This window comes from Candidatus Neomarinimicrobiota bacterium, from assembly GCA_016784545.1.
Taxonomy (GTDB): Bacteria; Fidelibacterota; UBA8477; order UBA8477; family JABMPR01; genus JABMPR01.
Map to the genome: position 1 here is coordinate 1 of JADHUM010000026.1, position 49,144 is coordinate 49,144.

At 45.0% G+C, this 49,144-nt stretch carries 43 protein-coding genes, 1 other RNA gene and 1 pseudogene; 7 read left to right on the forward strand and 38 right to left on the reverse strand.

Annotated features, from left to right (window positions below):
• Positions 1-221: a transfer-messenger RNA gene (gene ssrA, locus ISR87_07395) on the forward strand; the annotation flags it as partial.
• A 249-nt stretch (positions 222-470) separates the two neighbouring features.
• On the opposite strand, the gene ISR87_07400 is transcribed toward ssrA, so the two are convergent.
• The 3 genes from ISR87_07400 to ISR87_07410 are packed head-to-tail and all read right to left on the reverse strand — an operon-like array spanning position 471 to position 3,217.
• Positions 471-1,292 (reverse strand): metal ABC transporter permease, encoded by an 822-nt coding sequence (locus ISR87_07400; GenBank protein MBL7025269.1) that lies wholly within the window; start codon positions 1,290-1,292, stop codon positions 471-473.
• Complete coding sequence (locus ISR87_07405; GenBank protein ID MBL7025270.1) at positions 1,292-2,173, reverse strand: zinc ABC transporter substrate-binding protein; 882 nt, start codon at positions 2,171-2,173, stop codon at positions 1,292-1,294. Before ISR87_07405 ends, ISR87_07400 begins: the two co-directional genes overlap by 1 nt.
• A 9-nt stretch (positions 2,174-2,182) precedes the next feature.
• Positions 2,183-3,217 (reverse strand): hypothetical protein, encoded by a 1,035-nt coding sequence (locus ISR87_07410; GenBank protein ID MBL7025271.1) that lies wholly within the window; start codon positions 3,215-3,217, stop codon positions 2,183-2,185.
• A 1,157-nt stretch (positions 3,218-4,374) separates the two neighbouring features.
• Here ISR87_07410 and ISR87_07415 point away from each other — a divergent pair.
• Together ISR87_07415 and pepF are read left to right on the forward strand one after the other, a co-directional pair.
• Positions 4,375-4,628, forward strand: a pseudogene (locus ISR87_07415) (GIY-YIG nuclease family protein).
• Between the two features lie 213 nt (positions 4,629-4,841).
• Positions 4,842-6,734: an oligoendopeptidase F gene (gene pepF, locus ISR87_07420; GenBank protein MBL7025272.1), complete on the forward strand. Its 1,893-nt coding sequence runs from the start codon at positions 4,842-4,844 to the stop codon at positions 6,732-6,734.
• 49 nt (positions 6,735-6,783) lie between these two features.
• On the opposite strand, the gene ISR87_07425 is transcribed toward pepF, so the two are convergent.
• Positions 6,784-7,428 carry a hypothetical protein gene (locus ISR87_07425; GenBank protein ID MBL7025273.1) on the reverse strand — a complete coding sequence of 215 codons (645 nt, stop codon included), beginning with the start codon at positions 7,426-7,428 and terminating at the stop codon, positions 6,784-6,786.
• Positions 7,429-7,635: 207 nt separating this feature from the next.
• On the opposite strand from ISR87_07425, the gene ISR87_07430 reads away from it, so the two are divergent.
• Positions 7,636-8,058, forward strand: a complete 423-nt coding sequence (locus ISR87_07430; GenBank protein MBL7025274.1) for a prepilin-type N-terminal cleavage/methylation domain-containing protein — start codon at positions 7,636-7,638, stop codon at positions 8,056-8,058.
• Positions 8,059-8,067: 9 nt separating this feature from the next.
• Here the strand turns inward: ISR87_07430 and ISR87_07435 are convergent, their stop codons facing one another.
• The 31 genes from ISR87_07435 to ISR87_07585 form a co-directional block, all read right to left on the reverse strand.
• Positions 8,068-8,475, reverse strand: a complete 408-nt coding sequence (locus ISR87_07435; protein ID MBL7025275.1) for a hypothetical protein — start codon at positions 8,473-8,475, stop codon at positions 8,068-8,070.
• 120 nt (positions 8,476-8,595) lie between these two features.
• The gene (locus ISR87_07440; GenBank protein ID MBL7025276.1) at positions 8,596-10,092 is read right to left on the reverse strand and encodes an NADH-quinone oxidoreductase subunit N; all 1,497 of its coding nucleotides are present in this window, start codon (positions 10,090-10,092) and stop codon (positions 8,596-8,598) included.
• A 17-nt stretch (positions 10,093-10,109) separates the two neighbouring features.
• The gene (locus ISR87_07445) at positions 10,110-11,618 is read right to left on the reverse strand and encodes an NADH-quinone oxidoreductase subunit M (protein ID MBL7025277.1); all 1,509 of its coding nucleotides are present in this window, start codon (positions 11,616-11,618) and stop codon (positions 10,110-10,112) included.
• Between the two features lie 23 nt (positions 11,619-11,641).
• Positions 11,642-13,744, reverse strand: coding sequence for an NADH-quinone oxidoreductase subunit L (gene nuoL, locus ISR87_07450; protein ID MBL7025278.1), 2,103 nt, complete (start codon positions 13,742-13,744; stop codon positions 11,642-11,644).
• Between the two features lie 11 nt (positions 13,745-13,755).
• Positions 13,756-14,061 (reverse strand): NADH-quinone oxidoreductase subunit NuoK, encoded by a 306-nt coding sequence (gene nuoK / locus ISR87_07455; GenBank protein ID MBL7025279.1) that lies wholly within the window; start codon positions 14,059-14,061, stop codon positions 13,756-13,758.
• A 1-nt stretch (position 14,062) separates the two neighbouring features.
• On the reverse strand, positions 14,063-14,554 hold the full coding sequence (locus ISR87_07460; GenBank protein ID MBL7025280.1) for an NADH-quinone oxidoreductase subunit J: 492 nt from the start codon (positions 14,552-14,554) through the stop codon (positions 14,063-14,065).
• Positions 14,547-15,539: a 4Fe-4S binding protein gene (locus ISR87_07465; GenBank protein ID MBL7025281.1), complete on the reverse strand. Its 993-nt coding sequence runs from the start codon at positions 15,537-15,539 to the stop codon at positions 14,547-14,549. The genes ISR87_07460 and ISR87_07465 overlap by 8 nt, the downstream gene beginning before the upstream one ends.
• 9 nt (positions 15,540-15,548) lie before the next feature.
• On the reverse strand, positions 15,549-16,796 hold the full coding sequence (locus ISR87_07470) for an NADH-quinone oxidoreductase subunit H (protein ID MBL7025282.1): 1,248 nt from the start codon (positions 16,794-16,796) through the stop codon (positions 15,549-15,551).
• The gene (locus ISR87_07475) at positions 16,797-17,918 is read right to left on the reverse strand and encodes an NADH-quinone oxidoreductase subunit D (GenBank protein MBL7025283.1); all 1,122 of its coding nucleotides are present in this window, start codon (positions 17,916-17,918) and stop codon (positions 16,797-16,799) included.
• On the reverse strand, positions 17,918-18,433 hold the full coding sequence (locus ISR87_07480) for an NADH-quinone oxidoreductase subunit C (protein MBL7025284.1): 516 nt from the start codon (positions 18,431-18,433) through the stop codon (positions 17,918-17,920). Before ISR87_07480 ends, ISR87_07475 begins: the two co-directional genes overlap by 1 nt.
• Positions 18,408-18,899, reverse strand: coding sequence for an NADH-quinone oxidoreductase subunit B (locus tag ISR87_07485; protein MBL7025285.1), 492 nt, complete (start codon positions 18,897-18,899; stop codon positions 18,408-18,410). Before ISR87_07485 ends, ISR87_07480 begins: the two co-directional genes overlap by 26 nt.
• Entirely contained in the window at positions 18,900-19,322 is a 423-nt protein-coding gene (locus tag ISR87_07490) for an NADH-quinone oxidoreductase subunit A (GenBank protein ID MBL7025286.1), read from the reverse strand.
• Positions 19,323-19,509: 187 nt separating this feature from the next.
• Positions 19,510-21,786, reverse strand: a complete 2,277-nt coding sequence (locus tag ISR87_07495; protein ID MBL7025287.1) for an NADP-dependent malic enzyme — start codon at positions 21,784-21,786, stop codon at positions 19,510-19,512.
• Positions 21,787-21,872: 86 nt separating this feature from the next.
• Entirely contained in the window at positions 21,873-23,066 is a 1,194-nt protein-coding gene (locus tag ISR87_07500) for an aminotransferase class I/II-fold pyridoxal phosphate-dependent enzyme (GenBank protein ID MBL7025288.1), read from the reverse strand.
• A 29-nt stretch (positions 23,067-23,095) separates the two neighbouring features.
• Positions 23,096-25,420, reverse strand: a complete 2,325-nt coding sequence (locus ISR87_07505) for a transketolase (GenBank protein MBL7025289.1) — start codon at positions 25,418-25,420, stop codon at positions 23,096-23,098.
• 41 nt (positions 25,421-25,461) lie between these two features.
• Positions 25,462-25,863 carry an Rrf2 family transcriptional regulator gene (locus tag ISR87_07510; protein MBL7025290.1) on the reverse strand — a complete coding sequence of 134 codons (402 nt, stop codon included), beginning with the start codon at positions 25,861-25,863 and terminating at the stop codon, positions 25,462-25,464.
• Positions 25,864-26,025: 162 nt separating this feature from the next.
• On the reverse strand, positions 26,026-26,217 hold the full coding sequence (locus ISR87_07515; GenBank protein ID MBL7025291.1) for a hypothetical protein: 192 nt from the start codon (positions 26,215-26,217) through the stop codon (positions 26,026-26,028).
• Positions 26,218-26,345: 128 nt separating this feature from the next.
• Positions 26,346-28,325 carry a T9SS type A sorting domain-containing protein gene (locus ISR87_07520; GenBank protein MBL7025292.1) on the reverse strand — a complete coding sequence of 660 codons (1,980 nt, stop codon included), beginning with the start codon at positions 28,323-28,325 and terminating at the stop codon, positions 26,346-26,348.
• 183 nt (positions 28,326-28,508) lie between these two features.
• Positions 28,509-29,030 (reverse strand): ferritin family protein, encoded by a 522-nt coding sequence (locus tag ISR87_07525; GenBank protein MBL7025293.1) that lies wholly within the window; start codon positions 29,028-29,030, stop codon positions 28,509-28,511.
• A 29-nt stretch (positions 29,031-29,059) separates the two neighbouring features.
• On the reverse strand, positions 29,060-29,287 hold the full coding sequence (locus tag ISR87_07530) for a hypothetical protein (GenBank protein ID MBL7025294.1): 228 nt from the start codon (positions 29,285-29,287) through the stop codon (positions 29,060-29,062).
• 149 nt (positions 29,288-29,436) lie between these two features.
• A complete protein-coding gene (locus ISR87_07535; protein MBL7025295.1) occupies positions 29,437-30,441 on the reverse strand; it encodes a dihydroorotate dehydrogenase-like protein in 1,005 nt (334 codons plus the stop codon).
• Between the two features lie 26 nt (positions 30,442-30,467).
• Complete coding sequence (gene nifJ / locus ISR87_07540) at positions 30,468-34,031, reverse strand: pyruvate:ferredoxin (flavodoxin) oxidoreductase (protein MBL7025296.1); 3,564 nt, start codon at positions 34,029-34,031, stop codon at positions 30,468-30,470.
• A gap of 173 nt (positions 34,032-34,204) precedes the next feature.
• Complete coding sequence (locus ISR87_07545; protein MBL7025297.1) at positions 34,205-35,632, reverse strand: hypothetical protein; 1,428 nt, start codon at positions 35,630-35,632, stop codon at positions 34,205-34,207.
• On the reverse strand, positions 35,632-36,918 hold the full coding sequence (locus ISR87_07550; GenBank protein ID MBL7025298.1) for a hypothetical protein: 1,287 nt from the start codon (positions 36,916-36,918) through the stop codon (positions 35,632-35,634). Before ISR87_07550 ends, ISR87_07545 begins: the two co-directional genes overlap by 1 nt.
• A 6-nt stretch (positions 36,919-36,924) precedes the next feature.
• Complete coding sequence (locus tag ISR87_07555) at positions 36,925-37,635, reverse strand: hypothetical protein (protein MBL7025299.1); 711 nt, start codon at positions 37,633-37,635, stop codon at positions 36,925-36,927.
• Between the two features lie 134 nt (positions 37,636-37,769).
• Positions 37,770-38,438, reverse strand: a complete 669-nt coding sequence (locus ISR87_07560; protein ID MBL7025300.1) for a hypothetical protein — start codon at positions 38,436-38,438, stop codon at positions 37,770-37,772.
• A gap of 80 nt (positions 38,439-38,518) precedes the next feature.
• On the reverse strand, positions 38,519-40,084 hold the full coding sequence (locus tag ISR87_07565; GenBank protein MBL7025301.1) for a S8 family serine peptidase: 1,566 nt from the start codon (positions 40,082-40,084) through the stop codon (positions 38,519-38,521).
• A 116-nt stretch (positions 40,085-40,200) separates the two neighbouring features.
• Positions 40,201-41,982, reverse strand: coding sequence for a thioredoxin family protein (locus tag ISR87_07570; GenBank protein ID MBL7025302.1), 1,782 nt, complete (start codon positions 41,980-41,982; stop codon positions 40,201-40,203).
• 36 nt (positions 41,983-42,018) lie between these two features.
• On the reverse strand, positions 42,019-42,930 hold the full coding sequence (locus ISR87_07575; GenBank protein ID MBL7025303.1) for a patatin-like phospholipase family protein: 912 nt from the start codon (positions 42,928-42,930) through the stop codon (positions 42,019-42,021).
• Positions 42,931-42,932: 2 nt separating this feature from the next.
• Entirely contained in the window at positions 42,933-43,502 is a 570-nt protein-coding gene (locus ISR87_07580) for a peptidylprolyl isomerase (protein ID MBL7025304.1), read from the reverse strand.
• A gap of 20 nt (positions 43,503-43,522) precedes the next feature.
• Positions 43,523-44,299: an MBL fold metallo-hydrolase gene (locus ISR87_07585; GenBank protein ID MBL7025305.1), complete on the reverse strand. Its 777-nt coding sequence runs from the start codon at positions 44,297-44,299 to the stop codon at positions 43,523-43,525.
• A 197-nt stretch (positions 44,300-44,496) separates the two neighbouring features.
• Here ISR87_07585 and ISR87_07590 point away from each other — a divergent pair, with 197 nt between their 5' ends.
• Genes ISR87_07590 through ISR87_07600 form a run of 3 tightly spaced genes read left to right on the forward strand, consistent with a single transcriptional unit; the run spans position 44,497 to position 46,408 of the window.
• Positions 44,497-45,075, forward strand: coding sequence for a GNAT family N-acetyltransferase (locus tag ISR87_07590; protein MBL7025306.1), 579 nt, complete (start codon positions 44,497-44,499; stop codon positions 45,073-45,075).
• A 41-nt stretch (positions 45,076-45,116) separates the two neighbouring features.
• Entirely contained in the window at positions 45,117-46,013 is an 897-nt protein-coding gene (locus tag ISR87_07595; protein ID MBL7025307.1) for a proline dehydrogenase family protein, read from the forward strand.
• Positions 46,013-46,408 (forward strand): CoA-binding protein, encoded by a 396-nt coding sequence (locus ISR87_07600; protein MBL7025308.1) that lies wholly within the window; start codon positions 46,013-46,015, stop codon positions 46,406-46,408. The genes ISR87_07595 and ISR87_07600 overlap by 1 nt, the downstream gene beginning before the upstream one ends.
• A 180-nt stretch (positions 46,409-46,588) precedes the next feature.
• On the opposite strand, the gene ISR87_07605 is transcribed toward ISR87_07600, so the two are convergent.
• The 3 genes from ISR87_07605 to xseA are packed head-to-tail and all read right to left on the reverse strand — an operon-like array spanning position 46,589 to position 48,954.
• Positions 46,589-47,455: an NAD(+)/NADH kinase gene (locus ISR87_07605; protein ID MBL7025309.1), complete on the reverse strand. Its 867-nt coding sequence runs from the start codon at positions 47,453-47,455 to the stop codon at positions 46,589-46,591.
• Positions 47,456-47,474: 19 nt separating this feature from the next.
• Positions 47,475-47,699 (reverse strand): exodeoxyribonuclease VII small subunit, encoded by a 225-nt coding sequence (gene xseB / locus ISR87_07610; GenBank protein ID MBL7025310.1) that lies wholly within the window; start codon positions 47,697-47,699, stop codon positions 47,475-47,477.
• A 31-nt stretch (positions 47,700-47,730) separates the two neighbouring features.
• Positions 47,731-48,954: an exodeoxyribonuclease VII large subunit gene (gene xseA, locus ISR87_07615; protein ID MBL7025311.1), complete on the reverse strand. Its 1,224-nt coding sequence runs from the start codon at positions 48,952-48,954 to the stop codon at positions 47,731-47,733.
• Between the last annotated feature and the right edge of the window lie 190 nt (positions 48,955-49,144).

Sequence of the window (49,144 nt, forward strand, 5' to 3'; positions counted from 1 at the left end):
CGTTCCTTCTCTGCTCTTGCCCATTGGCAGGGTCTGGGGCGTCGCTAAAATGGGATCGGAGACTCACTCGTCAGCGGTGGGAATCTTAAACTTAGCTGAATAGTCGTTATAAGATCCAGTCCGAAGGAGCTGTAACGGTAAATTTAAAGTTCGGAATACACATGTAGACGCTGATCGGCTTTGCGTTTCGGACGGGAGTTCGATTCTCCCCGCCTCCACGACCACTTATAAGTATAATATTATCAATTACTTATATGTATTATATCCGCAAAATTGCCACATTCGTGCCACCTACTGCACATATCATGATGGTAGCCTGATGAACGACATTAGAAAAGACTTGTCGTTGATCAGTTTGCATCACCAAATGCACATGCTGATTTTAGAGTGTCTGTAATTAACTGTGGGATAGTGAGTTATGGGATAACGCCGAGGGATACACAATCCCTTGGAGGTCATTGAATGTCCCACTAATCCAGTTGTTGGCGAAGTTTGTTAAACAATACCACAAAAATAAGGAGGGTGCCAAACGCTGCCACGATACTCGCTCCGGTGGGCAAATCTAATAATACTGAGATGAATAATCCAAGTAGACTCCCCACAACTCCAAAAGCCCAACCAAATATTAGCCTACGTTTGATGCCATGGGCATAAATCAAAGCAGCGACTGCTGGAATGATAAGATATGAGAACACTAGTAGGATTCCAGCTATCTGAACAGCACTCGTTACTACGAGTCCAAAACTGACATAAAATATAAAATCCCACAATCGAGTATTTAGATCTTTCGTTGATTCAAAACCTGGAAATTTTGATACAGTGAGAAATGCCTCCCGATATCTGTAATGAAATAGACCAATCAATGCATAGAGACCAGCTGTTTTCAAAACAACCTCGGGAGATACAAACAAGATAGAACCTACGAGCAGGTGATTCAGGTGCTCGCCTCCCTCTGGTAACTTTGATAATAGAAGAATCATCAAAGCAGCTGAGACTACATAGACTATCCCAATGATAGCTTCTTGAGTGAATCGCCGTTGGATCTCTCTCGTTAGGGTAAATAAGCCTGCTCCTAAGATTGTAAAAAGTAAGGCAATGAAATAGATAGCAACAGATTCGTGCCCCAAGCCGAGAATAACACCTATGGCCATTCCGAGTGCAGCAACCTGCGCCAAAGCCAAATCAACGAAGATCACACCGCGCGTGACTATATGGAGCCCAAGGTACACCTGAATACCAGTCAGCACAAATGCAGCCATAAATGGTAGCAATAATATTTCAATATATTCCATTATTCATTCCCTAGCGGTTGGAACAAGGCATCAAGGTTATACTCGATCATCTTCAGGTAGGTATCTGTCCCTTTTTGAGAACCAACGGAAGGTGCCAACTTCACAATCTGTATGCCGGTCTTTTCTGCAAGGTACCTTGCTGCTGTATCACTGAAATATGGTTCCATTGCCAGAACTTTCAATTGTTCAGTTCTGATTAATTTTACCAGCTGATCAACATGATTAGGTGTTGGCATTATTCCGGGTTTTGGCTCCACAAATTCCGAGACCTCTAGTCCGAAGCGATAATTAAAATAGGGCCAAGTATTGTGATAATATAGTAGCTTCCGATCTCTGAGTTGAGCGTATTTGGATGTCCACCGCTCAAGCGAATTAGTGACAGACTGATTGAAAGCTCTCAAATTATTTTCATAAAACTGTATGTTTTCTGGATCTCTTTTCTTCAGGGCTTTAGCAATGGATTCGGCTATGAGGGGTCCATTCTGAGGATCAAGCCAATAATGTGGATTCCCGTAGCGATGAATATCTCCCATGCTGGCATCCACCTTACCTGTTGGTACTTCCTGGGCTTTGATGTTCTCTGAACAGTCTACTACAAGTAGATCCTTATTTCGTGAACCTCCAATGATTTGATCAGACCAGAGATCCAATTCCATCCCCACTTTTAGGTATATATCTGCTCGCCTGACCTTCAGCATGTAGGAAGGTAGAACCTCAATATAGTGAGGATTCTGATCCCCCCTGGCGATGCTTTCTACGCTTACCTTATCCCCACCGATCTCCTGGGCAATGGCCGCAAGGTCTGACGTAGATGTTACTACTCTTATTTTACCGTAAATTGAAGTAAGAAGCACAAGGAATACGGTCAGTGTTTTTTTCATAATACTATCCTAAAATGAGTGTGGTTTATGGGGTCCCAAGGACCATATCAGTTGGATTAGAGTGAGTAGATCGCTCTTATCATCATGAGTGTTGTTTTGCAGTACTACCCTCAATACTGTGCTTTCTTCAACAGGACTAAAACCAAAAAACACCCCTGGGGACCAAGCTATTTCTTCACCTTCATGCTTGAGGCCATCTAGCATTAAACCAATATTCCATTTTCGATTGAACTTGTAGTTCGCAAATGCATAAGTGCTATACTCCAACGCCTCGGAGTGGCCCTCTTCAATCAGTACATTTGCCGAATCTGCGTCAGCTAAATTGAAGAAAACCTCTCCCTGAATCGTTAAACCTCGGTAGGAGTCCGGGCGCCAGCGTAGTTTGGAATCCAGGTTCAATATTTTACGATTTTCATCTGGATCCAGATAGAAGCTGCTTCCAATCCCCAAATGAGTGACTTGGCCCAATTCAAAGAAGTTACCCAAACGTCCCACGCATACTGGAGGCTCTCCAGAACCAGATTCTGAATGATCTTCAGCAGATTCCTCATGTCCGTGTTCTTCTGCAGAAAGTCCACCTGAAAACGCTCCGAGCGATACATCTACAGCCCACGGTAAAGGTAAAAGCCAACTGAACTCCGCCCCTGTACCACTCCACATCTCCTCACCTGCAATTTCAACTGCAGATTTCGGAGCCACAATAAATGGCCAGAGGTGTTCATGTTCACGATTAATTAGGCCCAATGATGGCCGCAAGTGCCCAATTCGTGCGGCAGTTCCAAATGGTAATCCTCGCTCAATCGTCAAGACCGCCTCCTCCACTTCGAGAGCTGCTGAAACATTGTGCTTATGCAGGTACACTTCAGCTCGTGCGTATGGATTCAGGTAGCCTGTAATCGCTAATTCGAGGTCAGCTCCATTCAATGCCACACTGCTGTCACTCCGCTGAATTGATAGCTGTCCAATAACACTGAAATCCGGGTTTGAAGTCGTCTGAGCCCATATTGATGTAATGCAAATGAAAAGACACATTGTCTTTCTCATAAAATATCCCTCCATTGATTGAGATTAAAGAATCAAGTCTTGGTCACGGTGGAGATATAGGGCGGTGCACGACCTTGAGGACAAGAGTACCAGTTATCAGAGGAAATTCTGCCTGAATCAAACGTCTTAATAGTGCTCGAAAAGTCATAGCTTAGTATTATGGAATCAAAGGTACCTGGCAGATATCTGCTCGTCTGGAAACCCTTGTCACAATTAAGCGTATTGTGCTGATGAGACACATCTTCGCAATCAACAGAGCATAGCCCAGCATCCATTTTCTGAAATACGTGCTTATGTGAATGATGTGCATCGGTAAATAGTGGGCCCAGAAGGACCAGAAGACTAACAAGTATTGGAACTTCTCTTCTCATCATATCCATTATAAGGTAATTAAAACTAGTGACAACAATTAATCTGAACTGGAATTACACGGGTATTTTATCCGCCTTCGCGAGCTTACAGTGTAAGGTCGCGAACAGAACACCCCGTGTTCACGCGGGGATGAATGAAGAATAACTCGCTTCGGCGCGATGTCACCATCAGTGCCGGGGCGGATAACCACGCCGTAGCTCTTTGAGTGTAGGCGGGTTATGGATGGGATCCCAGGTTTACCCGGGGGGATCCATTTACCCACTTGGTATTGCGGAAAATAGAACGAGACAAATGACCAAGGAACTTTACGCCCTCGGCCTCAGCAAGGGGGAACAGTCAATAATAGTCTATCTCAAGTTCAGATTGCACACCGAGTGCACGCGCTGAAATAACTACTCCCCATGTATAGACTGCGTGCCACATACGTGCCACTTAATCCGTGAAGCTCAGTGATCTGGGATGAAAATTCTGAGTTTCAGTGCTGCTTTGTAGTATCTCTAAGTCGCTGATAGTCAATTAGATACGTTGACAGGTCTCGTCTCGTAGGATTCAGGTCTTTTGAATCTCCCCGCCTCCACACGGCTTCGCTTTCGCGATGCTCAAGCTACGCCGGTGCAGGCTCTCCTCGCTAATGCGAAAGAGAAGTCGGGTGTCCCGGCGTAGTGTGAAAACACGGAGCCGGATCCAATCATACAGCCAACCACACATTTCGAACGACCAATCCAAATACCTGATCTTAATCAGGGAGATAGTTCTTGTTAAATGTTTCAATGCAAGGAGTCCCCATGAATGAGCCGCTTAAATATCATGTTTATCTAATTAAAAGTGATGCAAACCAAGACAGATATTATAAGGGTTATACGACGAATATTGTCAAGCGATTGACAGAGCACAATCAGGGGAAAGTCAAATCGACAGCTGCTAAGGCACCGTGGCATCTGCAGACAGCTATATCTTTCGACTCTGAAGAGAAGGCTCACCATTTCGACCATATTTAAAATCCCACTCAGGCAGAGCATTCTCCTCAAAACACTTCTAATCCGTTTCAACGAAGTGAAAATGAAGCCTGCCAATCAACAGGCTCAACCTCATACATTCTGTATCCCCTCCACCATATGAAATCGTAATAAAGCAATGCGTGGAATCTGACCGGTTTTTTTATACTTTAGTCGCTGATTATCCCCAAGGGTTGGGGACGTGACAAGCCGCCTGTCACGATCAATACAACTATTGTTTATAAATGGAGTATACCATGAAGATGTTTTCTAAAAGTTGCACGCTTATTCTGTTTTTTGTGCTTTCTATACAGGTCCTGTTGGCGGCCCCAAAAGAAAGGGCTGATATTGATGACAAATACAAATGGAATATGAGCGATATTTATAGTGATTGGAATGCCTGGGAGCAGGATCTCCAGCGTCTGGAAGGATTAATGGATGGTTATAGCGAACTCAAGGGTACCCTTTCAGCCGGTCCTGAAAGTTTGCTGCGAGCCTTCACCATGCGCGAGGAATTAAGCTTAATTGCGGATCGTGTCCAGACCTATGCTGGACTGATCAGAGCCATTGATAATCGTGACAATGAAGTGTATGCCAAATTACAACAGGTTCAAATTCTCTTTTCAAAATTTGGGACGGCTACATCCTGGTTTGCTCCAGAAATGCTGGCAATTCCCTGGGAAACCATGGAGACTCTATTCGCTGACAACCCGGAACTGGCACCGTATCGATTTGGTGTTGAGGATCTTTACCGCCAACAGGCTCATGTCCTGGATGAAAAGAGTGAACGACTCCTTTCCTATTTCAGCCGCTTCAGTGGAAATCCTGGAAATGTCTATGATCAATTGTCAACTGCAGACATCCAATTTGGTACGATCACCCTGTCAACCGGTGAAGAAGTCCAGATTTCAGAGGGTGAGGCAGGTCGCATCTTTGCAACATCCCGCAACCATGAAGACCGCAAAGCCGCCTTTCTGGAACGTAATGGGACCTACAATAAAAACATCAACACCTATGCAGCATCCTATGATGGAATCTGTCAGAGGGATTGGGCCTTTGCTCAGGCACGAAACTATGAATCCACTCTGGAAGCCACCCTGGAGCGGAATAATATCCCAGTGGATGTCTACCTCAATTTGCTGGAGCAGGGACGTGCAGGGACGGCACCGCTTCAACGCTATCATAAATTGCGTAAAGAAGCACTAAAGCTTGATGAATATGATGGTTATGACTCAGCCATACCTGTCATTGATTTTGAGAAAGATTACGATTTTGATGGTGTGGCCAGGATGGTCCAGGAATCCATTAAACCTCTGGGCAGGAGCTACAGTCAAAAACAAGTTCAGGCTTTCTCGCCAGGCTGGGTTGATGTCTATGAAACCCCTGGAAAAACAACGGGTGCCTTCTCGGCAGGACTCTATGGCGTTCACCCCTATATGCTGCTGAACTATACCAACACACTCAATGATGTATTTACTTTGGCTCATGAGATGGGCCATACGGTTCACACTATGCTTGCCAATGAAGCACAGACTTTCTCAAATTCAGGCTATACCCTGTTCGTGGCTGAGGTTGCTTCCACCATGGCGGAGGCCCATTTGTTAGAATATATGCTGGAGGAGAGTGAAGATCCCCAGGAACGTCTCGTGCTATTAAGCCACGCCATTGATAATATTGCCGGGACCTTTTACACACAGGTTCTGTTTGCTGATTATGAATATCAGGTCCATAAACTCGTTGAGGAAGGCATGCCTATTACGGCCGATGTCCTCAATAGTGTTTATCATGATGTCCTGGTCACATTCTATGGTGATTCCATGGATAATCATGAACTTTATGATATTACCTGGGCGCGAATCCCCCATTTTTCTGCAGTTCCCTATTATGTCTACCAATATGCCACCAGCTATGCTGCTTCTGCTTCCCTCTTCAAACAAATGAACGAAGGGACACGAAAATCAAAGAAGCAGGCTCGAGCAAATTACATCAACCTGCTTAAGTCTGGTGGGAGTGATTATCCTGTAGAACAATTAAAACAAGCAGGCGTCGATATGACTCAACCAGAAGCGGTTCAAGCGGTTATTGACAACATGGATGATCTGGTAAACCGCTACGAAAAAGAGTTGAAAAAACTTGGTCTGGTGAACTGATCTAGAGTTGAGAGTTCGGAGTTAGAAGTTAGGAGTTAGAAGTTAGGAGTTAGAGAGGCTGTTTATTTTTCGGATTAAATAGTCTTCTTAGCTCGCTCATTATCACAATTCCCAGGTTCTTATCCTTGGGCAAATATTGATACTTTCGCAATATAGATTGCATTTTTTTTGTGTTTAGAACCTTTTTCTTGGCGAAGACACCCAATGTATCAACCTGAATTTCAACATCCAGGAAGTTGAGCAGGATATGATATCTGGGTCTATTCCAGAAATCGTGAATCATAATTTTAGTATCTTGCGGTGTGTTGAGAATGGTACTGAGGGTTGATGCCACTCTGAATCTACCATCAATTAATACCAAATCAGGGTTTTGAGGTTGTGAGAATACAGCCAGAGCGAAATTTGGCCATAAATGCTTTTTCTTTCTGGATTTGAGGTGACCCCATTTCCCCATTTCCCCGAAATCAAAGGTGTGAAAGGTTAAGCGGCCCTGATTCACAGCCAGCTGAATTTCTGGTGTTTGCATAAAATGATTTTGGAGAAATTCAGAGGAAGATTCAACAGAATTAATCGTGTTCAATGATGGTACGGAAACAGCATACCTGGTACTTTCCCCTGATCCAAACTCCAGATAAGATTTTGATCGTCCGATGTATTCGTGCAGGACACCCAACTCTGCTTGACTCATTGTCATCCCAGTTTCTCCATATTGAATGAGTTGTGCACAAGTTAACTTTGGCATGCACCAAGCAACAAGCATATTTATTAAACTTAGATGGGAGAACCAGGATACTGCTATGGTGTCCCGTTGAGATACTATTGATATACCCATTCCTGGACATAAAACTTATATTGTACCCTATCATAGAAATTGCAGGGGATACGTAAAGAGCAGCATGTCGTGAAAAACGAAACAGCCATACGAGGATTCTCATTAGTCGAACTCATGATCGTCATCGTGATCATTGGTGTACTCGCTGGCGCTGCAGTACCCATTTACCAGCATAACCTGGAAGTCGCCAAGCGCGCCGAAGCTGTTGCAGGGATTGGCACTGTTCGAACCCAACTCCGTATGTATTATGGCATATATGGTAGCTACCCAATCAGAGATAGTTTTACAAAGGTGGTGGGTGATGATTGGAACGATATCAATAAAGGTGAACTTACTATCAAGTATTTTAAAGATAAAAACTTCAAATACAGAAGTTATGATGGTATTGAATACCGCATTAAGTGTCAGAAAAATGGAGTATTAACCCATCAGGTCTGGATAGATGAAACTGGCCGCTGGTGGTTTGATATGGATGTATTGGATGACGATTAAGCAGAACAGCTAGTAATAGGCTGACAAAGATATTTCAAGATTTCCCCCAGATTCCCCATAGTTGTACTTATATCCAAGCACAGTATCATAACCATCATCGTATATCCCATTGTCACCAATATCAATAAAGATAAAGGCTGTGAAGTTGTCTGATTTACTTGTGTTAACGGAGAACCTGCAGCTTTCATTCATTCCCGGCTGAACTTCTGATATATCCAGAACGGTGTTATCAAAGCCTGTGTTTGAATCCCACTTCCCTTTCAAAATTCCCAGATAGACAGTTCCTGTATCACTGAAGAAAGGATCATCTTGCCAGAGAATCCCCACTTCAATATCCAGCAAAGATTCACATGAGCACAGACACATCACTGTGCAGGTAAAGGCTATTCGGATTTTTCTATTAATTGGGAACTTCATAAAATTTTACCTGGGCATGGTTCCCCTTGAAACCAGATTTTCATACTGGTTCCAGCCATATCTTAAAATAAAAAACCCCACCAATTTTGGCAGGGTTTTTATTCAAACTGAAGTGTTTATTTATTTAATGAAGAACTGGACTGCATTCTGGGCATAAATGGAGAGGGGGTCACCCAGCATCCAGGCAAATAACAAGGGCAGAGCCAACACGCACAAAAGGATCGTGACATTGATGGGAGCTTGGTGGATCGTTTCAGGTAATTCAATCTTCCCAAAATACATGGCCTTTACAACTCGCATATAGTAGTAAAGCGATATAACACCATTAATCAGACCAATGATAGCCAGCCAGAAATACATATCTCCATATTCAATCAAAGCACGGAAAAGATAGAATTTGGCCACAAAACCACCTGTAGGTGGCAGACCCGTGAGGGAGAACATAAAGATCGCCATGATCACACCGAGGACGGGTGCTTTATATCCCAAAGCTTTATAGTCTTCAATCTCTTCTGTATCAAAAGCATTTTTTATGTGAATAGCCACAAAGAAAGCGCCCAGATTCATGAGCATATAAACTGCAGCGTAATACAATACGGCGGCAATACCTGTTTGATCAGCTACCACGACACCAAGCAGCATATAGCCCGCATGGGCAATACTTGAATAGGCCAGCATACGCTTGATATTTGATTGTTGGAGGGCAATGACATTTCCTACCGTCATTGAGAGAATCGCCAGGATACCAATGACAGCCTGCCAATTCATGTTGCTCAGTGCAGCCCAGGCTTCCATGTTGGGATTGCCTGCACTGGATAAGGCCACATTGAAGAAACGAATGATAATGGCAAATCCAGCGGCTTTAGGAGCTACGGATAAGAAAGCTGTGATGGGAGCGGGTGCTCCTTCATACACATCAGGGGTCCAGAAATGGAAGGGTACTGCAGCAATCTTATAGCCAAAGCCTACCAGGATCGTAATCAGAATAATCATCATAAGAGCAGGTGAGGCAGTTCCAGCTGAAAGTGCTGCTTGAATTTCAAAAATGTCAGCACTGCCTGTGAGACCATACAACAATGAGAATCCGTAGAGCAGGATCCCAGAGCTGAAAGCACCAAACACAACGTATTTGATAGAAGCCTCATTGGAGCGCATCTGTTCCTTCAGATATCCTGAAAGGAGATAACTCATAATGCTGACCATCTCGAGAGAGATGTATATACTTAGCAGATGGGTCGCTGATACCAGAAAATACATGCCCAGGACCAGGACCAGGAGCAGCGTATAATATTCCCCTACCCTCCTGTTCTTCAACTCGTTGGAGTTGAATGACATCCACATTACTAATATGGTACCCAGAGTTACCAGTATCTTTAGATAGTTACCAAAAGGGTCCACGGCCAGCATATTTGAAAATATGCCAACAGAAGTTGAAACATCCTGGCCGATGAGGGCAATGGTCACCAGTACCAGCCCTGCTAATGCAACATATCCAGATCGGATAGAAGTATCGGCCTTCTGGAAGAGGTCGAACAAAATGACGAGGAGCAATATCCCGGTAAGCATCATCTCAGGTATGAAATAGGAGAGATCCGTCATGATTTGATTAAGGTTCATAAGAATGTCCTATTTGATTACAGACCAGCTACCATTCCGGCGGTTTTGACAGCTTCCACCAGATGATTCAGGGTGGCGCTCATCAAATTCAGCATGGGTGTGGGATACACACCAAGGAAGAAAGTGATTATTGCCAGGGGTATCAGAGCAAATAATTCGCGATTATTGATCTCCTCCAATTTCTCGTATTTACTATTGAGTTCACCCATAAATATTCTCTGATAAGCCCAGAGGAAATAGCCTGCATTGAGGACGATACCAATGGTGGCAAATATGGTAATCCAGGTAAATACCGGGAAGGCACCAATCATACAGAGTGCTTCTGAAATAAAACCTGAGAAACCAGGTAGTCCGAGACCGGCAAAAAATGCCATGGCTGTGACACCTGCATAAATTGGGACCACCTTGGCAATTCCACCAAAACCTTCAATATCACGATGGTGTGCTCGGTCATAGAGGACACCGACCAACATAAAGAGCATGGCTGAGATGGTACCATGGTTGAACATCTGGAAAACAGCGCCGTTCATACCAGCTGGTGTGAGGGCTGCCATACCCAAAAGGACAAATCCCATATGAGAAACTGAAGAGTAAGCAACCATCTTCTTCAGGTCCCTTTGCGCCAATGCCGCCATAGCGCCGTAAATGATGTTTATAAGGCCGAGTATAGCCAGCGGCAGGGCGAACCATAGGGTGGCATCTTTAAGTACAGGAAAGCTGATTCTGAGGAAGCCATAGGTTCCCATTTTCAGCAAGACACCGGCAAGAATAACAGAGATGGCAGTTGGTGCTTCAACGTGTGCCAGGGGTAACCAGGTATGGAAGGGGAAAATGGGCACTTTGATAGCAAAACCAACAAAGAGCAGAATAAATATCACCTTCCCGGCATTCATCCCCAACAGCAATGCATTGCCAAATTGTGAGGAGTGTTCAGCCAGAAGCAGCATGTTAAAGGTATGGGGCTCAGAAATGAAATAGAGCGCTAACATTCCCAACAGAAGCAGCACAGATCCAAAAAGGGTATATAAGAAAAATTTAATGGCAGCATATTCACGTTGTGGACCACCCCAGATACCAATCAAGAAGTACATTGGCAGGAGCATGACTTCCCAGAAGATATAGAACAGGAAGAAGTCCAGGGATGAAAAGACACCCATCATACCTGCATCGAGAAGCAGGAAGAGAGCAAAATACCCCTTTTGAGCTTTCTCAATATTCCATGATGTAAATACAGCCAGGAAACTTAAAAGGGCTGTAAGCAGAATCATGGGGGCACTCAGGCCATCAATTCCCATAAAATATTCAATGTTAAAGGCTGGAATCCAGGCGAAATGCTCCTGAAGCTGAACCTCTGAACTTGAGAAATCGAAGATGTATAAAATCCAGATAGCCAGAATTAATTGGAGACCAGTGATGGCAGCTGCACCCCAGCGGATAATGTCCAACTTTTCCTTGGGGATCAGGGCAATAATCACCGCTCCAAATACTGGCAGGAAGGTTACAATGCTTAGTAAATGATTTTCCATGGCGTTAATCGACTCCTTCAGTCCTAGAATACATTGACGACATACAGCAGCGCTGCGCCGATCAATACAAAAATGAGATAATTTTGAATTTTACCGGTTTGGATGAACTTTAAGGTCCACCCCAACCATTGAAAGATGATACCGGCGAAATTGACGGCGCCATCCACGATAAGATCATCTGCCAGACCCACTCCCTTGGAAGTACGTTTGGTGTTGCGACCCCATCCGTTGATGAGATAATGATCATAAAAGTCCAGATCAAAACGACCAAGTGCGTTACAGCCCTTGAGAAAGGGTCGTATTATTCCGTTGATATAGAATTCATCCATATACCACTTGTTATATGATCCCCGATAGAGTGCTCCCAGTTTGGCAGCCAGCTTATCAGCAGAAATTTTATTTAACAGGTATACCAGAACAGAGAGCAGAATACCCAGACCAGCAACCAAGAGTGAAGTTACCATGGCTGGGATATGAGCTTCATGCATACCATGTTCAAAATGCTCCAGGTCAAATGCAGGACCAGTGGTTACTGCACTCTCTGGAGATTGAACTACCGTAGTAAACCAACCATGATCTGAGATGGGATTTACTGATGGCAGTGTGAAGACGAAAAATAATGACAGGATAGCCAGAATGATTAATGGAATCGTCATGACTTTGGGCGACTCCTTGATATGTCTGAAAATCTGAGGTTGCCTGGCTTCACCGTAAAAGGTCATAAAGATCAGGCGAAACATATAGAAAGCCGTAATAGCTGCGGCTCCAAATCCAAATACAGGGAGAATCCAGGCCAGATGGAGATGGGCCAGCCAGCCATCATGAACGTTGGCAGCATAGTTCCAGGTTCCAGCAAGAATGGCATCCTTGCTTAGAAAACCTGAAAATAGAGGTATACCAGAAATTGCAGCTGTGGTCACCATGAAGACACCAAAGGTGATGGGCATCTTGGTTCTTAAACCACCCATGTTGCGCATATCCTGTGGATCAGTCTCATGATCATTCAAATGATGGAGACTATGATGCATGGCGTGAATCACAGATCCAGAGGCCAGAAATAAAGCTCCTTTAAACATGGCGTGGGTCACGAGGTGGAAGAAACCGGCCACATAAGCGCCTGTTCCAAGTGCCATAATCATATAGCCCAACTGGCTTACAGTAGAATAGGCCAGTACCTTCTTAATATCGTTCTGCGTGATGGCGATGGTGGCTGCATAAATGGCCGTCACCCCTCCAATAAAAGCAATGGTTGCCATGGCATCAGCAGTAAGAAAAGGAAAGATGCGAACCACAAGATAAACACCGGCAGCGACCATGGTAGCGGCGTGGATCAGTGCTGATACGGGTGTTGGACCTTCCATGGCATCAGGTAACCAAACATGTAGTGGAAATTGTGCAGATTTTCCCACGGCACCCATAAACACCAGGACACCTGCAAAAGTGAGAAGTTTGTGGGGTTCAATACCACCAAACAACATCCCGGCGTTGGCCGCCCACAACCCATCATGGATTCTCTCGCCAATCAGCTGGAAATTGAATGTCCCCAGGACCGTGGCGATAATTAGCATGCCTGTAAACATACCGATATCACCGATACGATTGGCAATAAAGGCTTTCTTACTGGCATTCGCTGCTGAATCTTTTTCCCACCAGTGTCCAATGAGCAGATAGGATGAGAGTCCTACCAGTTCCCAGAAGATATAGATCATGAAAAGACTGTTGGCCAGGACGATACCATTCATGGAAAAGGTAAAGATTCCCAGAAAACCAAAATATCTGGAGTAACGGACATCCCCGGCCATGTATGCTGTGGAATAAAGGTGAACCAAAGATGAGATAATGGCCACTACCACCAGCATAATCACGGTGATGTTGTCTATATAGACACCAAGATCAATTTTGAATAAGCCCAGATCCAACCAACTCTGATGTAGTTCCAGACTAAAATTGGGATCGCTCTTTGAAAGCATCATGCCCAGCATGACCAGGGACAGTATTAAAGTTATAAATTGAATACCTACTGAGACCCACTCCCCCTTCTTCTCTTCAAAACGTCTGAAAGAGAAAATCTGAAAGACAAATGAGAACAGCGGGAGAAACAGAATGAAGAGTGCTAATTTAATCATATCAGCTGCACCTACTGTTTAAGTGCGTTGGCTTCATCAACATTGATGTGCCCGCGGTCGTTATAGAGATTCAAGACAATTGCCAGGGCGACTGCAGCTTCGGCAGCGGCCAACATGATGATAAAGACTGACATGAGATGTCCGTCCAGATTGTGGGTCACAAACTTTGAGAACGCTACGAAGTTGATATTCGCTGCATTCAGGATGAGTTCCACACCCATGAGGATGGCCACAGCATTACGGCGTGTTATCACAGTATATAATCCAAGACTGAACAGGATGGCACTGAGGACGAGGTAAGAAGACAGATGATCCATCTTATTGCTCCTTTCTCGCCAGAGTAGCTGCACCGATGAGGGCACCCAGCAGGAGTACTGAGGCAATCTCAAACAATATCAGATAGTCGGTAAATAATAAGTTTCCAATGCCTGTCACCGTATCTGTAAACGCCATGGGCAGGGTTGAACCAACCCAGTCGTGAGGTAGCACTGCCGTAAGAATGATGCCTGCAACTCCAAGCACTACCACGAGGCCCACACCCTTTTGCACTGAGCTTTGAGAGATCCGAGCAGTGGATATTTGATTGGTGAGCATGATTCCAAAAACCAAGAGAACCAGGATGCCACCGACATACACCACGATCTGGGTAACGGCCAGGAAGTCTGCGTTTAGGAAAATGTAAATACCGGCGACCCCTAAAAAGGTACCCATAAGGGCAAACACCGAGTGAATCAGGTTATTTCCGAATGCTACCAGTGCTGCTGATGCGACGATCAGCGCCCAGATAACCCAGAAAATGAAATCAGCCATTCTCAGTCTCCCCTTTTGAAGAATCTTCTGGTTCAATTGATGTTTCAGGTTCTGATGTATTCTCAGGTGATACGGGCTTGACCTCTGGAACATCTGGTGTGGTAATGGTTTCCATGGGGACCTCAATCCTGTCCATGGGTTCAGGCTCACGAGCACTCTCAAGAGCTGGTACATCTACGGGAGCGGGCTCGGCATGAACAACAGGGGTCTCTGATCTAAATGGTGGCGCAGGAGCTACTGATTCAGCAGGAGCAGCAGGTGTTTCTGCTATAACTGGTGCTGCATGAGCGACTGATTCAGTCGATGATGCAGGTTCGGCCTGAGCTTTTGCTGCTTCACGAGCCGCTTCTTCCGCCTTGGCCGCCGCTGCTTTTTCAGCGGCAACTTTCTTGGCTTCCATGACAGCAGCCTTAGCCGCAGCCGCTTTATCAGCTTCAGCCTGGCGTTGTGCACGCTCGATGGGAGAAACCTTGGAGAACTCATAAATCAGGTGATCACGATCCCTCCAGCGTTCTTCAGGCGTCACAGCAAGCTTGACGTTATCATTACTTATGAACTGATAGTCTGGAGTCATGTGAATACAGTCTTCTGGACATGGGTGGGTACAGAGATCACAAAACATACACTCGCTCATATCAATGATAAAACTGGTAACCCTTAATTTGATTTTGGTGTCATTTTTGGTGGTGCCAATATCTTCTTCAGGACCAGCCTTGAAGGTTTCAATATGGATACAATTCACAGGGCAGGCACGTTCGCAGGCTTTGCAACCGATACAATCCTCAAAATCGACAACCAGCTTTGAACGAATGGTGTTATAACTCTCAAGGTCACCCACACCAATATTCCTGGTGGGAATTGGCCAGACTTCATCGGGATACTGCAAAGTAACGTGTTCGCGGGGTCGTACAAAATACCCCATAGTCACTCTCATCCCGTCAACCAGGGTGGTGATGGCATTGCTAATATTACTGAAATAGCTCATGGTTCTATCCTAGAATTGGATTTCACCGGTGAGCCACATCCAGATGGCTACACCCATGAGATTTATTAGTGACAAGGGAAGGAGCACGTTCCAACTGACATACATGAGTTGATCCACACGTAATCGAGGGAATGTCCAGCGAAACCACATCAATAAGAAGATGATGGTTCCAACTTTCATCAACATCCAGAAAATACCTGGAGAAGCCATCCAGATTGCAAAACCCGGAAATAACCAGGCTGATATGGTAATGACCAGACTCAAACCCACGGGATAAACCGAAAGCCGTCCGGATTTAGCTCGAACAAAGAGTGTCCACAGGATGGCTACAATGGTGATGATGGTAAAACCAATCTGAGTGTCCTGATAATCAGCAAAAGGACTTTGCCATCCACCAAGGAAAACGATGGAAACCAGAAAAGCGACCAGAGTGGCATTGGCATATTCAGATAAGAAGAATAGTGCCCAGCGCAGTCCTGAAAACTCAGTCATAAAGCCAGCCACCAGTTCTGATTCTGATTCTGGAATATCAAAGGGGGTTCGGTTTATCTCAGCAGTGGCTCCGATGAGATACACGAAGGCCGCCATAAAGAGAAAGGGACTATGAAAGATGAACCAGTTTGGCAACGGGATGGGAATCCAGTGAAATAGGGTTCCAGTACCGGCCTGTGCCTGTATAATAGTTTGGAGATTGAGACTGCCAACCACTGCTACGACAGCAATTAAAGTAATGCCAACAGGGATTTCATATGAGATAATCTGAGCCGCTGAGCGCATGGCACCATAGAGTGACCATTTATTGTTTGAAGCCCAGCCTGCCATAACAATACCCAACACCACAATGGATGAGATGGATACAACATAGAATAGACCAATATTCATATTGGCTGCCAGCAGGGTATCAGAGAATGGAATAGCCGCAAAGGTAACCACAGAGGCAACCAGAATAACCCAGGGTCCTACCACAAAGAGGATCTTATCAGCCATCTTGGGAATAATATCTTCTTTTTGGAGAAGTTTCAGGGCATCGGCTACCGTTTGCAGGGTACCAAATTTTCCCACACGCATGGGTCCCAGACGAACCTGCATAAAGGCCGAAACTTTCCGTTCGATATAGACCAACACAATAGCATTGAGCGCCACAAAGACAAAAATCAGTGCAGCAACGATAAACAGAGACAATCCCCAGGCTACAGAATTACCCATACCTGATAGGATGTCAAACGAGAGAATCCAGTTAGCAAGTAATTGTATCATTTAGCGATCAATCTCCCCTAGTACAATGTCCAGACTTCCGAGAATCGCAATGACATCGGAGATCATCCAGCCCTGGCCAATTTCGTTAATAACACTGAGGTTTGAGAATGCCGGGGAACGCATCTTAAGACGCAGTGGCACATTCTTCCCATCGCTTACTATATAGTAGCCCAGTTCTCCACGAGGATTTTCGCTCCGAAAATAAATTTCACCCTTCGGAGGACGAATACGGCGTGGAATGGCAGCTTTGACATCACCTTCTACAGGTAGCTGATCCAGTGCCTGACGGATAATTTTTGCACTCTCACCCATTTCCAGGACACGAACATAATATCTATCCCAACTGTCACCGATGGTACCCTGAAGACCCTGACCCAGTGGAATATCAAAGTCAAAGCGATCGTAGATTGAATATGGTTCGGTGCGACGGATATCAATATTGACACCTGAAGCCCTCAGGCTGGGACCCGTCACCCCATAATTGATGGCGACTTCAGGGGGCATGACCCCAATATCAGCGGCTCTTTCAACAAATATTTTATTACCAGTCAGGATTTGATTGTATTCAGCGACGTGTTCATCAAATGCATCCAGGAATTCGTAGGTTTTTTCAACAAATCCAGGCGGTACATCGTGAGCCAGACCACCAATCCAGATATAGTTATATAGCAGACGTGCACCGGAAGCCATTTCAAACAGATCAAGAATAAGTTCACGTTCCCTGAAGCAATAAATAAAGGGAGTGATCGCTCCAACATCCAGACCAAAGGTTCCCACAGCCACGAGATGACTGGCAATTCTTTGCAGTTCAGCAAAAATAACGCGGAGATACTCAACCCTTTCAGGAAGTTCAATTCCCAACATCTTCTCAACTGCCATGGCATACCCATGTTCACTCCCCATGGCGGCGAGGTAATCGCAACGACCCGTGAAAGGGGTGACCATCTGATATTCAAGATTTTCAGCATGTTTTTCGAAGGACCGGTGGAGATATCCAATAACAGGCTCGATATGAGAAACAATCTCGCCATCAGTTCTCAATTTCAGCCTTAACACTCCATGGGTACTGGGGTGCTGAGGTCCCATATTGAGAATCATTTCTTCAGCGTGGAGGCGGCCCATTATTTCACCTTCTCTATGCGCATGCCACGGTAAAACTCAGCAGGCACATAATCTTTTCTCAGAGGATAACCTTCCCAATCGTCTTCCATAAGAATACGTTTCAGATCGGGATGACCCTCAAAAATGATTCCATATAAATCAAAAGCTTCCCGCTCGTGCCAGTCAGCAGTTCTGTGAATTTCAGCAATGCTGGCAACTTTGGGATCTTCTCGGGATGTGAATACTTTTAAAGTGATATAATGTTTAAGCTCGGTTGAGACCAGATGGTAGATAACACTAAATTCAGTTTCCACACCAGCATCATGACCAGCCAGATTCATGAGTGAATCAAACTGAAGCCTCTCATCATTCTTGAGATGCGTGACAACTTTAGCAATTGCAGATGCATCTACAACTACGGTAGGATTGTGTGTACCTTCTTCCATAAACTCGATGATCATGTCACCGAATTTCTTGGCAAGGCCTTCGAAAATTTCTTGCTCAGTCACGTCAGTCTTCTTTCTTTTCCAGAACATGTTCTTCACGCATTTTCTTTTGAAGATGCATGAGACCTTCCAGAAGTGCCTCAGGGCGAGGCGGACATCCTGGAATGTAAATATCAACGGGAATAATTTGATCCACCCCTTTTAGAACATGATAACCGTGTTGCCAGTATGGACCACCTGAATTGGCACAGGAGCCCATGGAGATAACATATTTTGGCTCTGCCATCTGCTCATATAGACGCTTGACCCGCGTGGCCATCTTTAGTGTGACGGTTCCTGCAACTATCATCACATCAGCCTGACGAGGCGATGATCTAGGCATGGCGCCAAAACGTTCCAGATCATGACGAGCAGCAGCAGCTGACATCATTTCGATGGCGCAGCAAGCCAACCCGAACTGGAAATACCATTCTGAACCGGAACGCGACCAGTTCAGAAGTTTATCTAGAGAGGTAATGAGAATATTCTCATTGAATTTATGGTTTAACGCACCCATTTATTTGGTCTCCGCTTCGTGAAGCCTGGACGCAGAGTAGCGACCGGTGCCATATTTCAGTTTCATTTTAACCCAATCCAGATCACCCTTGACCCAGACATAGGCTAGACCTACCATAAGAATCAACATAAAGACAAAGACTTCTACAAAAGTAAGAAAGCCCATGTCCTTGAAGACGACTGCCCATGGAAAAAGAAAGACAACTTCCACATCAAAAATGATAAAAATAAGTGCAACGACATAGAAGCGGATGTTGAATTGAAGCCAACCTTCCCCTTCTGGCACTTCACCACACTCATAGGTGTTCATTTTATCTTCGGTTGAATTTTTCGGGGAAATAAGCTTTTGTATGATGAAGCCGCAATACATGAGGCCGAAGGCAACAACACCAAAGGCTAAGGCGATTCCGTAATGTTCCTGCATGATCTCTAAAGTGCCCTTTCTTTCAACATTGGTGCGCCAATATAGACGGTACCCCAAGTCTCTTCAAGAACCGAATCCTGTATATTGACAGGTCGTGGTTCCCGTGATTTTCCTAGAGCCAGCTGTGGCAATCTCCATGCCACAATATTTGACTAAAGCATTAAATGTAATACTTAATTATGCTGTCTTATTCTACCTGCTTTGTGAGTTTTTCCTGTTCTTGGGCATCAACGACTGCAATGGCAGTCATATTGGCAACATCCTGAACGCTGGTTGAACCTACCTGGAGAATGTGAACTGGTTTCTCCATACCAACCAGGATAGGACCGATGGCCTCTGCACCACTCAAACGGTGGACAAGTTTATAGCTGATATTACTGGATTGAAGATCGGGAAAAATAAGAACATTTGCTGACCCCTTCAGCTTGCTAAAAGGATAATGTTCTTTTTGAATGTCCGGCATAATAGCCAGATCAGCATTCATTTCTCCATCAATCATCAAATCCGGATCTTTTTCCCGAACCAGTCGCACCGCTTCACTCATCTTTTTCGCATAGGGATGGCTGGACGACCCAAAGTTTGAGAAGCTTAGCATGGCTACTCGAGGCGTCATCCGCAAACGACGTGCTTCCTCGGCTGCCATGAGGGCAATTTCAGAGAGTACTTCGGCTGAGGGATCAATATTAACTGAAACATCTGCAAAGATTTTCATCCCCTCTTTGAAGATGAGCAGGAATAAACCTGCCACCTGCTTCATCCCTTTTCTCGGTTTTATGATTTGCAATACTGGTCTGAGTGCATCAGGATACTGCTGGGTAATACCGGATATCATGGCATCTGCTTCACCCATGTGCAGCATCATCGCTGCAAAAGAATGGCGGCTCTCCATAAATCGCTTGGCGCCACTCAGGGTAACCCCTTTGCGTTGTCTCATTTTGTAGAATTCGCCGATGAATTCCGCACGACGCTCACACTTGTCAGGATCGACTATTTCAACCCCTTTCAATGAGATATTCAACTTCTTTGCGATAGCTCGAATCTTCTTCTTGGGACCCACCAGGACAGGTTTTGCTATGCCCTCCTGGAGAATAAGGTTACTCGCCCGGATGATACGAGGATTTTCGCCTTCAGGATAGATCACTCGTTTGGGAGCAGCCTTGGCTCGATTATAGAGCGTGCGCATGAACTCACGGCCTTTTCCAAGTCGGGCTTCCAACTCCTCTCTATACTGATCAAGATCAATGGTGCGCTGGGCGACCCCGGTCTTCATGGCGGCTTCGGCCACAGCCACAGATTCCCAAAGGAGCACCCGAGGATCGAAAGGTTTTGGAATCAGATAGTCACGACCAAATTCAATGTGATCCAACCCATAAATTTGTATCACTTCATCTGGTGTATCTTCTTTTGCCAGAGCAGCAAGTGCCAGGGTAGCAGCTACCTTCATTTCTTCATTAATTGTAGTTGCCTGAACATCCAGAGCTCCCCGGAAGATAAAAGGGAAACCCAGGACATTATTCACCTGGTTGGGATAGTCTGAACGTCCTGTTCCCATGATGGCATCAGGGCGAGCGGCCATGGCATCGGGATAGGTAATTTCCGGATCAGGATTGGCCATGGCAAAAATAATTGGATTGGGAGCCATGGTTTTTAAATCATCACCGACAATGATATCTTTCTTGGAGAGACCAATAAATACATCCGCCCCGTCCAGGGCTTGCTGGAGCGTTCTGTGTTTGGTGTCATTGGCAAAGGGCAGCTTGTACTCATTCATACCTTCCGTACGGCCCTTATAAATGACCCCTTTGGAGTCACACATGATCAAATTCTCACGTCGAGCACCCATGCGGATGTAGTGTTCGCTACACGAGAGTGCCGATGCTCCGGCACCAGAGACCACAATCCGGATATCCCCCATTTTTTTGCCAGCGACCTCTACAGCGTTGAGGAGTGCCGCAGCTGAAATAATCGCAGTTCCATGCTGATCATCATGAAAGACAGGAATATTCATCACTTCCCGAAGTTTTTGCTCGATATAAAAACATTCTGGCGATTTGATATCCTCCAGATTGATGCCCCCAAATGTGGGCTCCAGCAATTTGACCGCATTGATAAATTCGTCTGGATCTTCAGTATCAACTTCCAGATCAAAGACATCGATATCTGCAAATCTTTTAAACAGAACGCCTTTGCCTTCCATGACGGGCTTTCCAGCCAGAGCTCCAATATTACCCAAACCAAGAACGGCGGTACCATTGGATATGACAGCAACCAGATTGCCTTTGGCAGTGTATTCGTTTGCAAGCGCAGGATTTTCAGCAATCGCCAAACAAGGGTATGCAACACCTGGAGAATATGCCAGACTCAGATCCCTTTGTGTTGCAAAAGGCTTGGTGGAGATGACTTCAATTTTTCCCTTACGGATTCCCATGCTGTGATAAGCGAGAGCGTCTTTCTTTGTGATCATATAAACCTATCCAAAATCAAGATGACATCTCCAAAGAAGATGTCATCTGGTTAAAAAACTAATATTAAAAGCAGGATGTATCGAGGCTACTCCCAGAAGCTTTTTAGGGCTGCCAGTCCTTCCTGAATCTGATCCACATTAATACCACTATATGCAAATCGAATGAAGACTTTCTCCTCACCAGGCAAGGGTCTGCCAAAGTGCTCACGGGAACAGAAGGATACGCCTGTCTCATAGAGGGCGTCCAGACGGAATTTGGAAGATTCTGTATAGCCCTTCCGCTTGAATATGTCTGTCACATCTGGAAACAGATAGAATGTCGTTTCTGGTTTGGAAACCTTTACGCCATCGATAGCCAGAAGGGCATCCACCAGGGCATCGCGTCTAAGCTTCAATTGATCAAGAATATCATTCTGAGGTCCTGCAGGTCCACTCAAACAAGCCAGACCAGCCATCTGAACAAAATGATTGGAGCAAGACTCCTGGTTGGTATTGAATTTTGAGATGGCTTCAATCACATCCTCTGGTCCAGCAGCACAACCGAGACGCCAACCTGTCATGGCAAATTTCTTTGAAAAAGTATACAGGATAACGGTCCGTTCTGCCATATCAGGCAGTGAGGCAATACTTTTACTGCGACCGGAATAACGAACTTCAAAATAAGCTTCATCTGAGAGCACCCACAGGTCATGTTTGATGGCCAGGTCTGCTATCCACTTCATTTCCGCTTCAGTTGACTCCGCACCGATGGGATTCTGATAATTATTATAAATAATCACTGTCGTCTTATCAGTAATCTGATTCTCAATTTCTTCTTTGTTAATGGCAAAACCAGTTTCAGTAGTCACATAGCCATATGGCAGGGCTTTGCCCCCGAGGTATTCAATCTGAGATTCATAAATTGGATAACCGGGATTGGGATATAAGGCTTCTGCACCTTCTTCCAGGAGTACACCCAGAAATTTACCAATAACTGGTTTACCACCGGGTTGAACTGAAATATTCTCTGCCGTGTAATTAAGCCCGCGCGCCATACCAATATCTTCAGCCAGGGCTTCGCGTAGTGGCATAATGCCAGGACCGGGAGCATAGCCTGTTTTTCCATCACGGGCAGCTTTGGTGGCTGCATCTCTGATATACTCTGGTGTAGTAATGTTCATGTCACCCAGATGAAATGGGTAAACCTTGTTTCCCTTGGCAGACCAGGCTGCTGCATCAGCGCCCACTGCAAAGGCGGTCTCTGTTCCCAGACGGCCATAACGATTTGCAAATTTTCTCATTTTAAACCTCTATAATAATCGTCGGGAAGTTAGACCATTCCCAGGCGTTTCATGCGTGCTTCACGATCGTTGGCAAAACGTTCAATACCTTCCAGCAACCAACGCTCAGAGAGATGGGCTTCTTCCATCACTTCTTCCAGAGATCCACCAGACCTCCAATTATCATCCCAATCCGCAGTCATGGCATACTCGATTGACAGGCGGTTGCCTGTCCAATCCTGCATGGCGATGGCGGAGCCATTTGTGATGAAGGTAGAATTCAGCCAGTCTGCGTCACTTACTGTCTCCTGACGATAGGCTTCGGACTGCAAGGCAAATAGCTGTGGACTTCCGGCAGCCACAAGTTTCACGTTCAGACCACGCTTATCGAGTTCGGGCAACAATTTGAGCAAATTAGCGGTGGTGGCTGTACCCTGCACAAAGATGGTACCCATTTTGGGACGATCAGATTTGTAATCGCGGATAATATAAGCGCCTTTGGCAGCGTCCATATAGGAGGCCATACCCAGTTTCTTGCGATCTGGTATTTCAACACCAGGTCGAGTAAGATGGAGGGCAATAATAGGTACATCGGTTGCCAGAGCGGCTGTCAGCATGGGAGCAACTTCATTGTGTTCCCATGGATACAGATTGATGACTTTTCCCTTGGGGAAGAGCTGCGTAACTGCAGGAGAATAAATACCAAAATGAGTTCGTGAGTCCTCGGCAGTTTCCGGTCCAGAGTGACCGGCAACCCAGATGACCTTTCCTAATTTTACATCGGCGTCTTGCACCATCTGACTGAAGATTCTAAAAGAACCATATTTTAGATAGGAAAAAGATCCATAGGTAGAGCACGCTGCAAAGAACCCATTAAAATCTGCTTCTGGCGTTTTTGAAAAATTGGTTGCTGCAATTCCAGTACAGATACCAGCATTGGCAAATTCGGTTATCGCTTGTGGCAGCATGGTTCCTTTGGTATTGTCCTTTCGGTCATAGAACCCATACCCGGGAGTATCCCCGAAATCTTTTCCAAAACCAGAAATATTGGTGGAGTCTGCCAGGTCTGCAGACATGGCCAGCACCAACGGACGGCCATAATTTTTACTGACATAGGCGTTCAAATAGGATGCATACTTTGAGAAACCGCCACGGTTGGGAGCCACTTCACCTGGCTTCACAAAAAGTTCTGGTGGTAATGATTTGAGATCTGTTAAGACGGGATCATTCAGGGGGTTTCTTGAGGTATCAATCCATACGCTTTGATTGTCTTCAGGAACAGCCTCTCCCAGCTCCACCAGGCGATCTGCCAGATAGTTGAGTAATTCAGGATCCTGATTAAATACTTCAAATACTTTTTCCATATTGATGCGGGCTTGTTCTGTCCGCTCAGCCTTGGTGTCTGGTCCTGCTTCCCCCATCCCATCAAACTGGATTCCGTATTTATCAGTAAATTCTTGTTTTGTCTGCCAGTAAGTAGGATTATTGAATTTGTGAGCTGCACCATGTGATTTGTTATCATAAACGCCATACCCGCGACCTTTACGGGTTTTAAACCAGGCCATTGCCGGAGCACCTTCTGAGTTTTCATCAAAAGCCATTTCCTGAAGCGCAGTATTAACACTTTCCCATTCGGATCCGTTTTCGGTGCCAAATACACGCCAGCCATGGGGAGCGAACCAGTCTTTTGGTGTCCCATAGACAACTGATGAAAAGGGGCGATCATCTATTCCAAAATCATTCCAGTCAACGAGAAAATGGAGATTCCCCAGACCCAAACCATAAGCGGAATTGAGGGATTCATGGGTCACCCCTGGAGTCAAACCCCCTTCACCTTCCACAGCAAAAACACGGACATCCTCAGCACCGACATACTTCAGGGCCATGGCTTCACCAACGGCAACAGGCATACCATGTCCGGATGGTCCGGTATTGGCCTTAAAAATATTGGTTTTTCCAGCCATCTCAGCATGTCCAGGTAGACCGCCTTTATTTCTCAGGGTAAGCAGATCCTCCCAGGTTAAGACACGATCTGCAGACCCCAGGTAATAGCGTTCATCATTGGTTTCAGCATATTTACGACGCAAAGATTCATTCAGGACAGCCAGGAGAGCATATATACCTGGAACAACATGACCGGCAGAAAGGATAAATTTATCACCAAATCGTTTTTGTGGATTCCTGATATCCCAGCGCATTGGACCACCTAAAAATAGTGAAACCAACATATGTACTTTGGAACGCGAGCCTCCAGGATGACCGCTTTGTCTTAGATTCAGCATAATATCAATGAGCTGATCTGTCATATCCTTGATTTTTTCCCACTTGGGATAAATTTCCGGTGCCTTTTGCAATTTCGATGCTTCAGTTGTCATGTTTCCCTCATTTGAATCTTATTTACAAAACCTTGTAGCGTCTAGCGGGTCAGATCAGTCAAATTCTTTGATCTCAGGACCTTTGCCATTGCGGCTTGAGCCTCATCCCATACATCATGCATTCCACATTCGGTCATGAATTCACAAGAAGCATCTTCTAAAAGACACTCATTCAGTGCCAGAGGTCCCTCAAGAGCTTCTACGACTTCAAGCACAGTAATTTCTTTTGGATCGCGAGATAAGCGTACACCACCTGATACACCGCGTGTGCTAAAAATAATCCCTTGTTGAACAAGGGGCTTGAACAATTTTCTAAGAAATGGTTCAGGGATTTTCTTATTCTCGGAAATATCACCAATACTGATGCGGCTCTTATCTCCATTTTCGACCAGATACCTCACGGCCCTCAGTCCATATTCCCCAGCTTTAGTCAAACGAATCACAATATTACTCCTTGTCTCATTAACCAGTGGATTTTCCCATCATTGGGCATTACAGCATCAAACTACTATTTGTGAGAATATTACTCTTAATAGCGAGAAATCCCAGATGAAGTTTAGATTTTTCACAGATTGTTTCCAATTGAATCCGTTAGAAAAGGAGGACTACTCCTCTACTGTTGAGCTACCCTTTTGAATTATCAGTGCAATACCTGCCAGACTGGCAACAAGTCCCAACCCCAGAAAGAAGATATCAAAAGCATCTGCTGCTCCGCCCAATATATTCAGCCAGGCCTCTCCCAGGGAGATTGCGCCAACCACCAGGGCTGAGTATCCGACTTTTTTTTCTTCTTTCATAACTTCCTGTCATCTAGGTGAAAATTTCTAGTTTCGATGACATAACGGCAAATATGTTGCCAAACCCAGAGACAAAGCAATTTTTGCCTCTGTAATAGTGTATAGTTTAGTGCAATTGCAGCAGGGAATTATTTCAGAATAGATATTTTTTGAGAGAAAGACCCATGTTCAGTTGAGGTAATTTGCGCAATGTATACCCCTGAGCCAAGATTCATCCCGTTGATGTCTCTGCCATCCCAATGGACTTCATATACCCCTGACGTGGTGTTCCTCAGGGACGTGGAGTAGACTTCACTGCCGCGGAGATCATAGATACTGAGTGTTCCATGGAAGTATGCATCTGTGGTGTACGGAATATTCACTTCACCATTGAATGGATTCGGATAAGCCGCAAGAAGTGTAAACCTCCTGGGATTGAAACCTCCATCTACATCGGCTACCTGGTTGGCACTTTTTAGAATCCACTCGTTTTCATCAAAAGAAAGTTCAGTTGGGACAAAATTTAGCGTGATATTGAAATCCTGAGCTCTCAGGGAATCCCAGATCACCATATGTGCCTCATTGGTCCCATCACCAAAGCTTAGATCAATTGGCATTTTAAATGTTGGCAGGGAGCTGCCCTGAATCTGATCAACATGGACAGTCACCTGGGAATTTCCAAATTCATCCGCCGTGCTGGCACTCCACCACCATCGATATGAGGGTCTCCCAATGCCATAAATCCATTGGTCGAAAAACCATTCCAGATCCTGTCCCCAGACTTCTTCAACAACACCCTGAAAATCCTCTGTGGATGCGGTTCTAAACTGGAAGGCTTCACGATAAGCGGCAAGACTGGCAAAAAAGGTCTCATCCCCTACGACATGTCTCAACATATGTAGAACCCAGGCACCTTTTTGATAGACCATGGAGTAGCTGAAAATTGCACCCACACTGCTGGTATCAGGTCGATATACCGAGCTGTTCACGTCATTCACTTTTGATGCCATATGGGCATGATAGGCTTCTTCCCCATTTACAGCGCCCCAATACAAGGCTTCAGAATAGGTTGCGAACCCTTCATTGATCCAGATGTGATGGAAATTGCTGCATGTGACCAGATCTCCCCACCACTGGTGAGCCAACTCATGGGCAATCGTATTTTCACCGAATGAACCCATACTGGAACAGGTCTGGTGCTCCATGGCACCTCCCCATCCAAATTGAGCCATCCCATACTTCTCTTCAGAGAAAGGGTATTTACCATAATATTCACCAAATATATCTATCATATCTGCGGTTCTATTCCAGACTTCCATGATGGGCTCTGTTGCTGAGGGTGGATACATCCAGTATTCCAGAGGCATGGAATCACCATCTGCGAAATGATGCATTTCAGTCCAGTAGGTATAGTCAGTAATGGCCAGTGAGACCAGGTAGGTCGTAATGGGATACTTATGTTCCCACACAGTCGTTTTTGTGCTATCCAGATTTAGGGTCTCTGAAACAAGCATTCCATTGGAAACGGCATCCAAATCAGCATCCGTAGTCAGGGATACTCTCACAGAATCAGCCTTATCCGTGGGGACATCCTTGCAAGGCCACCAGGATCGAGCCCCATAGGGTTCACTCAGGGTCGAGATCATGGGAGGTCGTGTGACATTGCCGTATTGATGGCCAAATGCAAAGGCTTGAAAACCACCCTGCAGAGGATGGCCGTGATACTGGATGCCCACGACTACCGATTCTCCCACATTGTAGCTACCATCAAGGTCAATGCTCAGCAAATCGGAGAAGTGATTAAAGGTGGCTCCATTCAGAGTAACTGCATCGACTGTCATGCCACTGGCAAAATCCAATTGAATGTTTTCCAGATTGTCCACTTCTGGCAATAAGTGAACCTCGACGTTGCCATAAATAATTTCAGTTTCAATGTTAATATCTATTTCAAGATTGTAGTAATGCACGTTGTAATCAAAAATATCAGCTCGCTGGGAAGCCTTGGCCAGAGCAGAATAGTGGGAAGCCATTTCTGAGATGGGCTTACAGGGGACATTAGTATTTTCATAGACTTGAGCGAAAACCGAACTCATAAAAAGGATGCTAAATATGTAGGTGAAATGTTTCATAAAATTCCTCAAAATATATTAACGGAAAATAGGTCAACAATTACTCCCATGCAATATCTCTCACTTCAAATACATTAAAGAATTAGTGACATTCTAAGGAATAAAGCTGCTCATATTTCAAAAACGCAAAGCGCGGATTAGAATCCGCGCCTTGAAAAAAAATGATACCTCGAGCAGGGAAATTTACATCGGCCAGAAATTGGAGTCGTTCCAGACTTCCTGTCTGAAATCTTCCTCCAGAGCCATGAGTTTTTGGTGATGATCAATTTCCCAGTCTGTAAGCCAGGTAAAAAGTTGCTTGATATCAGGATCAGTAGCAGCCAGTTCTTCTTTCTGATAGAATTTGAAAGCACGTTCTTCCAGTGTGAGTGCGATACTTATTGCTGAAGAGTCAAAATCGCTGTTTCTCAATTCCATAAGAAAAGACTTATCGATAATGGGGTCTTTAAAACCGAATTCGAGCTCTGCTTCCGTCGGCAAGACAACCTTGCCTTCATCCAGGTGCCGCTTGAAAGTCAACTGCAGGATTTTTAAGTGATGTTCTTCCTCTTTCACCATATGCTCAAAAAGTTCTTTGGCCACCTTGGAAGTGGCTGTCTTGGCAGCCATGGCGAAAAACTCTTTACCATTCATTTCTAAAAGAATGGCTCGTTTAAGCACATCCTGTACAGATTTAAATTCAGACGATTTTTCAGCTGCATTCACAAATATTACTCCTCATCCTTAGATGAATTTTAATTGTATTCCTCATCCTCGTCTGAATCTTTTTCGAGCTCTGCTTTCTGCTCCATACGGTAAATGGCACAATGCTCAATTTCAGAATCGCGAAAACTTGTCAATGGGTTGTAGTCGCTTTTGAAGCGATTTTCACAATCATTAGCAGCTTCAGGACCAGATGGACATTCAATATCATACACCGGGCAGAAACCTTTACGTTGCTCTGATTCATTTGATGTCATCATTATTCTTCCTTTAACCATAAGCCAAAGTGAGACAGCAGTTCATCGCGCTGCGATCTCATAATATAATCATGACCTGCAAAAAATCGGTATTGCTTGTTAAAAAAATGCGGGACTCGAAAATTCGAGTCCCGCAAGTTAAAGGATATCAGTTAGAATTTATTTTGGGCCTGAAAATCCAATAAAGTTCGCATATAGTTATCACGAACCAATGTTTGTGGCTTGGGTGAATGAATGAGGCTCATGCTACCCTTCATCTGGGCAATGCTTTGGTATTCATTCTCATCCATCCAGGTGATCAGGTCTTTCTCGATGGTTTTAATCAGTTCGGGACCATGGGCCATGAGTGCTGAGGTCAGCATAGTGACATCAGCGCCGGACATGACAAGCTTGAGAACATCACTGGCACTATGAACACCGCCGCTGGCAGCAAAGTTCATGTTCACATTTCCACGCAGAATGGATATCCAGCGCATGGGAAGTCTAATATCCCTGCTATGGCTCAAATGAATCTGGCGCCTGGTTTCCAACTTTTCCAGATCGATATCAGGATGGTAGAAACGATTAAACATGACCAGCGCATCTGCGCCAACTCCTTCCAAAGCCTTGGCTACTGCAGGTAGAGAACTAAACCGGGATCCAATTTTAACGGCAACTGGAATATCCACATTAGATTTCACCCAGCTCACAATATCTGTGTAACGCTTTTCAACGTCAGCACTGCTCTCATTGAAATCCACAGGTAAATAGTGAATATTCAATTCCAGACCATCAGCTCCGGCTTCCTGGATTTTCTTGGCATATTTCATCCATCCACCAGGAGTGGCTCCATTCAAGCTGGCGATAACAGGAATATCCACACCCTCTTTAATTTTGCGCAAATTTTCCAGATAGTCCTGGGGTCCAGACAGATATTCATGAGCCTGTGGGAAAAAACTCAGAGATTCAGCATATGAATCGGTCCCATAGTCCATAAAATGCTCTATAGTGCTGTCTTCCTGCTCAATCTGTTCTTCAAAGAGAGAAAACAACACCACTGCAGAGGCGCCATTGTCTTCAAGTATCTTAATTTTATCCAGTTTTTCTGTCAGCGGTGAAGCTGAGGGAACTAAAGGATTCTTTAATTCCAAGCCCATATAATTTGTACTTAGACGCATATCAATTATTCCTTTATGATCTTCACTTAAGCTTCATCGTATGTTATGGCAGCCAGCTTGGCATAATATTCATACTTTTCTTTGGCTGCTACATCAGAGGCTTCTATATATTTAGCTGACAACTCAGGGTCAATACGACTCAGAATAGAAAATCTCGTTTCATTCATGGCATATTCACGGACATGTTTCTTAGGAGGTTTGGAATCCAGTGTGAGTGGGTTTTTGCCTTCTATTGCCAACATTGGGTTGTAGCGATAAAGTGTCCAATAAGCACTTTCAACTGCCAACTTCTGCTGATCCATTCCCTTGGCCATATCTATTCCATGTGCGATACACTGACTATAGGCAATGATAAGCGATGGACCATCATATGCCTCGGCTTCCATAAAGGCGCGGACTGTCTGAGCATCACTTGAGCCCATTGCCACGGAGGCGACATAGACGTTTTTATAGCTCATGGCCATCATCCCGAGATCTTTTTTACCTGATGGTTTTCCGGCAGCAGCAAATTTCGCAACTGCACCAAGAGGGGTAGCTTTGGATTTCTGACCACCTGTGTTTGAATAAACTTCGGTGTCCAAAACCAGGATATTCACATTCTTACCTGAAGCAAGAACATGATCAAGACCACCATAACCGATATCGTAGGCCCAGCCATCTCCACCCATGATCCAGACACTCTTCTTGACAAGATTATCGGCAACCGATAACAATTGTCTACTCAGAGGTGTATCCAGTTTTTCAACAATGTCAGTCATTTGCTTCACACGCATACGCTGTTCGAATATCTCAGGCTCATTTGCTTGAGACGCGTTGGCTATTGAAGCAACCAGATCAGCACCAATATCATCCTTGAGAAGGGTCATAAGTTCAACAGCATGTATCTGATGCTTATCAATGGATAAACGGTATCCCAGACCAAATTCAGCATTGTCTTCAAAGAGCGAATTGTTCCATGTTGGTCCTCGTCCAGCCTTGTTGGTAGACCAGGGAGTTGTGGGGAGATTACCACCATAAATGGATGAACAACCTGTTGCATTGGCAATCACCATACGATCCCCAAATAATTGAGACGTGAGCTTAACATAGGGTGTTTCTCCACAACCCACGCAAGCTCCAGAGAACTCGAAAAGAGGCTGTAAAAGCTGTGAGCCCTTGACAGTGGAATGTTTGATATTGGAGCGATCCACTTCAGGAAGATCCATGAAGAAATCCCAATTGGTTCTTTCAGCTTCACGCAATGGACGCTGATCGGCCATGTTGATGGCTTTGCGACTGAGATTGCTCTTATCACGGGCGGGACAGATTTCAACACAGAGATTACAACCCGTGCAATCCTCAACAGCAACTTGTAGAATATACTGAGATCCTGCTTCCCACTCTTTACCCTTGGCACTCACATGCTTCATGGTTGCCGGGCTACCTTCGAATGCACTCTCATCTGCAATTTTGGGACGAATCGCAGCATGGGGACAAACCATGGCACACTTGTTACACTGTATACAAATATCTGGTTCCCAAACTGGAACTTCCAGTGCGATATTTCTTTTCTCCCACTGTGTGGTCCCTGTAGGCCAGGTACCATCATTGGGCATGGCACTCACGGGAAGATCATCTCCACGACCTGCAATAATCTCAGCAGTGACTTTCTGAACGAATTCAGGAGCAGCCTCAGGTACGATTAAACGAAGTGCATCGCTGCCATTCAGGGTCGTTGGCACGTCAACCTGGAAAAGGTTGGAGACAGATTGATCCACAGCATGGAAGTTTTTCTCCACAATGGATCCACCCTTTTTACTGTAGGTCTTTTTAATAGCTTCCTTGATCTTAGCAATGGATTCATCTTTGGGAAGAATGCCTGAGATGGCAAAGAAGCAGGTTTGCATAATGGTATTTATACGCATACCCATGCCCGTTTCCTGGGCAACTTTAACTGCGTTGATCACATAGAATTTAAGTTTCTTATCAATGATCTGTTTTTGATAAGCTCTTGATAGTGCACCCCAAATCTCATCTTTGTTCAGGTGACTATTCAATAGGAAAGTCGCACCTTCTTCTGCCTTGGAAAGCACATCAAACTGCTCCAGGAGTTCGTACTGGTGACAGGCGATAAAATTGGCCTTATCTATAAGATAGGTTGATTGAATTTTGTCTTTTCCAAAACGAAGGTGAGATGTGGTGGTACTCCCTGATTTCTTGGAGTCATAAACAAAATGACCCTGGGCATAATTGTCAGTGCCTTCTCCAATAATTTTAATGGAGTTCTTATTGGCTCCAACTGTACCGTCAGCTCCCAGACCATAAAAGAGACCCCGGAATACTTCACCTTTAATGGTTCGATATTCTGGATCATAATCCAATGAAGTATGGGACACATCATCATTAATACCGATGGTGAAGTGATTTTTAGGTTTGGCTGAATTCAGCTCATCGTAAATCGACTTAATCATGGCCGGTGTAAATTCCTTTGAGGAAAGACCATAGCGACCACCAATGATAACCGGAGTTTTCTCGAACTGGAAGTAATCTTCAATGGCGGCTTCTGCAAAGGCAGTCACCACATCCTGATACATGGGCTCGCCGGCACCACCTGGCTCTTTGGTCCTATCAAGGACAGCGATTTTTTTAACGGATGCAGGTAGGGCTGATATAAAATGCTTGATAGAGAAGGGTCTAAAAAGACGAACTTTCAGCATTCCGACTTTCTCACCATTTGCATTCATGTGGTTAATGGTCTCTTCCACGGTTTCAGCACCAGAACCCATGATGATGATCACACGATCAGCATCTTCAGGTCCCACATAATCGAATAGGTGATATTGACGGCCAGTAATCTTGGCAAAACGATCCATGGTTTTTTGCACCAACTCAGGAGCAGCTTCATAGAAGGGGTTGACAGTCTCGCGTCCCTGGAAATAAACATCAGGGTTCTGGGCGGTTCCGCGAAGAACGGGTCGGTTGGGATTCATACCACGGTTGCGATGGGCAATCACCCATTCATCATCAATCATACCACGGATATCTTCATCTTCGAGTTGCTCAATTTTCATGACTTCGTGTGAGGTACGAAATCCATCAAAAAAGTGAATAAAGGGAACGCGGGTCTGGAGGGTGGCTGACTGGGAAATAAGGGCGCTATCCATAACTTCCTGCACTGAGTTTGCAGCCAACATAGCCCAACCAGTTGCACGGGTGGCCATCACATCAGAGTGATCACCAAAAATTGAGAGAGCTTGAGCAGCCAATGACCGAGCCGATACATGAAATACTGTTGCGGTTAACTCACCAGCAATCTTATACATGTTGGGAATCATGAGCAGCAAGCCCTGAGAGGCTGTAAAGGTCGTAGTCAAGGCACCAGTCTGTAGCGCACCATGGACTGCACCAGCAGCTCCACCTTCACTTTGCATCTCTTCTACAGTTGGGACCGTACCCCAGATGTTGGTTCTTCCCTGGGCGCTAAAGGCATCAGCCAACTCACCCATGTTTGAAGAAGGGGTGATTGGGTATATAGCGCAAATTTCGTTTGTCTTGTGGGCTATGTATGCAGCTGCATCATTCCCATCGATGGTTACCATCTTACGTGTCATTAATTTCTCCTGTGTATGGCGAGTGGATTTAATCCTGAGAATTGTTCGTAAAGCATCGCCTCAAACATATATAAATATCATGCCAAAGGAAGCCCAAAGGCGATTAATTTTTGCTTATATGACGATTTTTATCATGGGGTAACCCTTTCCCCCGTCAGCGGTGTCGGGATGGTCTATTTCAGATAAACGAAAGACCCACTCCCCAGTTGACCCTGTTGGGTAAAAAGAGAGTAATAATAAATACCACCACCCTGATTGGTCATACCGAGATCAATGAGTAATTGATGATGCCCTGGTCCACGATATCCAAACTCCAGGGTGTAGACCTCCTGACCGCGCAGGTTGTAGAAGCGAGCCCCAACAGTAGTCCCTGCAGTCAACTGAATCGGGATCATGGTGCTGCTGTTAAAGGGATTGGGATAAGCGGGTCCCACAATCTTTGTTGAATTTGGGTTAAGGACAATATCATCATTAATCGCTGAAGGAAGATTGTTGGTGAGGAGCCAATCAGTGCTTAGCTGGGTAACATCTGCTGTGCTGTTTGTCATGAGAACATTTCCCATGTTTAATTGAGCATTCCCTTCAGCTGTGTAAGAAAAAGTAGCGCTTCCCAATCCTATGGGAAGATATAGTTGGCTTAGCTGATCCAGTGTAGGAAGTTCTCCGGATTCCAAAAGCATGAAGATTTCATCCAGAGCCACATCTTGCATCATATATGGTACTGCATTGGGCAAAGATGCATCGGTTAGCGAAATATTGAATTCTGATTCTGAGCCATCCAGAGGAAAGTGGGATTCGGTGCCTGTCAAGACCAGGCCATAGACATCATACGAGTTATCAGGTTGCTCAAGATAGGAGATGAAATTATAGGTCAATGTATCCCCGCTCTGTGTGAGAAGTGCTCCGGCACCCTCGGATTCTGTAAGCGGATTCAGGACACCATTTATACTTCCTGATTCAGACCCTACACTATAGTCCACCGATCCTCGTGTATAAACTGAAACTGGAAGGGTATTCCAGAGATTAATGCTTCCATCACTTACTGTCCGTAGCTGAAAACTGGTATTGAACATAAGGCCTGAGAAATTCATCTCAAAATGGAACGCATTATTGGCGATAATCTCAAATTCTCCTGAAACTGAAATGTAGGGATCGAAAACCCCCAGTGAATCCAGTGTAAATGATTCATCGATCAGGCCAGCCAGACTCTCGGGATCTACTTCGCTCAACCAGACAAACATTTTCAGAGCGTCTGGAGCCGGATTAACAGTATAGGTCCCTTCCTGCAGAGGAATTGTATCACTCATAAAAATGACGAAGATGTCTGCCAGCGTATCACTCCCGTTTACATAAAGATCATAGGCAAGCAGGGTAACCAGGTTGGTATCACCCAGGCTCAATTCAAATCCCCCAACCCCTTCATGGGGGACGTCGTCTGAGATAAGATCACCGGATAGATCAAGAGCTTGAGCAGGATCAGGGATGCTCTGATAGGTAAGGTTTAAGTCTCCTGTATTCCAAGCGCTTTGTCCCCTGAGGAAGCCCGCTATTGTGAAAAGGAGAAGTGATTTAATTATGTTTACTGGTACTTTTTTTCGCATCAAAGTATGTATTTCAATCCAAATTGAATATTAGAGAACGAATTTTCAACATCAACAGAGCGCTTCACACTGCTCTCCAGTGTGTGGTTGAGATCGCCTTGCCATTGTTCATTGCGTAGGGCAAGCGTAAATCCAATTCCAGAACGTAATTGATAGCCCACACCCATATCCATGCGAATAATGTTGTCGAATCGATAGTTTAGAGGATCATTCATCAGAGTAGCTGCAAAGGAAAGCGTGAGAGGATCAAGGGCCCATAACAGGGATGCCGAAAATTCGTGGACATCCTGCACATACTTGCTCACCTGTTCATCCACGAGCCGCTCCAGACTTTCCCCCGTTTCTGAATCATATAAATCGCTCTTTAAAAAAACAGAAGAATATTTGTGATAGCGGTAATTTATACTGGCCTCAAATGGGTTTGCGACAAACCCGAGCCCTAGCCCTATTCGCCAGGGTCCCCAGGTTGTGTATTCCAACCCTGACCATTTATCGTGGGAAAAGATTTGCTGGGTGCCATCATCATACCACTCTGTAGAATCACGACTGGCAGATTCGTCAACTGATATGCGTGAGGGCAGTTCAATTGAGATTCCCAGATTAAGATTTTCAGATACCTCACTCAAAAGACCTACACGGGCACCAAATCCGTGGTAGCTTGGACTAAATTGCAGACTATCTACAAACCTATTGAAGGTATACATATCCTGAGGATCAGTCTCTTCATACAACTTGCTAAAGGAATTCTTACCTGTGAGATAGCTAACTGCATACCCCAGAGATGTATTCATGGTAACCAGCACAGAGGTCCCGACAGTCAGGGCATACAAATCCCCACTTTCCTGGTACAAGTATTTATAATAAAAATCTTCATCAGGATCAAAATCATTAAACTGGCTGATACTGCTAAAGGAGTTTATGCGCTGCAAATTGACGCCCCAGACCCAGGCGCCTCGATAGACCTGAACAGGCTTGATGTAGGTCAGGCTGTTAAATCGCAATTGTTGATCCTGGAGATTTTCCCAAACGGTTGAATTAAATACACTTTTGCCTGTGACCTGATCATAACTCAAATCTGCTGAGAAGAAGGCCCTTTCATTATAGCTGAGGACTGCTGGATTGCCCATTAAGGCATTATTGGCTCCCATGGAAGCCGGGATAACACCGCTTTCAGAGCCTGAGATGCCTCTCATTCCCCGAAAAGGTCGGATGACATCAAGATAATTTTGAGAAAAAAGATTAACTGCCCATAGGAGCATGGTAATAAAAATTATTCTATTTTTCATATTGAATTAGTTCCGGATTCGGCTGCGTTTTTTGGGAGGAGGAGAATCCGATTTTTCTGATGCTTCTTGTTTCTTAACAGCCTTAGCTTTGGGTGTTTTAGCCGGTTTTGACTTCTTCACTTTAACTGGCTTAACATTTTTAATTACAGGCTTAGCTTCATCATTTCTGGGCTTATAAATTATTGGAGGCTGGATAACAACAGGATCTGTAATTATCGGCATTATTACAGGTGAAGCTGCTGAGGACATGCCGCTACCTAACCCGACAGTGTTCCCCTTACTGCCAGAACCGGAAAGTGAGGAAGCATCATTCCTCTCACGAAGTCTGGAGCCACCTTGCATTTCATCGCGGTCAAAATCTCTTGCTGGAGTGGGATCTCTTGATTCGCTAACCACATATACTGGAGCATAATGGGGATGATGATAATCGTAGTAATTATAGGGACTGTAATAGGAAGCACCATATCCTGTGTGATAACTGGTGAACGGCAGGGCGGGTTCCCAATAGGGATCCCAGCCATATACTCCGCTACCACCAATGGTGCTGACCATGGCAGGTTCAGAGACAACTGTTGTCACGGTCTGTGGGAGCGTTCTAGGTGGGTACAACATGGTATAGCAGGACTGAAGCACTGCAACCATGAGAAACATCATTATTATTTTTTTTACCTGCATATGTGGACGGAAGTTAGTTTTGATAGTTGGGAATGTCAACATGGTGTACCCCTTTCTTCCTTGTCTGAAACGGTAATGTGATAAGTAAGTTCCCACGCTCCAGAGAATTGTCTATAACACTTAGACGATTCCCATTGAAATTGGTAAGGAGAAACAACCCTTGGGGGAGTAAACGGTTAAAAAATGAAAGATAAAAGCAATACGAGAATGGTAATCCCAAATACTGAGAGAAGATACAATCCCAGTGTCAGGAAAAAGGCCATAATTGCTGTAATTAAAAATGATCCTGCATCCATGGCATAGATGGTTCTTAATCCCATGTAGCCAAGATAAATTGTCATTCCAAGTGAGAACACCCCACCAATAATTGGAAGCAGTATCAATAATGATGCAGTCCCACTCGCATATGCAAACATTCTAAAGATGAGTGTGAAATCATAAGTTTGGAGGCCTCTCCATTTCAGTGAGAGATGCACCCCAAAGGCCGAAATAAACTGGAGTAGAATGACAGAGATTGGATAGGCAAGTATCATGATCTGAGAGAAGTTCTCTGGTAGATCGATGAGTTCACGTAGCTCTGGACTTTCAGGCAAAAACATCTCTGGATTTGGCTCAGCAATGGCAAAAGTCCATAAAAAGGTGAATACCTGTATAGCCAATGTGTAAACCAGGGCATCACTAATCCCCGCATTTCTTCTCATGACGCTATAGGTCGCAGCCGGTCTTAGCAGGAAGGCTTTTATGGTTTCAATGAATGCTACAAAGAACCCTAATTCGTGTTTCTTCTCCCAGGGGGGACCATCAATAATAAATGGTAGCAGTTCAGGTTTTTCAGGTTGTTCCATTTGGCTCATTTTAGCGCTTTCAATCCTAACTGCAATAAAAAAAGCCCCACTTGGGGGCTTTAAAAAAAGTTACTAATTTCTTATAGAGTTAGAATCCACTCTACCAAAACCACAATATCCAATATATCAACCTGGAGGTCATCATTGATATCTGCCACATCAAATTGAATTTCAGTGAGTTCAATATCAGACAGAACCCATTCCAGTAATAGAACGGCATCGCTAACATTGAGTTCATCATCACCACTTACATCACCGGCCGTAATCCCAAAATCATAATCAATGGCTGCCATGACATCAATCAGTCCAAATCCGCGAGTGTTGTCCGGCGAGGTATTCCCATCAGCGGTTAGCATGAGCGCTTCCCTGACCATCATGGGCGTCCAGTTAGGATGTGCTTCCAGGACGAGAGCACAGGCTCCAGCAACAAGTGGTGTTGCGAAACTAGTCCCTGAGCCAGAAATAAAATCGTGGGTACTGTCTGTACCGGCCAGGAAGGTGGCTACTCCTCGGGCTAAAACTTCAGGCTTGATGCGACCATCTGCAGTTGGACCATGAGAACTAAACCCAGGTGACACGTTAAATGCATCAACTGCACCCACAGAAATAACTGAGTCTGCATCTGCAGGGGCAATGATATGATACCAATCTGTATTGCCCTCATTTCCAGCAGCCGTCACACACACCATTCCCAGGCCTACTGCATAATCCACACCCCGGGTCGTAATCGCTGTCTCACCGTCAAGATCATCTTCATATGTATACCAATCAAGATATCCCAATGAACTGGAGGCGATATCTGCTCCAAGGGCTTCACCCCATTCAAGTGCTGCAACGAAGAAATCTTCTTCAGCTTCAATCTCTTCATTAACCATTTCAGTTTTAGCGAGAAGGAATTTACACTCATAGGCAGTTCCACGGAATTCACCGTCTATAAATCCACCAGCGGCAGAAGCTGTGGAGGTCCCGTGATTATGTTGACTTAAGGGATCCCCTTCCTGGTTGGAGGTGATTGAATCACCTTGAATAAAATCATGCTCAGCCACGATACGTTCCTGCTGGAATACCAGATGATCGGTATAGAATCCTGTGTCCAGCATCAACAACCAGATATCTGTACCTGTATACCCAAGTTCATGGGCTGCTACCGCATTTATCTGCTCGTTTTGATCATAACTAGCACCATAGTCAGCGTCTGAGAGATAAACTTCATCATCACGAGTATTACGCTTGATAATACGCTTCGAAACTTTATGGATGCGTTTGGTGTTCTTAACAATGGTATTCCCGGCGAGTTGCTCGATATAGTCAGGCGGTGCCAGAATCGAAACTGCATTCAACCATCGGCTTACCGTGCGAATCTTGACATTTGGACCTAAAATTTCATCTATGTATACAGCCGGAACGGGGAGATCCCCATAGCTGGGTCCTTGAATGGTACCCCGTAAGGCACGTCGATCAAGGGCTCGCTGAGATAGGTGGGAAAATTCGTGTTCTGCAGGATTAAAACTCGCCTGATCGGTCACTTCTTTGTCATGGAAAAAAATCCAATATGGAAGGTTCTCATCATCTTCCTGGCCAAAAGCTACAACGCCACAAAGTAGTGTAAATATTAAAAATGTTATGTAGCGTTGCGACTCGCGCATTTCCACCTCAGGTCTAGCTCGTAATGTAGACTGGACATATACGAGGTCAATATGTAATTGCTTCAGTCACATACTTGTCCAAGTCAACCATAGCCAGAGATTAAAAAGCAACTCCCCTAAAGAGCTCCCTGCATTCGTTTTAAAAAATCCTCGGCTTTTTCAAATCCCGTTGATCTTAATGAAGTGAGCTCAAGCCCATTATCAATAAAGATATACGAAGGGACTCCTTTTATGGAATATTTCTTTTGAAAATATTTCTCAAAATCGCCAGTATCTTTGGTCATATCAATTTTTATAGCGGTGAATTTCTTGGAAAGCTTAACAACTTCTGCATCGGGGAAGGTGAATTTGTCCATTTCCTTACAGGGGATACACCAATCAGCATAAACATCAATCATAATTGGAGCATCGGACATTAACAGAGCATCCAGTTCAACTTGACTGGTGGGATGTTCCCAGGTGATACCCTCGCCCACACGTTCTGGCTCAGGGATGCCAGTCCAGGTTCCGATAATAACGAGAAGGATAGCAATGCCTTGTTTAATCCGATTAAAACCGAGATTTCCTTCAGCACTATTGTCAAACATGATCAGATAGACACCAGAACCTATAAGAAAAATGGACATGACGAGATTTCCATATCCACCCAGTAGTGGCATGATGAAGTAAATAGCCATTGCGATGAGAACCAGACCAAAAATGACCCGGACGCCAATCATCCAGGTGCCTGAACGAGGCAGGGACGATAATTTACTGGAGTACATGGCCAGAAAGAGATATGGTAGACCCAAACCCATGGCCAGTGTGAAAAACATGGTGAATCCAAGGATGACACTCTGCTTAGCAGCCACATATGTTAGCAGTCCAATAACAAACGGACCCACACAGGGAGCTGCTACAATCCCCAGAGTCAGACCCATGAAGAAAGAGCCAAATATACCAGCCTTCGATTGGCTGGCGGCAGTCATGAGACCCGTTGGTAGCCTGAATTCATAAACACCGAACATGGAGAGTGATAGACCGACAAGTACTGCAGCAATTCCAAGAAGTACAATTGGGTTGGTGAGTAAGGCTCCAAACAAGCCACCACCCAGTGCAGCAACCACACCTAGCACAGAATAGGTCACGGCAATCCCCAGCACATAAGCCAGAGCCATCCAAAAAGTGCGACCTTTGCTGGTATCCTGTCCCCCGAAAAAGCTGATTGTGATGGGAATCAAGGGATAGACACAGGGTGTCAAATTTAAGGCCAGACCACCAAAGAAAATGATAAAGAATGTCAGGATTAACCCATAGTCATCAACCAGACCAGAGATTTCATCATCCTCAACTTGTGCATCAGTTGCCATCTCTGTTTGAGGGATGATTTTTGGGAAAAGCTCTGTATGGGTTGCACTCCGCAGGCTTGCATCCTCAACCAGTGGCAGGGTATAAGAAAAATTTATGGCTGTGGGGATGAGACATTGGGCATCATCACAAGCCTGGTAGTATACTTCACCTTCAATCTGAATCGAGTCAGTTAGGTCGGGGTCTATGGCAAGTGTGGTGCGAAGGATGATTCGGCCACCATATACTGCTGCAGGTTCGTCAACACCAGCCACAGCTATCATATCGGCTTTTGGGTAGATCCATTCTCCCACACCAAAGGGTTTTTCTTCATCAAAAATTGAGGGTGTTACCGGAATGGTAAACTCGTCATTACCCACAGGGGCATAAACATGCCAGGGGTGGTGGATATCTACAATTAAAGCGACATCGATTGTCTCTCCTGCCAAAACTGCACTCTGGCTGGAGACAAATTCGGCTGTTAAAATTTCCCGAGGTGCCTGCTGTCCCCAGAGGTTCATAGACAAGAGAACCAGTATGACAGGCAAAAACAGTTTGAATGATGGTCGCATGATGATGTTTAATCCTTACTCGTTTGAGTTTATCTCTTATCCAAAGAGATTTTTAATCCTTCCCCACAGGGGATGTCTTTTTTGATACCAGGCATTCTCAAAAGTTACACGTCGCCCATCAAATGCAGCAATTCCGAGATCGACAAAAGCCTCGCGCTGATCATAAGCTGACCAATGCACACCTGGCATTTCTGGTTGTAAGAGTACATCAGCTTCTCTGTTTAACATGTCGCGGTAATGACAGGAACGAATATTCTCACTCTGACTCATAATGGCCATGGCGTTGTCCATGTCTGCAATGGGATTTATATTCTGGCCAACATCAACTGCCAGGACAAAATCTGCACCCATCTCCCGGGCCATACGGATGGGTACCTGTTGTGAGACCCCGCCATCGACCAGTGTTCTACCTTCGTAATGGACAGGTGGTAAAAACCCGGGAATAGCTATTGAAGCCATCACAGCTGGCAGTAGCGGACCTTCAGTGAAATAGACATCCTCCCCTGAATACAAATCAGTTGAGACAATGCCTAACTCTGTACCGGAATCAAACCAGGAATCCTCAGTGATGACAAACTTGATGGCATCTTCCACCCGGTCGGGGCGTACCAGTCCTGGTTTTGAGTGTGCCAGGTTGATCACAATTCTATCCTGAATAGCAGAAGACACCTGGTGCCAGAAAGATGCACCTCCCCGGCCTTTCACATTGATTAGATGCATACCCAGCTTATGAAAAGGCTCGCTTTTGGTCATTCTGTCGAGTTCATTCCATGTGGCAGCGGCACTACCCATTTTGATATAAGTTGCAGCCACTAAAGCGCCCATGCTGGACCCAGTTATGTAATCAGGTCGAATTCCGATTTCTTCAAGACGCTGTAGAACGCCAATATGGGCAAACCCTCGAGCTCCCCCACCCCCTAAAGCCAGACCAAAGCTGGGACGGCTCATAGCTATTTCGGTACATCCTCTGGATTGATGAGGGATGTTTTAAGGATGGTCACTGTCTCAATGGGATTATTATTTGGGTCGACTGGGCGGGTGGCGATCTCATCTACCACATCCATGCCTTTAACGACCTCTCCAAAGACTGTGTAGTCGCCATCGAGCCAACTTGGGGTTCCGTGGCAAATGTAAAACTGGCTCCCGCTGGATTTTTTCTCTGGATTACCATCTCGCGCAGCGCCAAGGGAACCGCGTAAATGGGGAAGACCTATTTCAGCAGGAATTCTCTCACCAATACTGCCACCGCCATCATCACTGCGGTCATCATTGTCCCGGGTATTTGGATCTCCGGCCTGAACCATAAAGCCAGTGATCACACGATGAAAGTAAATACCTTCATATGCACCCTCAGATGACAGTTTCTTAAAATTCGCCGCGTGTAGAGGTGTATCAGTCTCAAATAAATCGATATATATATCACCCAGACTGGTTTCCATCTTCACATAGGCTGTTTCTGGATCAACAGCTTTTTTGCCGCAGGATACCAGCACAACAACACCTAGAAAAATGAGCAACATGCCCATGCTTAATCTTTTCATCATTTTTTCTCCACTTCGATTGGTTTGGATGGTTGATCCTGGCGAGCCAGGATAATATTAAGATCCTGTTCTTGCCTGTGTGAGACGACAGATAAGGCCAGGTCAGGATCATTATTTTTTTCGCTCAGGTGGGCTAACATAACGCCATTAAGATTGCCCAATTCAGCCAGAAGTGCAATAAACTCTGCACTGTCTCTATTGCTAAGATGACCAACCCTGCTATCCACTCTTGCTTTCAGGTGGGGCGGGTAGAGTCCATTCCATAGCATATCGCGATCATGATTGGCTTCCATAACCAGAAAATCCGCCTTGCGCATTGCCAGAAAATTATCCTCAGTGACAGCCCCCAAATCCGTGAGATATCCCAGACTGACACCACCGCTTTCCACCAGGAAACCCGTTGAGCTGGCTGAATCATGTAAAGTGGGGACGCTGGTCACCTTAAGGGAACCCAGATGCATGACTTCCTTCATTTCAAAATGGCGCATTCTCTCATTCCCGCTGAATTTCCGATGACCTGCCCGTTTGGTGGCAGGATGCATGAGTAGTGGTACTTTGTGACGTCTTGATAATATGCTGGCACCTTTGATATGGTCACCATGCTCATGGGTAATCAAGCAGGCTTCCAGATTATCTGGGTCCAGCCCAACGAGCTGCATGCGTCTGCGAATTTCAGCACCACTGAAACCTGCATCGATGAGGATCATGGTATCTTCATTTTGAACGACGCAGGCGTTCCCCCCACTACCACTTCCCAACATGAACAATTTCAGCATATAACCAGGTCAATCCTTTGTATTATTGGCATTCATCACATGAATTTCAAATTAGGATGACACTGAGCCATTTCAACTAAAAACTACGCTAGAAAAATTTCGTAGGCACCTACCCCCTCTTTCACATCTGCTCTAAATTCTTATATTCATGAAAAACAATTGGCAAGGAGCAGAGCTAACTTTTAAACTTATACGCCATGTCACAATTGGAATTTTTCAAACCACCTGCTAAAATACCCAGTCGATCAGAGGTCGCTCTCATCGCTGCAACTCTGAATTTTCAAATAAAACTCATCCATGCTTTGTCTGCCAAAGATGCCAATCAAATCATTAAAATTTCTCAGGGATTGATCAAACCCTTTGGTGCAGCAACAGCCTTCACCAAACAGACCGTCTGGAAATACTTCAACCACCCACACACCCTGCCCTTCGTAGGCGTATTACGAGATGAAATAATTGGTTTTCTGGTTGGAGTACCTCTGGAAAATTTTAGTGATGAACAGTGGGCTGCCCTGGATCCTACGCTGGGAGATCACGAAACGATCTATACTTATGCCTTTATTTTCGAAGAGAAGCATCAGGGTCAGGGCTACGCTAAGATGTTAAAAAAAGTCTATTTAAATTGGCTCAAAAAACGCGGATATTTGTATGTCTCTGGTCATGTCCGTGAAGGCATCTCCAGCCAATTTTCCCTTCATACCCGCGTCCTCCAAAAATACCCCAATTGGCACGATACTGGCAAAGTCTTCGAGTACTACCAGCGCCCTTTACGCTGAACAATTTTGACAGAAACAGATGAAATTCTCACGGAGGAGAAGTGTTCAATAAACTGATCGTCGCCCTGATGCCCCTGGCTCCCCGCTTTATTGTAAAAATGATTTCTAAACGTTATATCGCTGGCGAAGATACTGCTTCTGCCATGGCTACTTGCCTGAGACTGAAAGAACAAGGGTTCTTGACGACTGTGGACATTCTTGGAGAATCTGTTACTTCAAATGAGCAGGCCAGGGAAGCCCGAGATTCCTATCTTGATTTGATCATGGAAGTCGCTAAGAACGACATCTCCAAAAATATTTCGTTGAAACCCACTGCCATGGGTCTGGGGCTGTCTGAGGATATCGCCAATGAATATATAGCAACCATTGTTCAGAAGGCACACGAGGCTGATGTATTCATCCGCATTGATATGGAAGATTCTCCCTATACAGACAAAACGCTTGATATGTATGATCGTCTTAGAGGTCAGTACCCTCAGCTGGGAACTGTAATTCAAGCATATATGCATCGGAGTGTGGATGATGTGACCAAGATAGCGGCCAGTTCTGGAAACTTACGGATCTGCAAGGGCATCTATAAAGAATCTCCACAAATTGCCTATCAGGATGCAGATGAAGTCCGCCAAAATTACATCCGTCTTGTAAGAGCAATGCTGGAGCGTGGAGCATATGTCGGGATAGCAACCCACGATCCTTTTTTAATCGATGAATCTCTAAAAATTATTAGTGAATTACAGATATCAGCAGACAACTATGAATTTCAGGCACTCCTGGGTGTCCCCATTATGAAACGACTTGATGAGTTGGTCAGCCTGGGTCACCGTGTCCGCATCTATGTCCCTTTTGGGAGTGAATGGTATGCCTATTCCAGCCGACGCCTTAAAGAAAACCCTGATGTTGCCGGCTATGTGTTAAAAAATATCTTCGTGAAGAACTAATGACTGATCCACACAAAATTCTGTTGAGCAGTAAAGTCATTGCTGTTGTAGGTGCCTCCCCCAATCCTGCGCGTCCAAGCCATTGGATTAGCAAGTATTTAATATCTGAGGGATATACGGTGATACCAGTCAATCCAGGTCAAGATGAATTGTTTGGCCTGAAATGTTTTCCTGATGTTGAGAGTATTGATTCGGATATTGATATTGTGAACATTTTCAGAAGATCAGATCAGGTCGTCCCAATTGTGGAAAGCGCTCTCAAAAACAAGTCCCTAAAATTGGTCTGGATGCAGGACAATGTCTACAATGAGGATGCCGCAAAGCTGGTAAGAGAAGCTGGAATTCCTGTGGTTATGAATGATTGTATCTATCGGGTCCACCGCCAGATAAGCTAAGTAATACCAATTACACCTCCATGTTGCACGTAACGTGTCATACTTCGAGAGCCTCAGCAAGACACTTCTGCTTGTCTCCCTGCCTGCCAGGCCGTAGCTGGTAAGCGCAGGCTGGAGGCTCTCGAAGGGTAATGGCTCCTCAGTTTAAAAGGTCATTTGGAGGTGAATATGGTATAATACTCAGCTGGAGCGCTGTCCCCAATTGAGTTTTTTACGTAACTTCTCATAAAACGTGTTATCAGGTGTCACCACCAACTGAATCCTATAGGAACTGGGACGAATTCGAATTCGAATGCTGCCATCAATATGCCTGGTATTTTTACCATCAACATGCAAATGAGCCAGACCCTTTGGATCACTTAAGGTGACATATATACTATTATCTCCCCGCAAGACCACTGGTCGAACAGATAGAGTATGGGGAGAGATTGGGGTAATCGATATAGCCTCCAGACTGGGGTCAACAATGGGTCCACCGGCAGATAATGCATAGGCGGTTGAGCCTGTTGGTGTGGAAAATATGAGCCCGTCTGAGAGATATCTATTGAGCAATTCCTCACCTACCCGGACTTCAGTAGCCAGCAGGTTAAACACGTCAGCTCTTTCAATGACAACATCATTTAAAGCCCACAATGTTTCCTCTGTGCCATCCTCATATTCCAGACGACAATTCAAAACCATCCGTTCTTCAATACGATAATGACCTCTGAGAATCTCATCCAGACCAGATTGCCAGTCTCGTTCAAGGGTAGTGAGGAAACCCAGACTTCCCAGGTTTATTCCCAGAATGGGTATGGGCGTGCGCATGACAGCCTGCGCGGACGAGAGTAAGGTTCCATCCCCACCTATGGATATAATAAAATCTGTATCTCGTGGGATACCATTTTCATTGATAATATTTACTTCTGGATTGTCACATTCTACCTGCTGGGCAAAACTATCCAACATGAACAGTTCATGTTCTTCATCAAGCAGCTTTCTGAGAATTTCACCGACATATGATTTAATCTCTGCATCACTTTGAAAACCCCAAATAGCAAATTTCATTTTATCCCCGGATTAAACTTTAGTCCAGCATTTGCTTTTCAAAACCACCATCTGCTGTACGAACCAGCTTTTCAATCTTTTGTCGAGCAGAATCCAGTCTATCACGACAAAGGTGGATCAATTTTAAAGCACGTTCGTTTTGCTTTATAGCGTCATCCAACTTGAGATCATCGCCTTCCAGCTTAGCTACCAGAGTCTCAAGCTCTTGCATGAGTTGTTCAAATGATTTGTCTTTTTCACTCATAATTAAATTTAGAAACTCCCTCTGGTTAAGGTCACTTTATTTTTCTCTTTTTTACATCCCTGGCAATGGAGCTGATTTCTCCATCGTTGAGCCGCATACGGAGCTCTGTGCCATCAGATACCTGATCAATGGAGCGGATCAATTTGCCCTGGGAATCACTGAGGACTGAATACCCCTTCTCCAGGATGGATAGCGGATTCAAGGTTTCGATGGAAACAGCCATGTTGTCCAGTCGGGCCGTAAGCTTGGATATTTTATCCTGAGTTGATCGAAGTGATCTATCCTCAAGCTGATCCAGTTTCTGAACAGATTGGTCGATCATCAATTCAGGCCTCTTTAAGGCATAGGATTTGGCGATAGAATTTAGACGCATCCCATACTTATCAATTCTGGCGTGAACAGTGGTTAGAAGGGATTGCTCAACCTGGCTAAACCATTTGATAAGTTCAATCTGATCGGGGACAACCAGCTCGGCAGCTGCAGAAGGTGTTGGTGCACGATGATCTGCTACAAAATCAGAAATAGTGGTGTCCGTTTCATGTCCTACCGCACTGACGATGGGGATTGTCGATGCTGCGATAGCTCGTGCTACAATTTCCTCATTGAAAGCCCACAAGTCTTCCAAGGATCCTCCCCCACGACCAACCAGGAGAACCTGACATTCTTTCATACTGTTAAATACTTCTATGGCATTGGCAATTTCTGCGGCTGCCCCATCACCCTGAACCTTCACCGGCAGGAGAATTATTTCAGCCAGTGGAAAGCGACGACTCAGGATATTAATCATATCGCGAATGGCGGCTCCTGTGGGTGAAGTCACAATTCCAATTTTGCTGGGGTAGGATGGCAATAATTGTTTACGGCCCGGATCAAACAGACCCTCCCGCTGAAGTTTTTCCTTCAGGTTTTCAAAAGCCAGATGGAGATCCCCCTGGCCAGCAGGCAACATTTGATCCACAACAAGCTGATATCTACCCTGGGGTGGATAAACGGAAATCCTGCCATGGGCCGTGATTTCCATCCCGTGAGCAGGTTCAAATCTGACACTCTCATTCTGGCGCCTGAACATGACACTGCCCAGCTGGGCTCCACTGTCCTTTAAACTGAAATACCAGTGACCGGAACTATGCCGGGTCAGGTTTGAGATTTCGCCCTTTACCCATACCGATGCAAAGCCCTCTTCCAGAGTATGCTGGATGTGACCCGTAATCTGGGAAACTGAAAATGTGGTGTTGAGCTCGGGTGCTTGAGCCATAGGATTTTAGAACAAAAAGAGGGTGACGGAACGAGTTCCACCACCCTCTATATAAAATTTTAAGAAAGTCCTAACGGATCTTTTTCTTTTGACGGTTGGAGCGTAAACGCTTCTTGCGTTTATGTGTTGCGATCTTGCGCCGTTTCCGTTTTTTTCCACAAGGCATGTAGCTTCTCCTCTTTCAATGCGG

What these genes read in the sequence shown, in the direction of transcription:
- nifJ (MBL7025296.1), bottom strand. Translation starts at nt 34,031, where the DNA reads ATGACACGTAAGATGGTAACCATCGATGGGAATGATGCAGCTGCATAC.
- ISR87_07520 (MBL7025292.1), bottom strand. Translation starts at nt 28,325, where the DNA reads ATGAAACATTTCACCTACATATTTAGCATCCTTTTTATGAGTTCGGTT.
- ISR87_07460 (MBL7025280.1), bottom strand. Translation starts at nt 14,554, where the DNA reads ATGGCTGATTTCATTTTCTGGGTTATCTGGGCGCTGATCGTCGCATCA.
- ISR87_07535 (MBL7025295.1), bottom strand. Translation starts at nt 30,441, where the DNA reads ATGCGTCTAAGTACAAATTATATGGGCTTGGAATTAAAGAATCCTTTA.
- xseB (MBL7025310.1), bottom strand. Translation starts at nt 47,699, where the DNA reads ATGAGTGAAAAAGACAAATCATTTGAACAACTCATGCAAGAGCTTGAG.
- ISR87_07475 (MBL7025283.1), bottom strand. Translation starts at nt 17,918, where the DNA reads ATGGGCCGCCTCCACGCTGAAGAAATGATTCTCAATATGGGACCTCAG.
- ISR87_07410 (MBL7025271.1), bottom strand. Translation starts at nt 3,217, where the DNA reads ATGAGAAAGACAATGTGTCTTTTCATTTGCATTACATCAATATGGGCT.
- nuoL (MBL7025278.1), bottom strand. Translation starts at nt 13,744, where the DNA reads ATGATTAAATTAGCACTCTTCATTCTGTTTCTCCCGCTGTTCTCATTT.
- ISR87_07435 (MBL7025275.1), bottom strand. Translation starts at nt 8,475, where the DNA reads ATGAAGTTCCCAATTAATAGAAAAATCCGAATAGCCTTTACCTGCACA.
- ISR87_07560 (MBL7025300.1), bottom strand. Translation starts at nt 38,438, where the DNA reads ATGGAACAACCTGAAAAACCTGAACTGCTACCATTTATTATTGATGGT.
- ISR87_07485 (MBL7025285.1), bottom strand. Translation starts at nt 18,899, where the DNA reads ATGGGTGCGTTAAACCATAAATTCAATGAGAATATTCTCATTACCTCT.
- ISR87_07440 (MBL7025276.1), bottom strand. Translation starts at nt 10,092, where the DNA reads ATGAACCTTAATCAAATCATGACGGATCTCTCCTATTTCATACCTGAG.
- ISR87_07575 (MBL7025303.1), bottom strand. Translation starts at nt 42,930, where the DNA reads ATGAGCCGTCCCAGCTTTGGTCTGGCTTTAGGGGGTGGGGGAGCTCGA.
- ISR87_07600 (MBL7025308.1), top strand. Translation starts at nt 46,013, where the DNA reads ATGACTGATCCACACAAAATTCTGTTGAGCAGTAAAGTCATTGCTGTT.
- ISR87_07570 (MBL7025302.1), bottom strand. Translation starts at nt 41,982, where the DNA reads ATGCGACCATCATTCAAACTGTTTTTGCCTGTCATACTGGTTCTCTTG.
- ISR87_07465 (MBL7025281.1), bottom strand. Translation starts at nt 15,539, where the DNA reads ATGAGCTATTTCAGTAATATTAGCAATGCCATCACCACCCTGGTTGAC.
- ISR87_07565 (MBL7025301.1), bottom strand. Translation starts at nt 40,084, where the DNA reads ATGCGCGAGTCGCAACGCTACATAACATTTTTAATATTTACACTACTT.
- ISR87_07505 (MBL7025289.1), bottom strand. Translation starts at nt 25,420, where the DNA reads ATGACAACTGAAGCATCGAAATTGCAAAAGGCACCGGAAATTTATCCC.
- ISR87_07470 (MBL7025282.1), bottom strand. Translation starts at nt 16,796, where the DNA reads ATGATACAATTACTTGCTAACTGGATTCTCTCGTTTGACATCCTATCA.
- ISR87_07500 (MBL7025288.1), bottom strand. Translation starts at nt 23,066, where the DNA reads ATGAGAAAATTTGCAAATCGTTATGGCCGTCTGGGAACAGAGACCGCC.
- ISR87_07445 (MBL7025277.1), bottom strand. Translation starts at nt 11,618, where the DNA reads ATGGAAAATCATTTACTAAGCATTGTAACCTTCCTGCCAGTATTTGGA.
- ISR87_07580 (MBL7025304.1), bottom strand. Translation starts at nt 43,502, where the DNA reads ATGTTGCTCATTTTTCTAGGTGTTGTTGTGCTGGTATCCTGCGGCAAA.
- nuoK (MBL7025279.1), bottom strand. Translation starts at nt 14,061, where the DNA reads ATGGATCATCTGTCTTCTTACCTCGTCCTCAGTGCCATCCTGTTCAGT.
- ISR87_07425 (MBL7025273.1), bottom strand. Translation starts at nt 7,428, where the DNA reads ATGACAATGAGTCAAGCAGAGTTGGGTGTCCTGCACGAATACATCGGA.
- ISR87_07555 (MBL7025299.1), bottom strand. Translation starts at nt 37,635, where the DNA reads ATGTTGACATTCCCAACTATCAAAACTAACTTCCGTCCACATATGCAG.
- ISR87_07480 (MBL7025284.1), bottom strand. Translation starts at nt 18,433, where the DNA reads ATGTTCTGGAAAAGAAAGAAGACTGACGTGACTGAGCAAGAAATTTTC.
- ISR87_07545 (MBL7025297.1), bottom strand. Translation starts at nt 35,632, where the DNA reads ATGCGAAAAAAAGTACCAGTAAACATAATTAAATCACTTCTCCTTTTC.
- ISR87_07495 (MBL7025287.1), bottom strand. Translation starts at nt 21,786, where the DNA reads ATGATCACAAAGAAAGACGCTCTCGCTTATCACAGCATGGGAATCCGT.
- ISR87_07515 (MBL7025291.1), bottom strand. Translation starts at nt 26,217, where the DNA reads ATGAAAGAAGAAAAAAAAGTCGGATACTCAGCCCTGGTGGTTGGCGCA.
- ISR87_07530 (MBL7025294.1), bottom strand. Translation starts at nt 29,287, where the DNA reads ATGATGACATCAAATGAATCAGAGCAACGTAAAGGTTTCTGCCCGGTG.
- ISR87_07585 (MBL7025305.1), bottom strand. Translation starts at nt 44,299, where the DNA reads ATGCTGAAATTGTTCATGTTGGGAAGTGGTAGTGGGGGGAACGCCTGC.
- ISR87_07550 (MBL7025298.1), bottom strand. Translation starts at nt 36,918, where the DNA reads ATGAAAAATAGAATAATTTTTATTACCATGCTCCTATGGGCAGTTAAT.
- pepF (MBL7025272.1), top strand. Translation starts at nt 4,842, where the DNA reads ATGAAGATGTTTTCTAAAAGTTGCACGCTTATTCTGTTTTTTGTGCTT.
- ISR87_07605 (MBL7025309.1), bottom strand. Translation starts at nt 47,455, where the DNA reads ATGAAATTTGCTATTTGGGGTTTTCAAAGTGATGCAGAGATTAAATCA.
- xseA (MBL7025311.1), bottom strand. Translation starts at nt 48,954, where the DNA reads ATGGCTCAAGCACCCGAGCTCAACACCACATTTTCAGTTTCCCAGATT.
- ISR87_07490 (MBL7025286.1), bottom strand. Translation starts at nt 19,322, where the DNA reads ATGCAGGAACATTACGGAATCGCCTTAGCCTTTGGTGTTGTTGCCTTC.
- ISR87_07405 (MBL7025270.1), bottom strand. Translation starts at nt 2,173, where the DNA reads ATGAAAAAAACACTGACCGTATTCCTTGTGCTTCTTACTTCAATTTAC.
- ISR87_07590 (MBL7025306.1), top strand. Translation starts at nt 44,497, where the DNA reads ATGTCACAATTGGAATTTTTCAAACCACCTGCTAAAATACCCAGTCGA.
- ISR87_07400 (MBL7025269.1), bottom strand. Translation starts at nt 1,292, where the DNA reads ATGGAATATATTGAAATATTATTGCTACCATTTATGGCTGCATTTGTG.